Raw genomic sequence first — 57,671 nt, forward strand, 5'->3', positions numbered from 1 at the left:
TTATTGAAAGATTGAAAGCCAATGACAGCGGCAGCAATATCAACTACCATTGTGCCTTGTTCGAGGATTTCGATCATGGAACGGTTGGGCGTACCTACGATTTTCTTTCATGCAATTATATCATGGAGCATGTTTACGATACATCCTCGATCCTGGCCAATATTAAGAGCATGATGCATGACAAGAGCTTACTGTTCATTACGGTCCCGAACTCCTTGGCATTGTCGCGTAGGTTGGCATTGGAAATGGGTCTGGTCTCATCATTGTCCGCATTGACGGAGAATGACCACAAACACGGTCACAGAAGGACTTACACAGCAGATTCGTTAAGGAGTGAGGTAAAGGAGGCAGGGTTCAAGGTCGTTAAAGAGCAAGGCATAGTAATGAAGCATCCTTGCCGATTTTCAGCTTAACGGGCTATTGAAGTCCAATGTGCTTAAAAAGGAGCACATCATTGGGCTTCAAGGATTGGCGGAGAAGGGTGAGAATGTCACCTACAGCGATTCTATATTTCTTGTTCTGCAAAAGGGCGGGAATTGAAAGCGTCGCTGCGTAATGCACTTGGGCAATGATCATAGGTCAGTGACGCGACAACATAGAATGCTTATCGGACAGGTTACAGAGCGATGGAATATCATTAAGCTCACAGCCTCGCTCCACTGATTATCTCAACAGTGAATTGCCCTTGATGAATAAGTCCTTGAATCTTCCCATGGTCAGCGTGATCATGCCCACTTACCAGCATGTTAAGTTCATTGAATCGAGTATAAATAGCATACTCGCTCAACGAACACAATTCACATATGAATTGCTTGTCGGAGAAGATGAAAGCACTGATGGTACAAGAGAAATTTGCCAACGTTTAGCGGCAGAGCACCCGGGCCATATTCGGCTATTCCTGCAGGAACGTAAGGATGTTATTCATATACAGGGCAAACCTACCGGCCGTGCAAACCTACTGTCATTACTAGCGAACGCTAGGGTAAGTACATAGCGCTTTGTGAAGGAGATGATTACTGGACGGATCCTTTGAAACTTCAAAAACAGGTTGATTTCTTAGAAGCCAACCCTGACTATGCGATCTGCTTTCACCCGGCGATGCTTGACCGGAACGGCGAGCTGATCTCTGATTCGATAACAGAACCCAGGTTCGATCGTGTCACAGAGCGGCCTATTAGTATCAGTTCATTATTGGAACACGGGAATATCATGCATACGAATACCGTGGTGTTCAGGAATGGTCAACGCCCGTATCCGGTAGAATTCATGTCCGCAGCCATCGGCGATTATATGCTTCATGTTGTAAACGCTTCGAACGGTTACATCCATCGTTTGGATGATGTGATGTCGGTTTATCGTGTTGGGGTCGGGATCTTTTCCACGAAGTCTGAAATGGACACACATCATGCAATTGTGGTCAATCAAGCTCATGTATTGTCATTGCTTACAAAAGAGGAGCACAGAAAGATCGCTTTGGCCAAGTTTGAACGTTCGTTGAACACCTACATCAAGGTCATTGAGAAGTACGCGATCGAGGATGCAAATTTGCTCAAGCGAAAAAGTGGCCGTGACTTGTTAAGACTTCTATTCAAGAAGATCACATCCAAAAAATGAATATTACAGGTCGGTTCATTCGGAGCGAATGCTAATTCTGATCGGGATCAAATGGATGTAGGATTGATCATTTAATGATCGCTACCTAATTGGATGTAATGCTATGATTCCTTCCCATTGGTTTGCATCGAGGCCGATATGTTGGACACACTGGTGATCTGTTTCAAGGGAGCCACCGGCATTGCCGAGGTGCTGATGTAGGCTTCAAGGTAGTTCGCCCGTTCATAACTGGAGGTAACGCTCTTTTGGCCCTGTGGTGTTAAGAAGTGCGTTGGCCTGTCAAGGGCTACATTCAACACACTTGGCCATAAGGAAGAGCAAATTTTCGGTATACCGGATTGTTGTGATACTCTAGCAACATGAAGCGGGACGCAAAGCGGCCGTTATATGCCGTGAGCGTTCCGTAGGCTGATGGTCGGTTGTAAGCCTACAAAAACAGTCCAGGATCGATCAGAAGCATCTAATTTACTTGACAACACTGGTTCTTTGATAATAGGAAGTATACTTTTGTGCCCCTCTTTTTAAGCGCGATACGGCGCAATTCTTAGGGTTGTTAGTGAAGTTACAAGGCGAAGTTCAGTGTTATGAAACAACTAGAGTCCGAGTCCATCGAGATCATCCGTGAAGCAGTAGCCACGGCGCGCAACCCGGTCATGATGTATTCCGTGGGCAAGGATTCATCGGTAATGCTGCATTTGGCGCGTAAGGCGTTCTATCCTGCGCCGCCTCCATTCCCGTTGTTGCACGTAGATACAGGCTGGAAGTTCAAGTCCATGTATACGCACCGGGAGCGCATGGTCAAAGAAAGCGGTATGAAGCTCATCTCACATACCAACCCGGAAGGGAAGGCCGACGGAGTTGGCCCGTTCACACATGGGAGTAGTTACCACACCGATGTTATGAAGACCCAAGGCCTCAAGCAGGCTTTGGACATGCATAAATTCGATGTGGTCTTTGGTGGTGCGCGGCGTGATGAGGAAAAGAGCAGAGCCAAAGAACGAGTCTTTTCCTTCCGCAGTGCGGGTCACCGTTGGGATCCAAAAGCCCAGCGTCCGGAATTATGGAACCTATACAATACGCGGATACAGCCCAATGAATCGATCCGAGTGTTCCCGATCAGCAATTGGACCGAACAGGATATTTGGAACTACATCCTGCAAGAGAACATACCCATCGTTCCCCTGTATTTGGCAGCAGACCGGCCAGTTGTTGCACGGGATGGTCAATGGATCATGGTTGATGATGATCGTTTCCCGTTCAAGGAAGGAGAAAAGGCAGTGATCAAGCGAGTTCGGTTCCGGACGTTGGGGTGCTGGCCGCTAACAGCAGCGGTAGAGTCGGATGCCGATACCTTGGAAGCCGTGATCGCCGAGACGCTGAATGCCCGTAGCTCGGAACGGCAGGGTAGAATGATCGATGTGGACGAACCCGGTTCCATGGAGCGCAAGAAACAAGAGGGGTATTTCTGATGGAAAAGGCACACGAAAAGGATGTCCTCGAGTTCGTAAGAGAACAGGCGAACAAGGAAACGTTGCGCTTCATCACATGCGGAAGTGTGGATGATGGTAAGAGCACATTGATCGGGAGGTTACTCTACGAAAGCAAGAATATTTTTGACGATCAACTACAATCGCTCGAGAGCGATTCTCGCCGATACGGAACCCAAGGTGAGAAGATGGACATGGCGTTACTTGTGGACGGTTTACAGGCCGAGCGCGAGCAAGGAATTACGATCGATGTAGCCTATCGGTTCTTTGCCACGGAAAAGCGGCGGTTCATTGTAGCGGATACACCCGGACATGAACAGTACACGCGCAACATGGCCACCGGCGCATCCACTGCGGATGTTGCTGTGATCCTGATCGACGCGCGCAAAGGTGTCCTCGTACAGACCCGGCGCCATAGCCGTATTGCGGCCATGATGGGCATCAAGCATGTCGTGCTTGCCGTTGATAAAATGGATCTGGTGGAGTTCAATCAGAACGCCTTCGATGGAATAGTTGCGGACTACAAGGCATTTGCCAAGGATCTGGGTTTCGATGGAATGCAGGCCATTCCGCTCTCTGGCCTGGATGGTGATAATGTGGTAGAGCGCACGGAGCGTCTTTCGTGGTACGACGGACCGAGCTTGATCGGTTATTTGGAAACAGTGGATGCCAAGCGATCAGCAGAGCGTGAAGCATTCCGGATGCCGGTGCAATATGTGAACAGACCGAATTTGGATTTTCGCGGGTTCAGTGGCCGGATCGCCGAAGGAACGGTTCGGCCTGGTAATAAGGTCCGGGTTTTACCCTCTGGTGTGCGAGCATCTGTGAAAGCGGTCCATGTCGGCTTCGATGAAGTTGAAATGGCAGATCTTCAGACCTCGGTGACCATTACGTTGAATGAGGAGGTTGATGCAAGTAGGGGCGATGTACTTGTTGCTGATGAGGCACCCGCTGAAGTTGCCGATCAGTTCGAAGCACGGTTGTTGTGGATGGGTGAACATGCAATGTCACCCGGACGGCAGTATCTAATGAAGCAAGCGTGCAGGGAGGTGACTGCGACCATAACCGGCATCAAGTACCGTGAGGACGTAAATACGGGCGGGCATTTGGCAGCAAAAACGCTGGAGCTCAACGAGATCGCAACGGTAGATATTTCAACAAGCAGCCCACTCGTTTTCGAACCGTATGGAACCAATAGGATCCTGGGTAGTTTTATCCTGATCGACAAGCTCACCTTCGAGACCGTTGGAGCCGGAATGATCGATTTCGCCTTGCGAAGGGCGAGCAATATTCATTGGCAGGCGTTGGAACTGGACCGTGCGGCACGTGCCGGTATCAAACACCAGAAGCCTCGCTGTATCTGGTTCACTGGGCTTTCCGGTTCAGGAAAATCCACAATCGCAGACCTCTTGGAAAAGCGCCTTCATGCCGAAGGCAAACACACCTATATTTTGGATGGTGACAATGTGCGCCACGGGTTGAACCTGATCTTGGATTTACGGAGGCGGGATCGCGTAGAGAACGTGCGCCGCGTTGCGGAAGTGGCCAGGTTGATGGTCGATGCTGGTTTGATCGTGCTGGTGAGTTTTATTTCACCCTATCGTAATGAACGCCGCATGGCAAGGGACCTGTTCGCGGAAGGAGAATTCGTCGAAGTGTTCGTGGATACACCGTTGGAGGAGTGCGAGCGCCGCGATGTAAAGGGATTATATGCAAAGGCACGCCGAGGGGAGTTGAAGAATTTTACAGGAGTCGATAGTGATTACGAGCCGCCTCTCGCCCCGGAGGTACATCTGCATACCATGCGCACGGAACTGGTAGACTGTGTAACGAACGTGATCCAGACGTTGTCATAATGTTCTTGGATTGGCGGTTGATCATTGCTGGTGCAACGGTAGGTCTTCTTGTTGGCCTTACCGGTGTTGGCGGTGGTGCCCTGATGACCCCGATCTTGTTGCTCGTATTCGGGATGGCACCTATGGCAGCTGTTGGCACTGATCTGTGGTTTGCAGCGATCACTAAGTTGTTCGCCACACCTGTACATCAACGTCATGGCTTGATCGATTGGCAAGTCGTGAAACGATTATGGACCGGGTCGTTGACAGCTTCCACATTAAGCTTGATCTGGTTGCGTTACCATCCGATCGATAGCTCATCCATGAATACATTAAAAGGAGCAGTGGCCATTACGGTAATGGTCACCGCCATAGCCATGCTTTTTCAAAAACAACTGCACGGGATAGGGCGCAGCCAAAGGACCACTGAAGGCGTGAAATTCAAATCAGTGCAAGGTCCGCTCACCGTTGCAGCAGGAGCATTTCTGGGGATCCTTGTAACCTTCACATCCGTTGGGGCAGGCGCACTGGGCGCGGTGTTCCTGGTCTACCTCTATCCACTTCGCTTAACTCCCCCTCGCTTGATCGCTACGGACATCGTGCATGCGATCCCCTTAGCCATATTTGCTGGGTTGGGTCATTTGTTCTTAGGACATGTAGAAGGGGGCTTGCTGCTCAATCTGATGATGGGTAGCATTCCCGCTGTCATTATCGGCGCGATGTTGTCCGCTAGAATGCCGCACGCTGCACTGCGTTTCATACTCGTATTGGTGCTCATTGCTGTGGGTGTCAAATTGTTGTTAAGCCTCTGAACCTTATGTCCGTTCAGTGAGTCTTCGGAGAAAACACGACAAAACAACCATGGTGGAATGTATAAGAGCCCTTGTCGATCTCCACTTGAAAGAGCATGACCATGGAACAAAATTCGATGACCGAGCCTTTACTGAGCGTAGTGATCTCCACTTATGATCATGTAAAATACATTGAGCAATGCATCAATAGCGCATTGATGCAGCGTACGGATCTTCCTTTCGAGATACTTATCGGTGAAGATGAAAGCACGGACGGAACAAGAGAGGTCTGTAAGCGGATAGCGGATGAACATCCGGATCGAATTCGGCTTTTCTTACGTTCCAGGGAAGATGTGATCTACATACAAGGAAAACCAACAGGGCGATACAACCTTCTGAACTCTTTGAACGCTGCAAAGGGGAAGTACATTGCGCTCTGCGATGGAGATGATTACTGGACGGACCCATTGAAGATCCAGAAACAAGTGGACTTTCTTGAGGCCAACCCGGATCATTCCATTTGCTTTCACCGAGCTATGTTGGAACAGAATGGTCAATTGGTTCCGGATTCAATCACCGAGCCTAGATTCGACCTGATAAAAGAGCGACCAGTTGGGATCAGCGCATTGTTGGAACACGGTAATCTAATGCACACGAATACGGTGGTATTCAGAAACTTTCGTGAGAACTTGCCATTTGAGCTGTTTTCTGCACCGATGGCTGATTATTTATTTCATGTAATAAGCGCCTCCAAAGGTTTTATCCATCGGTTGGATGACGCCATGTCCGTATATCGAGTAGGGGTTGGCATTTTTTCATCGAAGTCTGAAATAGAAACGCATCATGCAATTGTGGTCAATCAAGCTCATGTATTGTCTTTGCTTACAAAAGAAGAGCACAGAATGATCGCTTTGGCCAAGTTTGATCGTTCGTTGAACACATACATCAAGGTCATTGAGCAGAACGCGACAGAGGATTCAAATTTGCTTAAACGAAAAAGTGGCCGTGACATATTAAGACTTCTATTCAAGAAGATCACATTCAAGAAATGAAGAATATAGGTCGCTTCAATTGGAGCTAACGCTTATTCTGATCCGGGTCGCCGGAAGCGCTACTCGTAAAAGGTGAGATCGGCATTTGGCCTGTTCACCCTAGAAGACGGTTGCCCTTCAATTGGCACGTTGATCAACGAGTTGCTCGGAGACTAGGCTTTCTTTCAATGTGGACTGACGATCGGCAACGATCGGTCTTTCAGCCAAGGTGCATCAATACACTATATTCGCCGCATTCGTTGCTTGAAGTGAGATGAAATCACCATGCGCCTCGAAGTAAGAAGCACGACCATGCAACATCGTGACCGCCTTGAAACCTACCTATTTCAGAATCTCATGCTGCGATTCCTGCGCGACCTTCACTTGGAATACCTCTGGTTCTTGAAGCGTGAAAGGGAAGCCAGGATCCTTTCTGACCAGCAGTTATTGACTATGGTAGTTCAGCGGATCGCACGGCATTTCGAATCAACGGACAAGTTAGAGTCTTTCATCATGCTCAAGAATAAGCACTGAAAAACCCATGCGGATCTTTACCATAATTGTTACTTACAACGGCGCGCATTGGGTCGATCGCTGCTTCGCGTCACTAATGTCCGCCGATGCTCCCTGTACGGTTCTGGTCGTCGATAATGGATCAACGGACGGAACGGTAGAACGTATCCGGGCCGGGTTCCCATCTGTGGAAGTGTATCGCGCCCATGCGAACCTAGGGTTCGGCAAGGCGAACAATGTGGCCATTCGAATGGCTTTGGATCGAAGTGCCACCCATTTCTTTTTGCTCAATCAAGATGCTTGGGTAGTGCCGGGTTCATTGGCTGCGCTTGCAACGGAGTTGGACAAGGATCCATCGTTCGGGATCGTTAGCCCAATGCATTTGAACGGCAGCGGTGATGCACTTGATGTCTTTTTCTCCCGTTCGTTGATACCTGCACAATGCCCTGGATATTTATCGGACCTCGTTCTAGGCAAGGTGAAGACCGGGATCTACGCCACCACGAACGTTAATGCAGCAGCGTGGTTGATGTCCAGAGCTTGCGTGGAGCGCGTCGGTGGGTTCAGTCCTGTTTTCTATCACTATGGAGAGGATGAGAATTACGTAAATCGGTTGCATTATCATGGTTCACGTATCGGGGTACTTCCAGGCACATATGTCCATCATGATCGGGAAGATCGTCCGGAGAGTTCCTATTTCACGGACCGGATGGAGTATGACCGTCGCATCTTCGTGAGAAACCTTTCCGATCCGGCTGATGAACGGACCGGAAGTGAAGAATTAGCGGTACTGGCCCGTGCTCGATACAAAGCTTTACTGGTTCGACGATCAAGCGAACTTAAGCGGAGCGACGCCCGCAAGCAATCCTTATTGAGAGCGAATCGCCAGCAAGTCATGGAACTAAGAGCGCGTACACGTGTTCCCGGCCCAACCTTCCTCGGAGAAGAAGAAGATCTCTTGGGCGCTGTAATTCGTGTATAATGGCTATTCACTGTTGGACAAGTAGCGCCGATCACTGACGCAGGGATATTACTGAATGTTGGTGTGATCTGGATCGAAAAGCCGCAGGGTGTCGAACTGGACCAAAGCTTACGCTCCAACTATCGATAACGCAATCGGAGGAATACGTGGTGTTTGAAGGTACAGAGCACCTACCGACCTATCGTGTATAGCAACACCGTGACGGTGCCACACTGGTAGTTGAACTACGGTGGCTCGGGAATTGACAAGTCAACAAACGCACCACACGAACATTCAACACCTCGTTGGCAGAATCGTCCACCCATTCGTAATCCCCGCTTGCTGCTATTAGCCCCAAAATGCCAGCATCCGGGCATGCGGCTGCAAATTCCGCCCAGGTACACAGGCGCTCTCCGCTTAGGGCATAATTGTTGGCCGCGTCAAAGAAATCGGTTGTTCCTTGTGGTTGTTGCTCGGATCAATGCAATACTGAGTACCGATCTCGATCATGCCCGTTGGACACTCCCTCAGCTTATGCGCGCGACCATTGAGCACTTGGAAAACCGCGCCATCAAAAACCGCGGATATGATCATGCCATCCGGAATATCCTCACCCACAATCGCTTCACCGGGTTTCCAAAACAAAGGGTAAGGTCCCTGTGCCCCGACCTGGATCTGTACCGGGCCGGTGATGCTCGTTGGAGCAGTGATCATGAATTGGGTACCTGCTTCGATAGGAGTATCGAATGTGGTCAACGTAATTTGCCAAGTGGTTCCAGCTGTATTATTCACAAAACGATGAGTGCCGCTTTGTTCCACTTCCGCGCTTAATACATCTCCGGGTGTAAGTGACGGTGAAAGACCGTTCAGTTGTCGGTCGATGCTGCCAAGCCCATTTAAGATCAATGGGCCATCAGAACGCACTTGTGCATTCACAGCGACTGCCGAGCAACAGGCCAGCATTAATATGGTCGATCGCATCATCATCGCGGGTGGTAGCAACAGCGATTGTTAGCCGTTAATGTGCTCAGTAACCCAGTGTTGCGCTGGCTCCACACGTAAGACGACCAACCTGGTCTGATCCATGGGCGTGGTTCGATGTATCATCCATCCATTCCCACTCCGAGAACAATCCCTGCAATTGCCCAGCGAGCACTGTGCAACCTACAACATACTCTGCCCAGCTACATAGTTTGCCACCAAGGTTGGCACAACGATCCCGTGACGGGTGGAACAACATGCCAGTAACAACGTCGGCTTCAATACATAAGCGGTCAGTCGCTTGCAGAAAACTGGAGGGCAGCCCGTCTCCGTACGGTCCATCAGTATGAAGTAGCCATTCGCGTAGAGCACTTCACAAACAGCGCCAGCAAGCAATTGACCATTAGTGGGTGGTAGACCATCAGGCCTGACCAAAGGGACCGAGGCCAAGCCGTTCGCACCTTTCACATAGGTCGGCCCGAACTGATCGACAGGTGACAGGAACCGTAACAAAAGCCCGTCCGATAGTGAAGCCACGTCCGGCAGTGCAACAAGCAAGATCGTGTCAGAGGACATAGTTGCGGAACACCAAGTGTAACCTCCTGAAACAACAACTCCGTTCACCGTGATCGCAGAGGAATTGGACTCTGGCTCACCAACACCTTGCACGGTACGCTGTGCATCGTTCCCGGTAATTTGGATCGGCTTGTCATAAGTCACCTGTGCAAAGCAGCCTAATAAAGCGGTTACTGCGAGCACAGTAAGCGAGGTTCTTATCTGGTCATGCAACATCTGAAACGTACACTAGTAGTTGAAGCTATAGAGGAGCCGTGTTTACAATCTATTCCGGGGATCGTTCCGGTCTCACCATTTCCTCCATTACCAATTCGTTTGCCTCCGTCCAGATGGTTAGCGGCATCGTCCACCCACTCATAATCGAGCACTGTGCCAAGGAAGCCGGGAATTCGCAGGCACTGATGGACCCATTCGCTATTCTTGCACAATCGCGCACCACGGTTCTTGCAGAAGACCACTGCATCAAAGAAGGAAACTTCTGAACGTGAGGAATCTTCGATGCAATATTCCCTTGCACCCACACTGAATCCGTTCTTACAGGGGATCGAAGAACTCCCAAGAACGATGAAACGCTGGCCATCATAGATCATCCGGGAAGGCACTCCGGGCCATAGATCAGCACTATCCAATGGTATGCCACCTGCTTTTACGATGGGTCTTGCACCCAAATTATTCAGATCCAGTGTCGCTCCGGGTTCATTTGCCGATGTAGGTAGGATCGTCACTACCATCCCAGCAGAATAGTTCACTGGGGCAGGAACAAGAGTTCCGTTCAACAAAGTGGTTCCATTGACCGTCGTATACGTGGTCCGATTAGTTCGAATCGCCTCCACACTAATTGCCGCATCTGCGGTAAGGGGGTCGGCTAAGCCGGTGATCTGTCGCTCATTCGGGTTGGCACCGTTGAGTACCAATGGCCCAGGGAGCATCAATTGTGCATTGCACCAATGGACGTTTCCTATTAGTGCGACCAACGGCAACAACACGTAGTATATAGCGCTTTCGAATGTTGATGTGACCATACTGGACCTTCAATGACGGTGCAAAAATAGTGAAGCGTAAGTAAAATCTACAGTATCATCTGACAATTGGATCCTGTGGTCGGTTCTGATACGATCTGCAGAGCTTTTGCAGAAGAATTGTTCTTCCATATCGGGTATCTTCGCGCTCAGAAAATGGAAGTGTCGGTAGTGGTTCCGGTCTTTAATGCGATACAGTATATCGAAGCGGCTGTAAACTCCATACTCGCTGTGCCAGAAGTTGCTGAGGTGGGTGGATCGTGGATGATGGTTCAACGGATGGATCCCGTGAACTTGTCCACCGCTTATTCGCGAGCGAGGAACGTGTGGTCGTTTACCATCATCCCGGTAGCGTGAATAAAGGCGTTTCCGCAACCCGGAACCTGGGTATGCAGAAAGCCAGGAAGGAGTTCATTGCATTTTTGGATTCGGATGACCTATTCCTACCGGATCGATTCAAGGTGGACCGACAGGTATTTGCGGAACATGCGGATGCCGAAGGGGTCTATGGCGCAATAGGCGTGCACTACCACGATGAAGGAGGCCGTGAACAATTCAATAAGGTATTTGCAAGTGAGCTTACGACATTGCGTAAAAGGCTGCCTCCGGAACGCCTGTTCGAAGCTTTCATGGGCATTGGTGAGCCGGTTCATGACCTTGGGAATTTTTCGTTGGATGCAGTTACTTTGAAACGAAGCGCATTGGCCAAGATGCCTCAGCTATTGAGAGAGGGAATGTCCATGCACGAAGATTCTGAATTCACAGTTCGTCTTGCATTTTATCTGCGCATGTATCCGGGCAGTATAGAGAAAGCAGTGGCGCTAAGAGGAGTGCATGGCGAGAATCGCATTACGGCGAATGAACGCTCACCGCGCATGCGTTGGCACTACAATGAAGTGCTGTTGGAATGGGCAATGAAGGAGGTGAAGGATCAGCGTGTGATCAATAAACTGAGATCCCAAGTGGTGCATGGTGCATTGAAAAGTGCCGGATCACCGATTGAGAAGCGTAACGCGATCAAGCTAATGCTGCATACGCCATCACAATGGAAGCGCGTTGATTCCGCCCACGCTTTCATAGAACTAGTAACGGGAAAGGCACATGGACAACTCGAACATTAAAGAACGCATCCAACGTGGTTTACAGGATCCTCTGGAAGATCAAGGGTAGCGCACCGCCCGTTCCAATCCCAAGTGTTAGCACTTTATAAAGGTCTTGCACACTGACTCAATATCATGAGTGTTCAACTTTTGCCTCCAAAAATAATCTCGCTGATCACGCTTTACAACAAAGGCGAGTTCGCAGGTGAGACATGGGAGAGCATTGTGAAAAATACATTACGGGATCTCACGAAGGAACAGCTAAAGCTCCATGTTTACCCAAGTGAAGGAGATCCTACAGGATTATCGGTCAGCAAAGTTCCTGAGTTATGGAAATGGGTGAATGAAATCAAGCAGATCAACAAGAGCAAAGGCGTATTTCCGGAACCCATATTTTCCAATGAAGTGGAACGTCACTGGGAGCGTTTGTTCAATTTATTGGCCGATCAGGATGCCGCGGCTGCACTGGCTCATGCGCGTTGTTCCAGAACGGTTTCTCTGAATGCCATCGCCCATATTGGTAAGCGCATGGTCCGACGAATTTCAGGTGATAAGTAGTAGGATCGCTCCGAGTACACCAAGCAATTGCAATGGATCAAGAGCCCAAGGTCAGCGTTCTTATGACGCTCTACAACAAAGGAGAATTTGTTGTAGAGGCCATTGATAGCATCTTGAAAGGGACATATGGCGATCTTGAGGTATTGGTCATGGACGATGCCAGTACGGACGACGGTCCTGCAAAGGTGCGAGCGATCAATGATCCGCGGATCAGGCTTGTTACCGCCGAAAAGAACGGAGGAAGGGCAGCCGCAGCCAACCGGGGCTATGAAGCTGCACGAGGCGAATACATTGCAGTGCTGGATGCGGATGATACAGCGCACCCGGACCGATTGGCCAAGCAGGTCGCGTTCATGGATGCACATCCGGAAGTGGGTGTTTGTGGCACTGCTGCACGTTATTTCGGGGCGCGTACGGGTATTGATCGTTGGCCGGCCACGGATCGCGAATGCCGTGCTAAACTGTTGTTCACCGATCCTGTTCTGTATGGGTCTTCAATGATCCGGCGGTCGGTCATTATGGACAATGGTCTGCGTAGCAACGCGGATTGGCGGTTTCCGGGCGAAGACTATATCTTCATGGTGAGAGTAAGTGAGTATGCTCAATTCGCGAACTTGCCGGAGCCTTTGTTGAACTACCGCATAGGTGAACAGAATCAACGCCATGGAAGAGACCCGGTCCACGACAAAGAGCAGGTCTGTCGGTATGGTTTCGGATCGTATGGGATCGCTGCAACGGATGAGGAATTCGCCTTACAGCTCATGTTCCACAAGCTCAAGAAAGGAACATTCAACAGTGCTCGGGTGAGATCCTTGTGGAACTGGCGGTGCAAATTGATCGTCATGAACCGGTCACGCCAGCTATTTCCGGTTGACTTATTCGAAAAGCATGTCGAATACTGTTGGAATACGGCATATTTCCTCTTAGCTGACGATGGAATTGGTGCTGCCATTACACACATGCGGCTATCCGGAAAATGGCCGTTGGATCGGTTGGTCTACTTAATGAAGGTCACGCTCAAACGTTGGGTGGGAAGAGGTTGAATAATTGTTGCAAGACTCCAGTATCTTGCACGCAATAGCGTCTGTCACGGTCTATGAACCTCCCTGTCGTCTCCATAATAACCCCAAGTTTTCAGCAAGCGGCATTCTTGCCGGAGTGCATCGCTTCGGTCGGCACTCAGGACCGTTCCATCACGGAACACATCATTGTGGATGGTGGAAGTACTGATGGGTCCGTACATTATTGAACAGAACGAGAAGAATTTGAAATGGTGGTGCAGTGAAAAGGACCGTGGACAAAGCCATGCCATCAATAAAGGGTTGGAGCATGCCTCGGGCAAGGTCTTCAGTTGGATCAACAGCGATGATGCTTTACTACCGGGTGCGTTGCATATCGTATCGGAAGCATTCGCCCAGGATCCCGACCTACTTATCTTCGAAGGTATTCGAATGGTTCGTCAGAAAGATGGAACGGGAGAGCCGTTGCCTTTGGATATTTTATCGCAAACCGATGCACTTTATCATTCTCCGAAGATCAATCAGCAGTCGACCTTTTACGCATTGGATAAGGTCAAGGAGATCGGCGGTGTTGATGAAGCGTTGAAATACGTGATGGATCACGAACTCTGGTTGCAATTTCTATTTCGATATGGAATAGAACACCTGCGTATTGAACCCGTACGGCTGGCCATGTTCAGGATGCATGAAGACGCTAAAACGGCCACGGCACCTGAAGCGTTCGTGGACGAAATGGCGGGTGTCCTGCACGGGTTATGTTGTGCAGTGGAGCTTCTGGATCTAGCGCAGATACTCTCCGTCGGACATGAACTGCCCAATGGCTTGCGGGGCATACCGGTAAGCATGATGGAGCAGGATCGCATTTCGCGGATGGTGATACATTTTCTGTTGAAATGGAATAGAGTAATACACTCCGAACGAAGGTTCAATGCTATGCGGTTGTTCCTTTCAACACGCTTCGTTCATACGATCACTCTCAACGCAGAACAGCAAGAACGCCTTAAGGTGATTGCCGATCAGGTGAGTGCTGGAAGCTGGCTTGCCTTTCGTGCAAAGCGTAAATGGCAGCACTTATGGGGATGAAGGTGAGCGTGGTAGTTCCGGTGTACAACAAAGCACCTTTCTAAGGGAATGTTTCGAAAGCATTTTCGCGCAATCATTCACCGATCTAGAGGTGATCGCGGTGGATGATGCCAGTACAGATAATAGCTTGGACGTACTAAGGTCATTCACTGATCCACGATTGCGCGTATTGTCGAATCCAACGAACAAAGGGCCTGGTGTTACTGCTCAGCATGCGATGGATCAGGCAGAAGGTGAATACATCATTCGTGTGGATGCGGATGATATTTTGTTGCCCCACCGGTTCAAAGAACAGATCGCTTTCATGGATGCACATCCGGAGATCGGCATCAGCGGTACCAATATCAAGATTCTCGGGCGCAACGAGGTGATCAAAAGGCCTACGCATCCGAACACCTGCAAAGTGCAATTGCTTTTTGGTGTAGCTGTTATGCAACCAACGAGTATCTATCGTCGATCCTTATTGCAGGAACATGATCTGCGCTATCAACCCGAGTGGCCGCGGTATGGCGAGGATTGGATGTTCCAAGCGCGTGCATCGCGCAAATTGCAATTCTCGAATTTGGATGATGTCACGGTCGAATACAGACGTGGAGAGCAAGGCGTTTCGTTCGGAAGGGATCGATCGAATGAGCTTCCGGAGTGCATCAATTTTGCATTCGAGGAATTGGGATGGCCACCACCCCTCGCCGGCTGAAATGAACGTCCATTTATGGTCATCAACCTATTCTCGGAACCGCCAACCGGCCATTCGGTGAAGTTCTTTCGGCAATGGTTGAATAAATTGGAACATATCAATTCCAGGGCGGGAACCTTCGATCCAGAAGCGTTGCATATGCGGGTTCATGATGCCTGGCGACAACTCCTTTATCAATTGCCTAAGCATGGCAAAGAACCCCTCATTGCTTACATCAAGGAAGGTGGAGCGCTCGATCTTCGAAGAATATATTTTATCCTTCGAACCATGCTAGGTTCACAGCCAAAGATCAACACACCAAAGAAATGAAAGAGCTCTGGTTGTGTACACGTCAGTATCCCAATGGGAGAGGGGAAGCATTCTTGCAACATGCGCTACCGATCTGGCAGAAGCAGTTCAGTCGTGTTGTGGTCATTCCCATGTTCGATGGAGAAGGGGAGTTTCCCGTACCCGACGGCATTGAAGTATTGCAGTTATGGAAGGATGACGATTACACCCCATTATCGAAACACGGGACGCTCCTAAATGCTCCAGCAGTTCTGCGGACCATGAGCAGGTATGGAGATCGCGAGGGTCGGTCGCGGCGTTATGTTCTGAGCCTTTCGCGTCAATTGGTACGAAAAGCAACGGTTTTCTGGGCGCGGATGGGCAAGAGCTATGATCCTGATAGAGTCGTAGTTCTATCTCTTTGGTTGGAAGACTGGGTTACCGTACTAGGATTGGTGAAAGAGCGCAATCCTGGGTTCCGGTTTTCGGCAATGGGCCATGGTTGGGACTTGTTCGAACATCGCAGAGCCAGTGGCAACATTCCATTCAGGACATATCAGTTGGATGCTGCGGATCAACTTCTTTTGGTATCGGGTCCCGGGGTCGATCATATAAAAGAGAACTATCCGCAACACGCGTATAAAACCATATTGGCCCGTTTGGGAACACCGGATCATGGTCTTGCACCATGGGCACCCTCACCTACACTGCGTATTGCAAGTTGTTCCTACCTGCGCAAACCCAAACGAGTAGATCTGCTTGTCGAAGCACTTGCACAATTGGATAGACCGGTGGAATGGACCCATTTTGGAGATGGGCCTGATCGGGATCCTATCCAGAAAGCGGTGGATCGGTTACCACGGAATATCCGTGCGGACCTGCGTGGAAATACATCCAACGCCGATGTTCTGGAATGGTATGCCACCAGACCGGTAGACCTTTTCATTCACCTGAGCGACAGTGAAGGGTTACCTATAGCCTTGATGGAGGCCGCTAGTTTTGGGATACCATTATTGGCGAATGATGTAGGTGGCGTACGTGAGATCGTTAATGGATCAATAGGCTGTTTATTGAATGGCCACCCAAACGTATCCGAAATACTGGAGGCACTTCAACCATCGAATTTGGACCGTCTACTTTCACAAGAGTTCAGGCTAGGTGTTCGCAGCGCTTGGCAGGATGGGTTCAATTGTGCAACGAACTATCGGCGGATCGGTGAATTGCTTTGAGCTGCATTGGTGATGGGCTTACTTTCGCAGTAAGCTGATATGAATCGATAGTGCCCCGGAAGTGAACGATAACAATGAAGAAATTAGTGATCATCATAGGCGCTCGCCCGAACTTCATGAAGGTGGCTCGGTTCAAGAAAGTCGCATCGGAACGCGGTGATTGGCAAGTAGTGTTGGTGCATACCGGTCAGCATCTGGATGATCGTATGAGTACGATCTTTTTCCAGCAGCTGCGCATGGTTCCTGATCATTCATTGGGTATTCACGCGAATACGCCAAATGCCAGGGATCGCAAGTATGATGTTGGCCTTGGAACCGGTTCTGATCAAGGAGCGACCGGATGTAATGATGGTGGTTGGAGATGTCGATAGCACCTTGGCGGCGGCTTTAACTGCCAATAAAGTAGGGATTGCTTTAGCGCATTTGGAAAGTGGACTTCGAAGTCGTGATCGTGGTATGCCGGAAGAATTCAATCGCATTGTCACGGATCGATTGGGCGATCATTTGTTCGTAACGGAACCAAGTGGAAGAGAAAATCTGATCGCCGAGGGCACGAGTGCCGATAGCATTCACTTGGTCGGGAATACCATGATCGATAGTCTTGTGGCATACGATGACCTGGTCCAGGCCAATGATATTTTGGAGCGCTCACAACTCGTGACCGGTGGCTATGCGTTGATGACCATGCATCGCCCCGCGACCGTGGATGATCCGAAAGAACTCGATAAGATGATCTCGTTGATCGAAGTGGCAGCAAAGGACCGTACCGTGGTATTCTCCGTACACCCGCGCACACGGACGAATATGGAACGATTCGGCTCGTTCAAGGAATTGGAGAACATTAAGAACCTTCAATTACATGGCCCACTGGATTATTTTGCATTCCAGAAATTGATCGCACACAGCGAGGTAGTGATCACGGATAGTGGTGGAATTCAGGAAGAAACAACATTTCGACAGATCCCGTGTTTGACGCTCCGCCCCAATACGGAACGACCAATTACCGTAACCGAAGGGTCCAATGAATTGGTGCCATTTGATCGAGATGCCTTGGCCGATGCACTCAACAGAATTCGTGATAAACGATTCAAGGAGAGCAAGATTCCGCATCTTTGGGACGGCCATGCAACGGAACGCGTTTTCGATGTATTGGATCGTTCGCTGTGATACTCTACTTGACCTATAACGACCGTCCATCCGGTGTTTACTGGAGCCAAGTGACCGACGTGGTCATGCATCTCAATACGCTTGGGATGGAGCCAGTGCGTTTGGTCGCACTGGTCTCGATCCGGAAGTTCTGGAGCACGCGGAAGGCAATACGGCTTCGTGTACCGGATGCAATAGTCCTACCTATGATGCCACGTGCCCGCTATTGGCGCATGAATCTGGGGTGGGTATCCATGGTCTGTCGGCGTTTTAAACCGTCGGGTATCATTGGCCGTGGCATTTTTGCAACACACATGGCGCTTGAAATGCGCGAACGTGGTAAGATCGCGAAAGTGTGCTTGGATGGCCGAGGAGCTTATGCAGCAGAGTGGGAAGAATATCGAGTTGTGGATGATGAACGATTGATCGAGCAATGCCGACCGTTGGAGGCGGATGCTTTGCATCGTAGCGACATGCGTATCTCCGTTAGCCGAGCCCTTGTTAAACACTGGAAAGCGCGTTATGGATACGCGGGAAGCTCGTATGTAGTGATCCCTTGTACGCTGGGCATTGATATCATTGACCCGGTGGGTCAGGATCAAAATGCGGTACGCGCGGAGCTTGGTTGGTCAACGGGAGATAGGATCATGGTCTATGCTGGTAGCACGGTCGGTTGGCAGTCGTTGGAATTGGTGGAAAAGCAATTGGTACCTCTTTTGGCGGCGGAACCATCCTTAAAGCTCTTGTTCCTTTGCGAAGAGTCGCCTGAGACCATTTCGCTCATGAAGAAATTTCCGGACCAGGTTGAAAGACGGTGGTTACGACATGAACAGGTACGACGTTTTCTGATGGCTTGCGATATTGGAATACTATTGCGAGAGGATAGTTTAACGAACAGAGTTGCGTCGCCGACCAAATTTGCGGAGTATATCAGCGCCGGTCTGCCCGTATTGATCTCTCCTTATCTGGGAGACCTTAGTGACCTCGTGATGGAGCACCGGCTTGGTCTGGTGGTCGCTGAAGATGGGAGCGTTCCACCGATCCATTGTCCTGATCAAAAGGAACGCGAACGATTGTTAAGCGTTGCACGTGAGCAATTCACAAAGCGAGCACATCTTACGTCTTACACAAGGGTACTTGAGGCATTGCGTTAGAGTCCTTATCTGAAATTTCCCGATCAGACTTTAAGATGATCCTGAGATGGCCGCTATTATGAGCCATAGCCCTACCTTCGCGGCAATGCAGGAAAAAAGGAACATACTTATTACCGGTGGTGCCGGATTTATCGGGTCTGAACTAGGCCGGTTATTGAGTACGGATGGTCACACGGTGCATGTATTGGATGATCTTTCGTTCGGTAGGAGAGCCTTGGCCGGTGTTCCGGATGAGCGCTTCTACAAGGTTGACATTCGGGATCGTAAAGCGGTCCTTGAAGTGATCCAGCGTATTCAGCCGGATTGGGTACTACACTTGGCTGCGATCCACTTCATTCCGTTCTGCAATCAACACCCGGTTGAAGCTGCGGATATCAATATCAACGGAACCATCCATGTGCTGGACGCATGTGCAAAAACATCTTCCGTGAAGCAAGTGTTCTTCGCCAGCACGGCTGCGGTTTATCCGATCTCGGACGGAGCTGTTGATGAGGAACACATCACCGGACCAATGGATATTTATGGAACCACGAAGCTCGCAGGTGAACGCTTGGTCGGTGAGTTCCACTATCGTACGGGTATTCCGGCGATCATCGGAAGGTTCTTCAATGCATTCGGACCCAATGAGACCAATGCGCATTTGATACCGGAGATCCAGAAGCAAGTGTTAGCAGGCGCCCGTACATTGAAGTTGGGCAACTTGGACCCAAAACGCGATTTCGTTCATACTTCCGATATGGGCCGTGCAATGCGTGCCTTGTTGACGAAAGGGCTTAAAGGAAACCCGAAATTCAACATTGGTCGAGGCATCGAATACAGCGTTCGCGAAGTAGTTGAAGCGTTCGAACGGCAACTCGGTGAAACCCTCACGATCGAAGTGGATCCAACAAGGGTGCGCAAAGTTGAACGGATGCACCTCCTAGCGAATGTATCCAAACTGAAGAAGGAGACGGGTTGGGAACCACAACAGGATCTCGACCAGGGTATTGCAACGTTATTGAAGGAAGTTCCTATCGGATAGGAGCCAGTTCAGGAAGCTCACCTGTTACTGCATTCTGAAAATTGTCCAGTAAGATAAAAATAACGCTCTGCACGGATGGCGTCTTTCCGCATGCCATGGGCGGTATGCAGCGCCACTCAAGTCTGCTCGCTATGCATTTGGCGCAACGTGAAGATGTGGAATTGACCGTGCTTCATCCCCATACGGTCCCATTGTTCGATGCGAAATTGGGTATCAAGGAAGTGCACGTTCCACCGATAGATCCGGAGAAATTATACTTGCGCGAATTGTGGCGCTACAGTGCTGCGGTTGCCCAAGTGCTGGATAGGGTCGGAGGTGATGTGATCATGTCCCAAGGATTCTGTGTTTGGAAGGATGTCGATCGATTCAAGGGTCGCTTGATCGTGCATCCACATGGTCTCGAAATGTTCCAAGGATTGACCGTGAAGGATAAACTGATAGGACTTCCATTCCGCATGTTACTTCGCTATTTGGTAGCAAGGAGTCGTGTGACGATCTCGTTAGGCGGTAAGCTGACGGGTATATTGAATAAGTTGGCGAAAGGCACAACCGGAAAGATCGCAGTACTTCCCAATGCAGTTGAAGTTCCTTCCGTACAAGTAATTCAGGATCGGAACGCAACGCTGCGGATCCTTTTCGTTGGTCGGTTCGCGTTCAACAAAGGCATCGATGTGCTGATGTCGGTAGCTGAACGGCTCGTTGCCGAAGGACATGGTGGCCGACTACAGTTTGAATTGGCTGGAAGTGGATCATTACTGGAGCATTTCAAGAGCAAAGGACTTCCATCGAACGTACAATTACTGGGGCGTGTGGAGGACGATGAACTGTTTGCGCTATACACCCAATGCGATGCGTTCCTCTTGCCGACCCGTTTCGAAGGAATGCCCACGGTGGTATTGGAGGCCATGGCGCGAAGCATGCCAATTATCGTGAGCGATGTTGGTGCAACCGCTGAATTGGTTGGCCGGGACAATGGCTGGCTTCTCCCACCCGGTGACGCTGATGCACTCTATCGCGCACTGATCGAGTTCATGGAGCTCACTCAGTCGGAGCGAGCGATTCTTGGTGCTCGTTCCTTGGCGCGGGTGCAAGCGGATTTCACATGGCCGAAGGTCACCGAACGGACAGTGGAATTGTTCAGGAATATTGTTTCAACACAAAGTTGAGCAGAGCCGATAAGCGCCTCGTATTTACCTTTCGCAAGACCTATGGCAACCCACTCCTCAGTCCTGATCGTTGATGACGCTTATCGATTCTGGTGTATCAATGAAGTTGGAGTCAAGTCGGATAATTCGAGAATGTCAGTTCTGTTTGCGTTAAAGGATGAACTCGCCTTGGTTGAGATCGTTTTGAATTGCGGCATATGAAAGATCCTGTTTCCTTCGCTCGCAGCGAGGCGCCGTTGGTCTCAGTAATAATCCCGAGTTATAACAAGCGGGATTATATCGTGGACACCATAGCATCGGTGCAAGCACAGACCTATGGCAATTGGGAACTGCTTGTCGTGGATGATGTTTCCACGGATGGTACGGTAGATCTGATACGGGAGATTGCAAAAAGTGACCCCCGGATCTCGGTGGATGTGTTGGACAAGAATTCTGGAGCGAACCGCTGTCGGAACTACGGTCTCGCGAAAGCGAAAGGGCATTATGTAATTTTCCTGGATGCCGATGATCAACTGGCCCCTCATTGCCTAGGCACTCGTGTAAGTGCAATGATCCGCACCAAGGATCCGGATATGGGCGTGTTCACCATGCGCGTATTCAGGCATCGGTTAGGTGATGACACACGACGTTGGGTTCCCAAACACAAAAAGCCGCTACGGGATTTTTTTCGTCACGATCTTCCGTGGCAAACAATGCAACCGATATGGAAGAAAGAATTCGTTAAACAGTTAGGCGGATTCGATGAAGGTTTTGCCCGACATCAGGATGTGGAACTGCATACGCGTGCACTCATGTTACCTTCCGTACGGGTAGAACAATTCCCCGGCCCTATTGATTGCTATTATCGTGTAGGCGAAGAAAGAAGGTCTGACGGTATTGCGCGAAGATCTGAGAAACTAGTGGATGCCACGCTGCATTATTATGAACGATTCATGCCTGATGCGGATCGATTGGGTATGCGCAGCGCGTTGGTCGGTACGTTGCACAGGATCCAACTTCAGCTACTGTACCACGGACGTGAAGAACAGATCTCGAGAGCTGAATTAACACAGCTTGAGAAACGGCTCTTCCCAAAAGAGATCTGGCGTTCAATTCCACTATGGAAGCGGTTCCTTTTTCGGGTCTCACGGGTGTTCAACATGGCGCCTATCCGTATCCCTGGAGTTAATAAGACCATCGGCGCACTTCTGGTGCAGTAACCCTAAGATCTCGTGATCAAGGCTCTGATCCTCTGTGCGCCACGGAACCCAAAAAGTCTGTGAAGCACTATGTAGGAACGGCCGGAGGTTGGGGAAACTGAAGGCTGGAAATCAGAAGGTAGAAGTGTCTTGTGATAGCTCAATGCAGCTTTTGGGTCATGTGCATAGAGAATACGGATACTATCAAAGATCACTTGCCAATAGGGTTGAAGGTCCCGACCATCGTTCAAGGATCGGACGTGATCCATCATTCGACCACGAAGTTCAACGAAACGCGCCCAATTCCTTGCGAGGTTGGTATGTGAAATGCTATCATTCCGCTTATGGACCAAAGTATTCACAGCAGGGTCATGAACGATCGATCCGCCATTCTTGATCATCCGGAACAGGAGGTCATATTCTTGGCTACTCCCAAGGGTAGCATCCCATCCCCCAGCATCCTGAACGGCGCTGCGTTTCCATAATATCGCTGAAGTGATACCCAGGCCGTGTTGCATTACATCCGACCAAGCATCGCGATCTTCATTCTTTTGGATCACGTCGCGCACGAATACGCCAGTGGGAGAGATGATCCGATAACTCGCAACGACCAGGTCAGGACCGTTGTTCGCGTTCACAAGCAGCGCTTGCCGGTGTAGTTTTTCGGGAAGCAGTTCATCGTCGGCATCCAGGAATTGGATATACGTACCATCTGCGTGTTGAAGGCCTGCATTCCGCGCTTGAGCCGCTCCACTATTGGATTGTTCGATCAATTTCAATTCGATTCCAACCGGTACCGGTGTCGAACGGATCAGATCCACAGTCGTATCGGTACTACCGTCGTCGACCAAGATCACCTGAAGTGGTGCGTAGGTTTGACTGAACACACTTTCCAAACATCGCGTAATGTATTCTGCCGCATTGTAACAAGGTATGATGATCGAAATGGTCATGGAACGTTGCTCGGGGTTGATCGATCTTTCATTGGTATCGGTCGAAATGGCTCATCGTGAAAAACAGCAACGGAACCGAGCAGGTACAGCTACTGGGCCATTGCCACGCGCTATGCAGGATTGATATCCGGCCCAGCGTGCATGGCCGTCTTCATTAGCAGAGTCATTGGTCCATTCCCACGCAGTGGACATACTGGAAATATTAAGTTCATCGCTTACAGTGCAAGCTGAATACCACTCCGCCCATGAACACAACCGCAGACCAACCGAGTCACAAGCCTGTATGGCATCAAAGAAGGTCATCGGGTTTCCAAGGAAAAGTTCATTCGCTATGCAGAACTGATCAGTTACGGCCACAGTGGCGGTCGGGCAGTTACGCCTTTCGTTCACTGTGCCATTCATTACTTGGAATGCATTACCATCGAACACCACGGAGAGAAAAGTCGATACCTGGAAATCGTCACCATCTACCGGCTGATCCGGGCCATATCGAACTGGAAATGGACCATGTCCGTTAACCAAAAGTTCAACCGCTCCAGGAATTGATAGTGGTGTGCGGAGTACTAATTGCATCCCGACGGTAGGTGGTCCGGTCGATCCATTTACCGTAACGTTCCAGTCATTAGCTGAAGATAAAGCGAGCTTATGGGTGCCATCTTGTTCTATTCCTGCTTGTAATGCGGCATTTTCTTCAGTGGTTGAGTCCAACCCGGTGACTTGTTTATCTGCAATGCCAATACCTTGTAATATGATCTCCGCATCTACTTTGACCTGAGCGTTCGTAGCCCAGGATGCGATCAATGCGATTGATAGAATGAAGGTGCGGATGGGTCGCATTGCTCACTGGCGGATATGATAACAACAACGTGTTGCTCCCGGAACAATATCCAACGTAGGCACCGAGCGCTGGCCCATGCATGAAGTACCACCTGCCTGTCCCAGCGTATGCGTGTGGTTTGCGGTATCATCCACCCATTCCCAATTCAATAGGACATCGCCAAGGGGAGGGTCAGTATGAGTGCATGCTAAAAAGAACTCCTGCCATGTACAAAGTCTTCCGCCCTTGGATGCACAATGGTCTATGGCCTCGTAATAGAGTGTAGTATTCAGAACCGTACTATCCACGCAAACTTGAGTGTTGAGTTGAACGGTTCTCGCTGGACAACCGCGGCGGCTTGGTGCTGTAAGGGTAAACACGCCATCGCTCAATACCAATTCGCAGATCGCTCCAGCTTCGATCTGACCGGCCACCGGATCTATGCCATCACCACGCAGTAGCGGATATGGGTTCAATTCATTGATCCGCACAAAGACCGGGCCTGAGATTTCCTGTGTTGCAATAAATCGGAGCATGGTGCCACTGGCCAGTGGGCCGGATGTAGGATCCATAGATAGTTCGAAGGTATCCGCATTTAACACTGCTATGCACCAATGCGCCATTCCGGACACGGCATGACCCACGGTTATCAATTGATCAGCAGAAGTTGGTGAAGCAATTCCATCGATACCACGTTGACCAGTGGGTCCAGTGAATTGGAGGGGCACATCGATCCCGACCTGCGCTACACAGGGGCTGATCGTCAGAAAGCTTATTGGCAAGAGCCACTTCATTATCTGTTGGAACAGCATCGGTACCCGGCATAACCTAAGGCTGGTATGGTAGAACCGTAACCACAGCCAGCCCCGGGTATAAGTGTTTGCCCATCGAATCCTATACCTACAGTTTTTGCATCGCCGATGTTATTCCCAGCACTATCCACCCATTCCATATTGGGTACTGTAGACATGAAATTTACATCGGCGCGACATGCAGCGATCCATTCTGTGTACCTGCAAAGTCGTGCACCACCTGCTGCACAGAATCCCACGGCCTCGAAAAAAGTCGCAGTGTCATGGGCTTGGGTTTCTATACAGAGGTCAACTCCAACTGCCTTATAACCTGAACGACAAGGAATCGTTATTTCACTGATCAGAACGAAATACTGGCCGTCAAAAACAAAACGAGCAGGGATGTCCGGTAGTAACACCGCACTGTCCAATGGCGTACCATTGAATGTTCGGATCGGCATTGCGCCAAGGCCATTAAGGTCCAATTGAGCATTGGCCGAATTTGCAGAACCTGGGGTCACAGTAACCACCATGCCTTCCGCATAAAGCAATGGTGAAGGAACAAGGTCGGCAGAAATTATTGTGTTACCCGTACCCACTGCAAAAGTGGTGCTCATTTCCCGTGAAGAGCGAAGTGAAATTCCTGCATCTCTGATCTGTGGTTCTGCAACTCCACTAACATGGCGGTCACTTTCCAATGTCGCATTCAATTCCAAACGCACCGGTACATCCAATTGGGCGTTTGCGATCAAAGGCCAAACAGTCGAAAACAAGACTATGGCCCTAAGGATCATAATTTAAGCAGGCGATAGCGAAGGGTCTCGTTCAAGCGCAGAACGAGCGCACCGGTGGGGTAGTCTGAAAGGTCGATAATGAACGATCGCTCGCTCAGTTGTGAATTACTTCCATCAAGCAATGCTCCGGTCGCAGAGAACAACTCCCACTTCGTAATGGTTGCGTTTCCGATCGATCTCACGTGCACTTGATCCAAGGTCGCGGTGGGGAAAACAGTGAAAGAGGAAGCACTGGCATATTCGGTCACTGAAACATTGATCACCTGCGAGAATAAGGTCAAATGATCCCATGGTCCGGGATCGGTCACCGTTACGAGTTGCGGCCCTACTTGTGAAATGCTGGGTAATGCGTACCAGTCGCCGGTCGGTAGAGGCGCTTTATGCATTACAAGATCGGATGCATCCGCACCGTTCAGCTCTGAAGTATCGTAATGCATCGCAATGTCCAGAACAGAACCCTGTACAGGGGCTGCGTCCAGCCGGTACCAACGTGCGATGCTCGGTATGGTGCCATTCGCCAACAAGGGTTCATGTCCACGCGTAACATCTACTGGCCCAAGGGCAGTGTTCATTGTAAGAGAAAGCCCAAGACCGGCGATATTATTATCGGTGAATGCCGAGCTGAGGTCGCGTGAGGCATGTTCCGTTCCTGTGCCTGTGATCGGTCCATTTGCTGGTTCGGTCAAAGTGGCTTCCGTACCGAATTCGATCAGGCCATCATTCACTATGGAAGCACCCGAAATGATCTCAAAGTCCACTGGGCCAACAAGTTCAACAGTAGTACCAGATCCGATGGTCAAATTCCCACTTTGCAAGGTCATGGTTTGTCCCTGCGTGTGTAGGGCAGCGAACATAGGGATCAACAGGAAGGTACGTGCACTGTACATGTTGGCAAAGATATATGGAAGAGATCGAAGTAAATGGCCGTGATCCAAGGTTGAATTAGGACTTACCTGTTCCGGTTATTTCATCGTACAACTGCTCCAGGACCTTCGTGTTATTGGAAATGGAATGTTCTAATTTTTTAAAGCTTTTCAAACCCTTGACGGCAATATCTTCAGGATGATCGAAAATGCCTCGCAAGGTCCGTTCTAATTCATCCGTCAGGTGATCGGAAAATGAAATAAGGTCATTTTCGGTTTTAAGAATAGCATTTCCTAGTTCGTTTTTTTTGACATCTATACACCAACCGATGTCGGAATTGTTGATCTCAGGCAGTGCGCGAATGTTCGTTGAGATCACTGGGCAACCATACGACTGGGCTTCTAGAGCAGAATAGCCATATGTATCAGCATACGTAGGTAGCAGGGCGATATGCGTTTTCCTGAACAGTTCCAATACTTCAGGATTTGGAAGGGATGTATGGTGTGTGATATGGTCCGGGTAGCCTGAAATGATCTTTTTTACGAACTCCAGGTCATTCAAAGTGCTCCGCGATGCATAGTCACCATAGTGCAGTTTTGATACAATGTTCAAATGCCAATCAGTCGTTCCATTCTTATAAAGCCTATCGAACGCAGTGAGCACTTCTTTACCTCCTTTTCGGAAAAAATCGCTGCCCACAATTGTGAATACGAGTTTGTCCTGTGCACCCTTTTTTATTGTCTCGATCGGCGGACATACCTGCGGAGGATGCAGTACCATTAGTTTCTCTTCTATGGTAGCCAATAGTTCCGAAGCGTTTTTGGTGACATAGGCCCGTTGTATATCGGCTGAGCAATTAGATAATGCAATGATCTTTTTACACGAGGCACCTGCGATCAACTCCAGACCTTTGCGCGTGTTTTTGTTGCCCCAGCGAGGTAAGGATGTCTCGAATGTGGTGACCCAAGGGGTTTTACCATAGCTGAGAGCATTGAAAAAATGGTACATCTCAACATTATGTATGTCAAGATCAGAAAATGAATTGCTGATCTTGAAATTACTGGAAGAAGCGAACTTGAAGTAAATGAATTCAGGTATTTTATAAAGATTGTATTTTTTCTCGACCCTATACTTCAGAAAAGGAAGACCATGAAAGTTTCGAGTTTGAGGATAGCCGGTAGAGTTCGTCCCAATAATTTTCATCGCCATCAGTTACACGGGAATGTGCGTTATGGTTTTTTCAATGGCCCTTCTTCCCAACGGTATCAAAGATATCCCATTTGGATTCGAGTACTCAGGAGTAGCGTGTAAGTGCGATCGGTTTTTACTCGTGCCATAAGCTTATCGGAAGGAGTTTCAGATGTACGTTATCCTTACTTTCATGCGGGAAAATGTTCTGCCAGGCTAACTTCCGATCGGTATAAGATCCAAAGCACAGAAACGTCTTAAGATCGAACGAACAGAAGGAGGCAACCTTAGCAGGGAGGAATATGACGAATTGCACTAGTGACCGCGGACCTTAGGGTCCAATACTGAGCAATATGCCATTCGTGATATTCCCATATTGCCTGCCCAACGACTAGCTTTGGCACAAATCAACTGCGCATGAATTGGAAGGGATTCCTCCTTGATCACATGGGGTATTTTTCGGTAACGGACATTCCCAATTTTCTTTTTGCCATACTACTTGCCGGGCTGCTTGTATTCATCAGCGCTAGGTTCGGCTTGCGGTCTACACCTGCCGATATGCGCGTACTGGTGATATGGGCGGCTTTAGTAGCGCTCGGTGTAGGGCTGGTCAAAGGGCAATTGGCATTTGCCTTGGTCTTTGTTGGAGTTCTGCTTTTTGCACGTGGAACTGATAGTTCCAAGCAATCTGGTCATGCAGTACTTATGGCCATGATAATTGGTTTCGGCTGCGGCAGTGGTGCTGGTTTAATTACATTTATTGCGGTATTGCCGCTGATCTTGATCTTGCGTGTAATGAAGGCATCATCCTAAGTTCTTTTTGGTGAGAGGATGAAAGGTGTAGTTTCTTTATTAATAGCAGCAAGTGTTTGTGGTGTCGCCGCGACCGTCTTTCGTGCACCCGCATCGTTGTCGGTATCAAGCGCAAGAAACCATGTGCGTGATCCGATTACTACGGAGGCCATGCCGTTGGCGAATGGAGACATTGATCTTACGGTAACGGGAGGTGGCCGAATGGTATATGCTGTGGGAGATGCCGGTCCGTGGAAAGATCTACCAGCCAGCGGAATAGTGAGGATCTCAGGTTCTGATGGACGCGCTGCGGAAAAGCTGCTGGTCTATCCGACATCTGTGGCGTGGAAACATCCGTATCCAGGGTTGCCAATAGCAACCATAGTGCGTGTGGCGGAACAGTTGGAAACCGGGCACATCGAACCACCCCAACTGATCACGCTCATAAATGCGGACCACCATGGCCTACCGGTTTACTCGATCTTGGTTCCTGAAGGAGCTTTCTTTGACCCGGACACCGGTATTTATGTTACTGGTAACGCTGTTCTACGGCCAACACCGGATATGATCAATACGCATCTTCAAAGTAATCGTTGGTGGAATTACCCGGGCAATTACCATTTCCGGGGCAAAGCATGGCAACGCAGCGGTCTCCTGCAAGTTCTGGACGGAACTGGAAATGAGACCATCAACACGGCCGTAGGTATTCGGATAAATGGTCAGTTGACCCGTGGTTTTCCGATCCATGCGTTGCGGTTGTTGTTCGAGACACCATTGGGTGTGCCGGTATTTGATGATGGCGATGGAATAGGTTCTACGGTGCTGTTGCTGCGAAGCGCAGGGAATGATCAAATGAAAGCCATGCTCCGCGATGCAGTGGCACATGAACTGTGCAATGATCTGCCATTTGATATTTCGCAAAATAGAACGTGTGTCGTATATGTGAACGGAACGTATTGGGGATTACACCAGTTGCGCCAAAAAGTAGAAGAGGAGGAATTGGCCAGGCGTTCAGGGGTAAAAAAGAAACAGATCGCGATGTTGGAGGTGCGAAACAATGAATTGTTGGGTAAGGCCAAGGAAGCCGAACGATTCAACAATGACCTGAATAGCATTTTGGCTTTGGATCCTTCAGATCCGGATCTTGTAAAGAAGATCAATGGTCGGCTGGATCTCAACGGTTTCCTGAGTTACATGGCGTCCGTCATGATCTTGGATAACAAGGATTGGCCTGATGCCAATGTCAAATTCTGGCGATACACAGGAAAACAGGCCATGGATGCTCCGCTGGATGGTAGGTGGTATTTCATTCTCACGGATATGGATCTAGGACTTGGTGCTTATGGAGAACCCGAAGCCCCGTTATTGGAAAGGATAAAGGGCCGAACTTCGCCGATGCCGAAATTGTTCAACGCATGTATGGGATCACCTGAACTTCGGCAGACTTTCATCTCAAAAGTGAACGAATTGATCAACGGGCGATTTTCAGCGAAAAGGACCATTGAAGTTCTGGATCGGATAGCATCAAGAATGGAACCGGAAATGCCAAGGCATATAGCGCGTTGGCGCAGGCCAAAGGACATGGTCACCTGGCATCTGGAGGTGGATCGTATACGCACCTACCTGCGAGCGCGACCGGAGCGTATACGTTCCCAGATCCCTGGATTGTTCCAATAGCATCCAGCACTTATGCTAACCTTTCTTCGTCAGGAAATACAGCTTTTTGTTCTCATCCTTTTTTGGGTGTTGGCCTCAGCATTCATACCAGTGCTGGTCTATGGACTCTTGCCGCTATCCATACTGATCTTCAGACATAGAGAACATTTTCCGGAGATCCTGTTCGGCTTCATCATGGTTCTGGTGCTCTCCGATGCACATAAGGATATTCACGCACTCAACGCATTCAAGAATGCGAAGAATGTTTATATCGTGTTCATGAGTTTGCTCTTCCTCAATGATTCCGGACGTTATTTGCCATTAGCAAAGGTCTTTACCCTTTTCCTGCCCTTTTCCATTTACAGTATTTTCCCATTGGTTTTTTCACCTTCTCTGATCATTAGTGTACAGAAGACCCTTTCGTATTCTTTGCTGATCCTTGTTGTGCCCAATTACGTGCTGTATAGTTTTCGAACGCAGGGCTGGCCTTTCATGCGGAACTTGATGCTCTTTTTAATGTCCGTCCTGATCATTGGGCTGTATTTTCGATTGGGTCCGGACGGGTTCGTGAACGGACGCTTCCGTGGCATTTTCGGTAATCCGAATGGACTGGGACTCTATTGCTATTTGACAGCCATCCTATTCGCGGTCATGAATTCCATCAATCCGAAGCTTTTCCGGTATTGGGAAAAGTGGATCATTTATGGAGCGTTGCTCTATTTCCTGATATCCTCTGGATCACGTGCATCATTAATAGCATTGGGAATAATGTTCATTTTCCAACGATTCTTTTCGGGATCCGTATTCGTTGGGTTCATGGCCCTGCTCCTGTTCATAGGATTGTTTGAGTACATGTATAGCAACCTTGAAGGTATCGTCGCGTTCCTTGGTGCAGAAGAGTATTTCCGTTTCGATACGCTAGAGTCAGGTAGTGGGCGGTATTTTGCATGGGCGTTTGCTTGGGAGCAATTGCAGGCATACATCGTTTTCGGTGGTGGTTTCGGTACGGATGAGAATGTCATGCGTGGTTTTTATGAATATTTGGAAAGCATGGGGCATCAAGGAGGTGTGCATAACTCCTACCTCTCATTATGGTTCGACGTTGGGATCGTGGGCTTGGTCATCTACATGAGGAGCTTGTTCCTTGTGTTCATAAAGGCAAGTCGATTCGCACCGATGAGCATGGCCGTACTTTTTTCTGTACTCTTTTCAGTTACCTATGAGTCGTGGTTGGTGGGGTCTCTCAATCCGTTCACCATCTTGTTCGTTATTTCCATGACGCTGCTTTCCGAAGAAGAGATCGTTCTTGCCGATCCTGAATTCCAAGGTTCTGATAATGTGTTGAACGCGGAAGCTGAGAATGCTGTACCGCAAGTGCTACCGGGATATAAACCGAGTATTTAATAATGGCCAAAAAGAAGAATAAGAGCAAAAAGGTAGTATGGATCCTTATCGTTTCATCGATCTTGGTGGTCTGCGGCGGTTGGGTAGCTGATCGAATGTTGAAGCAGCGTGATCATCCCGGTCTTCGAACGTTCTTGTCACAGTGGTACCATAATTATCCAAAGAGTTTTGCAGTAGAGCCCAAGTTGCTATCAATAACAGTTGGTCAGTACGAACTGGATCGGTTGCAAAGTGTTGTGGATGCTGCAAGGGAACGAGGAGTTATCATACCGGAGGGTAATGATTACGTCTCCGCAGAACTTACCTCGGAAGGCAGGACATTCAAAGCTAAGATCCGCATAAAAGGAAAAATGACCGACCACGTGAAAGGCGATAAATGGTCGTTCCGTGTAATTGCAAAGAAGGACGGTGGATTCTTGGGTATGAAGCGCTTCAGCCTACAACATCCGGGAACACGGAATTACCTGTATGAATGGTTCCACCAACAACTTGCAAAAGGGGAAGGCATTGTGGCATTGCGATACGGTTTCATACGTGTGGAATTCAATGGCGAAGACCGTGGAGTATATGCGTACGAAGAGCATTTTGGTCCGGATCTACTGGAGAACAATAGTCGGGTAGAAGGCCCGCTTTTCCGGTTTGATCCAGGTCTTTTCTGGGCTCACCGGCTCAATGAAATGAACAGCCTGCGGTTCAATGAACCATTCGCGGAGTACCAAGCAGCAGCCGTTGATGCATATGGTACCGGAGGTTTGGCCAAAGACCCGAGGCAGCTCGGATATTTCGAAGAAGCCGTGGCGCTTATGAGCGAATTCCGCCACGCACGTTTGCCAGCTTCCAAGGTTTTTGATGCCGATAAGGTGGCCCGTCGGTTGGCGTTATTGGATATCCTTGGCGGTCATCGCAGTTTGGATTGGAGTGATGCCAAGTTCTACTATGATCCTGTTCTACAGCGGATCGAACCGGTTGCCTACGAGAGTTTCAGCGCACAAGCTATCGTTGATATTGCCGGTTCTGGACAATGGAGCGGCATACAAAGCCAAGCACTGGATATTCACGCCGCATGGTTCAGTGATCCGGTCCTGTTCCGTGCCTATATACATCATCTGGAACGTTTTGCAGATCCAAAATACTTGGATAGTGCTTTGGCCGCGTTGAAACCCGCATTGGATAGTGCTGCTGCGACCATCTATGCGGAGTTTCCTTACAAAGAACTCGAGTTGGATACCTACAACAGGAACAGACGTGTGATCAACACCATATTGGATGTGCCCAAAGGATTCCATGCGTACAGAGGAGGTACTAGGAACGATACGACCTCGGTCATTGCAGTACCCATCGTTACGCTACCGATCGAAGTCCATATGCTGAAACTTGGCAACGGAACAGAGGTTATGCCTGTAGGGCCGGCAATTGTACCCATTCGAACCCAGCGCAGGGCAGGAGATCCTTTCACCTTGAGATTTGCAACTGCCGATACCACCGTGTTCGCAAAAGATACCAAGTTGATCTATAGTGTCGTTGGTAGCTCGAAACTCCGTGAAATGAGCATTCTGCCGTTCGCCTTTGTTGACGGAATGAAAGCAGACGTTTGGCCGAATAAGGATCCTGCGCCATTGTCCGCTTTCAGTTTCTTGCGTGTTGATGAAGCCGCTGGAACGATCCAATTCGGTTCCGGAAACCATGTTCTGGACAAAGACCTGATCATTCCATCCGGCTATCGTGTCACTGGCAGTGCACCATTGCATCTGGATCTACAAAAAGGAGCACGGATCATTTCAAACTCGCCTATTGATCTGCTTGGTATGGAGGATGCTCCGATCGTCATACACTCATCCGATCGTAGTGGTGGGTATGTGCGACTACAGAATACGAGTGCGCCAAGTAAATGGCGGCACGTCCGTTCCGAGGGTATGGGTTCCTCGCCCAATACCACACAGGCATCACTCCAGTTCCAGGAAGCGGATATCACACTCCTAGAATGCACGATCAGCGAAGACCGCTCAAGAGATCTGCTTCTCGCAATACGTTCTTCCGTGGCGATCACCAATGGTCAAGTGCTAGGTGGTAAAGACCAGATCACATTGGTGTATGCCCATACCATGATCCAGAATTGCCGAGTAAATGCTGCGGGCGATGAAGCACTAGTGGTCAAAGGTGGTGATCTAATAGTGATGAACAGCCAATTGAACAACACCGCGGGCATTGGCATAAAGATCAGCGCAGCAGCGATCGTGTCCTTGGAGTCCGTTATCATCGGTGCTGTTAACAAGGGCATAGAAGTGAATGAGGCCAGTTTACTGAAGGCAAGTAACACGGTGATCACAAGCGCCGCCATAGGTATAGACGTTAACGGTGAGGAAATGCGTTACGGCCCAAGCACCGTGGATCTCGTCAAAGTGGATGCAACAAAGGCGGAAAAAGCGATCACCGTAGGTAAAGGCAACACAGTTAACATGGATGGTAAAGCAGTTGGTCCCCAGAAATGATCAGGATCGGGAAAATAGTGATAGGTTTTTTCAGCGCCGTGATGCTGGTGATCAATACGAGTGCACAAACATCACCGTTCAACGATAGGGCCGTGGTTCCTGCGGATAGCAGCGGCCATTTCCGATTGTTGTTCGGCGGCCATTTTCACGGATCCAGTTTTGGCAGAAGCGGTTATCCGGCAGCCACACTATTGGCCAATTTGGATACCATCAATGCACTCAATGCGACTGCTCTGCTAAGTACAGGAGACCTGTTCCTTAGTGCGGATAAGGACAGTGCAAGGTATGTTGATTCGTTCTTCAAGAAGTTGAACACACCGCTATTCAATGCACCAGGGAACCATGATGTTGAAGGGAAGGTCTACCTACGCTCGTATGGCCCTACCTACACATCCTTCGATATTGGTCCGGATCGTGTCATTCTGCTGGATACTGAGCTGAATAACGGGAATCTGGAGGGTGAGCAATTTGCCATGCTGCAAGATCGATTGGAGAGCTTCACTGGACAGAACATATTCATCGTTTCGCACCGTCCTATATGGTCCGAAAACAATGAACGGTATGCGCCTTTATTCGCTGGAAACACACGCTCGGCATTCAGCAACAATTACATGAAGGATGTTTACCCCTTGGTAAAAAAGGTAGCAGGGCGTGCCCAAGTATTTTGGATCAGTGGTAGCATGGCCGGTATGGCACCTGCCAGTATTTTTTTTCAGGAACACGCACCAGATATCACTTACATCCAGTGTGCTATTCGTGATGAACCACGGGATGCCCTGCTACTTGCAGAAGTAAAGAACGGCACGGTGGAATGGAAAGGCATATCACTGACCGGCCAAACATTGGCCGCTCCAACGACCTACAATGTGGATTATTGGCAGGCCCATCAAAGTAAGGTTCCTGAGTTCAATTGGAGACTAATACCATACTTGATCCGTTTGGCCGTTACCGGTCCACATTTCTGGTTCGGAGTGATTGTTGCCTTGATCAGTGGATGGGTGATCCGCAGAATACTAAAAAGAGGATTTTGATCATTAGAACCAAGTTTGTGCTCCGCTCGGATCGTGTGATAGTGATCGCCGTGAAATGGGGTAGTTATCGGATCTCTCATCTCAATGGATACTGGTCAGTGGGATCGGTATTCTCGATCAAACACTGCCAATTGAACCATTCATTCCCTGTTCAATAGTTTTACAACCTTATAAAAGCAATACATGGCACGTATTCTAGTAACTGGTGGCGCCGGCTTCGTAGCGAGTGATCTAGCGTTGAAATTGGCCGTGGATCCAACTAATGAGGTCGTCGTGGTCGATAACCTACTAACGGGTGATGTGCGAAAATTGCCACACAAGGGCATACCAAATTTACATTTCATCAAATGTGATGTGAATCATTTTGAGGACGTTAGTAGCGTTTTCTATGCCTATCGTTTTCAGACCGTTTTTCACTACGCCGCTGTTGTTGGTGTAAAAAGGACCACGGACAATCCGGTAATGGTGCTGCGCGATATCGATGGTATCCGGAACATATTGGATCTCAGCAAGAACACGGGTGTGGAGCGCGTATTCTACTCATCTTCGAGTGAGGTCTATGGAGAGCCTGTGGAGATACCGCAGAATGAACGGACAACGCCGCTCAATTCTAAATTGCCTTATGCGATCGTGAAGAACATCGGAGAAGCATTCCTCAGATCCTACCACCGTGAATACGGATTGGATTATACAATCTTTCGCTTCTTCAACACCTATGGCCCTCATCAAAGCCCGGATTTCGTTGTTGCGAAATTCCTGCGCGCAGCGAAGGCAGGTGAGGATATTACGATCTATGGTGAAGGTGATCAAACACGCACGTTCTGCTTCATCGATGACAATACCGAAGCGTGCTTGAACGCCTACCGGAACAAGGAAGTGATGAATGACGTCATCAACATCGGTTCCGATAAGGAATTCACGATCAAAGCATTGGCGGAATTGGTAATTGACGTTACAGGAAGTAGTTCCAGGATCGTTCATTTACCTGCTTTGGAAGAAGGTGATATGACACGTCGTATGCCGGATAACACACGCATGCGTGCACTTCTCGGACATGATCTACTACCGCTTAGACAGGGCCTGGAGAAGATCCTGAAAAGCATGCCCGTGAAAGCATAATGTGCGGGATAGCCGGGATCTACGGTATTGTGGGGCTTGATAAGGCTGAGGAAGTTGTTGGTCGGATGACGGATGCCATCGCGCACCGTGGGCCGGATGCGACCGGCATCCATCGCACATCAAATGCAATTCTCGGGCATCGCCGTCTCAGCATCATCGACCTTTCTGAAGCATCGAACCAACCGTTCCATAGTACGGACGGTCGCTATACCATTATTTTCAACGGAGAGATCTACAATTACCGTGAACTGCGGTCGGTATTGGAAAATGCTGAGCACCCATATAGTTTCCGAACGGGGTCGGATACGGAAGTGTTGCTGGCAGCGTACGCAGAATGGGGTACGAAATGTCTTGATCGTCTACAGGGAATGTTCGCATTCGCCATTTGGGATAATACCACTTCCGATCTTTTCATTGCACGGGACCGGATGGGCATAAAACCGCTCTACTACTACAATGCCAATGGACATTTCATCTTCGCTTCGGAGATAAGGTCGGTACTAGCATCTGGCCTTGTACCGCGTAAGCTGGATCGCAATGCACTCGTGGACCATCTCCGGTATCAGACGGTTCAAGCTCCTTCTACCATTATTGCAGGTGTGCGCATGCTTCAAGCAGGCCACTGGATGCTTATCTCAAGCAAAGGGATACAACAGGAACGCTGGTATGACCTTGTTGCTTCAACTTCGAAAGAAGCGGCCCATATGGCTCCGGAGGCTGTGTATAAAGAAGTAAAGCAACGCTTGTCCGTTGCTATAGAACGTCGGCTCGTTGCGGATGTGCCTTTTGGTGCATTTCTCTCCGGTGGCATCGATTCAAGCGCTATCGTGGGACTTATGGCGCAGGCCAGTAGCACGCCCGTTCATACGTTCTCGGTTGTTTTTGATGAAGAGGAATTCAGTGAGGAGCGGTTTGCGCGCATAGTCGCCGATCGGTTCAATACGAAGCATACGGCAATACGACTTCTGCCTACGGAGATGTTGCGCATGCTACCCGATGCCCTAGCGGCAATGGACCATCCAAGTGCAGACGGTCCCAACACCTATGTGGTTTCCAAGGTTACCAAAGAAGCGGGGGTCAGCATGGCACTGAGTGGCACCGGAGGCGATGAAGTGTTCGCTGGATATCCGGTATTCAAACGCAGTTTGGCGATGTACGAAAAGCGCTATTTAATGGCCCTGCCGAAGATTCTTCGAAAGGGAGCGGCGTCGATGATGATGCAACTAAAACCGGGGATAACCTCCAAGAAATTCGGTGAGCTTCTGCGTGCAGATAGCTTTTCAGTTCAAGATACCTACCCGGTATCACGGCTTACTTTTTCTGATCAGGACCTGAGCCGGCTCTTGGTCATTGCTGAACTTCCAAAAAGCAGTGTTGCTCGTTACATGGATGAAGTCATTCATCGCGATGGGGGAGCTGGGCTACCATTGCTCAGCCAAGTATCACTTGGAGAGATCGGAACGTACTTGCAGCATGTGTTGCTGCGTGATACGGATCAGATGTCCATGGCGCATGCCCTTGAAGTTCGTGTACCTTTCCTGGATCATGAATTGATCGAATTCGCATTAGGTGTACCGGATGAATTGAAATACCCACACACGCCGAAACAGTTGCTTACAAAAGCCCTAGCCGATCTGCTACCTGATGAAGTGGTGAACAGACCCAAAATGGGATTTGTAATGCCTTGGGAAGTGTGGATGCGGAACGACCTGCGTGCGTTCTGTACCGAGCGTCTGGAAAAATTGGGCCAACGAAGTATGTTCAGGAAAGGAGCGGTTCTGGAGTTGTGGGATCAATTCTTAGCCAATGATCCACGCGTCAATTGGTCTAGGCTCTGGTCCTTGGTCGTTCTGCAGGATTGGTTGCAGCGGCACGGTATCGAGGAATAATACCATTTAGTCATACAAAGGCATCCAAAGAGCGAGTAGGTCGGATGATTTTGTATGACAAAATGGTATAAGACACTGCGAGCGGGCATTGTCTTACCCATCAAGCACACGAATTTCATGTCGCAATACAATTGGAGCCTGTGCACACTGCTGGCATGCTCACGCCATTTGCTGTTCAGCAACCAATGCAAAAAAGAAAAAGGAGGCTGAAAAGCCTCCCCCTTCAAAAAAATGTTGAACCCTACTGATCTAGAACTTAGCGCGGGATTTGCGTCCTACACGCTTGTTACCGCGGATCCAGTTATACCGTTGGCGGTAGAAGTTGGATTGACCACGCAAGACGTAACTGTAGGTCAAGGTCATTGTCAAATAACTATCATTATGGGACGCATCTCCACGCTGTGCTCCAGGACCATAATTTTTCGGATTCACGTAATCAGGCTGAACCGATTCCGGAAGCGCGTCGTATTCTGCTTGGGACATGGATTGGTTGGCGAGATCAATGGCCAATGGGCTGCTAAGATCAGCGGGGTCCGCATAAACAGTACTTGCATCATCCAAATAATCGCTGAAAGTCGTACGCCAGCCGAAATCATAACCGATCCGATGCCTACGCTTGAATGTTAGGTGCATTCCGATACCTGCAGGAATACTTATGCCGATATTGGAATAAGCCACATTTTCCGTTTCCAGAGGTTTCAGTGCATAGGACTCACCCTCACCGTTCAACTGTCCTTTAGGGTTGCTATAGTAAGCAGCTAGACCTACATATCCGAACAAACGGAAATCCGTCTTGTAGCGTCCGCTTCCACCAAGGTCATTGTCCTGAAATAAAGTGAACTCTGGACGAACATAAAGCTCGAACATGTCATTTCGGAAATTCAAGTTACGACCCACACGAGGGCGATATGTGGATTCAGAATCCCTTCCCTGAATACGGAAATAAAGAAGTCCGGCATTGATGCTGATCAACCGATTGATCTTACGACGCGCAAAACCGCCGATCGCCCAACGGGTCTGGTTCAGCTTCATATCCCATACAAAATCCCTGCGAGGTTGGTCTTTTCCACCCATCTCACCAAGGTAATTGGCACCACCCAAGTGGAGACCTACATCCCAGAGATACTGGGCATTAGCGTTCGATGTTCCCATGAAGAAAACACTGAGAACAAATACAGAACGAGTAAGATTACGGATCATTTCAGAGAAATAGGTCTACGGTCAATTGGGCAAACTTAATAAAGATCCCGTTACGCATACGTAATTTCCACAGAGAGGATATCAACATTGTGGAGAATCCATTCAAACTTGTCAAGAGCAGATACCTTTGCGACCACGATATGGTGACGTTTGATAGGATCCCTCGACTTTTTGGAATCAAATATCCTCTGGTCCAGGCTGGAATGATCTGGTGTTCAGGCTGGGAGCTGGCCTCAGCCGTGAGTAATTCAGGTGGTTTAGGTGTAATAGGTTCCGGTTCAATGTATCCAGATGTACTTCGAGCACATATTCGGAAATGCAAGGGCGCTACGAACAACCCATTCGCTGTGAATGTTCCATTGCTCTATCCGAATATCGAGGAGCATATGGCAGTGATCATGGAGGAAGAAGTGCCAATTGTCTTCACAAGTGCTGGGAATCCAGCGGTTTGGACGAATAAGCTGAAACAGAAAGGAGTGAAAGTTGTTCACGTTGTGAGCAGTACGAAATTCGCCCTTAAAGCTGAGCAAGCTGGTGTTGACGCAATTGTAGCAGAAGGGTTTGAGGCAGGTGGCCACAATGGGCGAGAGGAAACCACAACGTTGGTGCTGGTGCCGATGGTCTGCGATGCAGTGCAGATACCTGTAATTGCAGCTGGTGGTATATCAGATGGTCGTTCTATGCTTGCTGCCATGTGCTTGGGTGCCGATGGCGTCCAGGTCGGAAGTCGATTTGTTTGTTCCAAGGAATCTTCGGCGCATATAGGTTTCAAGGAACAGGTCGTCGCAGCAGGAGAAGGGGCTACACAATTGACACTGAAGGAGTTGACTCCGGTTAGATTATTGCGGAACTCCTTTTATAAGCAGATCGAAGAGGCCTATGCCAGATGTGCAACGCCCGAGGAGTTGCGTACTTTATTGGGTCGGGCAAGAGCAAAAGCAGGCATGTTCGAAGGTGATCTCGAACAAGGCGAGTTGGAGATCGGACAGGTCGCCGGGCGCATCGGAAATGTACTGTCAGCGCGAGAGATCGTTCAGGAGATCGTTAAGGATTTCAATAGGATGAAGAACAACTTGACCGGAATGGCGGACCTTTCATTCATTCAATAGGCTGAATGTGGCAACAAAGTGATCTGTTCGGACGTCTATATAACGTTGATCTGAATTAATGTGGCGTTTGGTCATACGTAGTGTTCTTTCGATCTGTATTCAGGTCGTGATCGTAGGTGTCCTCATTGCGGCACCTCTGGATCCGCCTGCTGTGCATTGCGCTAATGTTGATGCGAGCGGGAACGTTACGATTTCCTGGACACCGATCACCGATCCAGGCGGAGCGTTTCAGCAATACGACATTTACCACTCGGCACTTGTAGCTGGTCCCTTCGCTCCGCTTACCACCATCTTCGCGATCGGCCAAAGTAACTTCGTTCATATTGGGGCTGCGGCCGATGTAGGACCACAGTTCTACTACATCACCACCACCAATAATGCGGTGCCACCAGAGGTATCCATGCCAAGTGATACCATAGCGACGTTGTTTCTGCAAGTTTTTCAAAGCACCCCGCTCGGCAGTGCGAACCTGTCCTGGAATGCACCAGCCACCGCACCCACCGCGGATAATGAATTCTCCGTATGGTTGGAATACCCAATTGGAACGTGGTCGATATTGGGGAATGTAGCGGACACTGTATTCAGTTACCAGCATGTGGTGGACGTGTGTGAAGATTCGCTCACGTTCCGCATTGGTCTTTCGGACGCCACGGGGTGTACCTCTTTCAGCAACCTTAACGGCGACGTTTTCGCAGATGCAACACCCCCATCAATGCCCATTCTTACGGCTGTGACCGTGGATACGCTGACCGGCCTTACCTCCGTTATTTGGGCACCCAGTCCGGAACCGGATACGGACGGATACATCGTACTGTGGGTAACACCCACCGGAGGGGTGATCATCGATACATTATACGGACAGAACAATACCAGCTATACGTGGCTCAATAGTAATTCTGATATCGGAAGCGAATCATTTACGGTTGCAGCCTTTGATACCTGTGAAGTAGGAGTTCCTCCCAGCCCGAATACGAGTGCCACGCGTGCGCCCCACGGTACCGTTCATGTGGACGCACAATATGATCTTTGCGGAGCCCAGGTAGATCTTTCCTGGTCAGAATACATTGGGTGGGAAGTAGAGTCCTATCAGATCTACGCGCAGGTGGATGGCGGGCCGTGGAACGTGCTATCGACAGTGCCGTCAACTCAAACCGGATATGCTCACGACGTTGCTCCGGACCGTAGTTATTGTTATGTGATCATGGCAATTCGAGGAACAGGTGCAGTGACTTCATTGAGCAATAAAATATGCGTCCTTACTTATTATCCGAACGCGCCATCGTTCAATTACATCCAAACAGTGACGGTTACTGGTGAGGATCAGATCACCATAGTCGATAGTGTGGATATGAGTGCAACGGTAAGTGAGTATCGATTCGAGCGTTCCAGGGATGGTGGGCCATATCTCAGTATTGCGACTGCACCCGGTTCGTCAGGACCGACGATCACAATTACGGATAACGATGTGGAAACCTCCTTGAGCGGCTATCGTTACAGAGTAGTGGTGCAGGATAGTTGTGGTGTGCCGGCACTTACAAGCAACACAGGAGGTAGCATCCTATTGCGGGCAACACCGGACCTGAATGGTACCAACAAATTGGATTGGAACGGGTATGAGGATTGGGCGGGCAGTGTTGGTTCTTATACGATCTATAGAAGCGTAGAGGATTTGCCATTTGAAGTGCTCGCTGTTGTTCCTTCATTGCCATGGAAATATACCGATCCGGTTCAGGACCTCACAGCGACCGATGGGAAATTCTGCTACTTTGTAGTAGCCAGTGAAATTGGAAATCCTTCAGGTATCGATAGTACTTCCGTAAGCAATACTTCATGTGCCATACAAGAGGAATTGGTGTACATCCCGAACGCATTCGTTATCGGTGGATATAATCCGACATTCTTCCCGGTACTGTCCTATGTTGATGTGGAAGAATACGAGCTAAGTATAATCAACCGTTGGGGAATGGTCATTTGGTCCACCAACGATCCGGTCGAGCCTTGGGATGGCAGGATCGAGAGCGGATGTGCACCGATCGGTGTTTATGGTTATTACCTTTCAGTCAAGAATGGTGCAGGCCGTCACATCGAACGAAGAGGTACGGTAACCTTGCTTACTGCTTCAGAGTAAGACCTCCTTCCATTGTTCCATGGATCTAGGATCCCAGGACGTTTGAATTCGTTTTCTTGCCGTACTTTTGTGCATGGAACGATCCACGGCACTCCGGTCTGAACGGACCTCTCCGAAGGTTGCAGTTAAAAGCTATTCCCAAGAAGATAAATTCGTAGGAGAAGGACTCACGTACGATGATGTCTTACTCGTACCAGCATACAGTGAGGTGTTGCCTCGCGAAGTGGATATCCGATCTCAATTCACGCGTAACATCACACTCAATGTGCCGATCGTTTCAGCTGCGATGGATACCGTTACGGGTGCTGACCTCGCAATTGCCATAGCTCAACAAGGAGGTATTGGTGTAGTACATAAGAATCAAACGATCGCTGAACAAGCGGCCGAAGTACGACGCGTAAAACGTTCAGAAAGCGGCATGATCATGGATCCGGTAACACTCGATGAGAATGCGCTGGTCGGGGACGCATTGAAACTCATGCGGGAACACACAATCGGTGGTATTCCAGTGGTCAATGCGAGTAAAAAGCTCGTCGGAATTGTTACGAACCGTGATCTTCGGTTTGAGAAGAAAATGAACAAGCCTGTTGCTGAAGTGATGACCAGCAAGAACATCATTTCCGCGAAGCCGGATACCACAATGGCGCAGGCCGAAGAGATCCTTCAAGAGTTCAAGATCGAGAAACTTCCCGTGTTGGATAAGAATGGGACCCTTGTGGGCCTGATCACATACAAGGACATTTTGAAACTCCGTCAACGGCCAAATGCTTGCAAGGATAAACACGGCCGCTTGCGCGTAGCGGCTGCAATGGGGGTAACATCAGACTCTCTCGAACGTGCAAAAGCACTGCGCGATGCCGGAGTGGATGCGCTTGTGATCGATACTGCCCATGGGCATAGCAAAGGAGTTATTGAAATGCTGAAGAGCATAAAAGCGGAGATCAATGATGTGGATATTATCGTTGGTAACGTCGCAACCGGTGAGGCAGCATTGATGCTTGCTGATGCAGGAGCAGATGCCGTTAAGGTCGGAATTGGACCTGGTAGTATATGCACCACAAGGATCATCGCCGGGGTTGGTGTACCCCAGCTTACCGCTGTTCTGGATTGTGTTAAAGCGTTGGAAGGAACCGGTGTTCCGGTAATAGCGGACGGTGGTATTCGATACACTGGGGATATTGTGAAGGCGCTTGCTTGCGGAGCCGGCACTGTAATGGTTGGGTCCATGTTCGCTGGCGTCGAGGAAAGCCCAGGTGAGACCATTATTTATGAAGGGCGCAGGTTCAAGGCATACCGAGGCATGGGATCGATAGAAGCCATGCAACAGGGCAGCAAGGACCGCTACTTCCAGGATATGGAGGATGACATTAGGAAACTCGTACCTGAGGGGATCAGTGGTCGAGTACCGTACAAGGGCAAACTGGAAGAAGTCGTGCACCAGTTGGTGGGTGGTTTAAGAGCGGGAATGGGCTATTGTGGTGCGGGAAATATGGGGGCGTTAAGGAATGCACGGTTCATTCGGATCACCAATGCTGGCATGAAAGAAAGCCATCCGCATGACGTATTCATTACAAGGGAGGCGCCGAATTATAGTCACCTTTAAGTTCGTGGACCTATCTGGAATACGGTTCATGTCCAGTGGGTTTCTTGGGCAATAGCCGCACGAATTTCTTCAAGTTCGTCCTCTGAATGGACGGTTGACGTGCATAGGATCCGCATGGACCATGTATGCTTCTCCCTTAGCCAAGGACAGCTCATAAGGTGATCTGCATTAGCGTTGGATCTTTTTAACGGTACGAAAGTTGACGGCAACGTTGTTGATAACGGTTACATTTGCCACCCTTTCCGCCATTTGGAAGCATAACGAACGTGTGGAATAATTAACGTTATACATGCACATAGCAATGAAGATGCGAAAGTTCTATTCTCTGGCCCTGCTCGTGCTGGCCACGATCTCTGTTAATGCTCAGACCGAAGTGGCCGATCCGGTTCTTATGACCGTTGATGGCAATCCCGTTACGCGCGGTGAGTTTGAAGCGATCTATAAGAAGAACAATAAGGACGCAAGCGTGACCAAGGAAGCGCTGGATGAATACTTGGAGCTGTTCATGAATTACAAGCTCAAGGTTCGCGAAGCAGAGGCATTGGGTATGGATACCGTTACCAAATTCCGCAACGAACTTGAAGGATATCGCAAACAATTGGCCAGACCGTATTTGATCGATCGTGAATTGAACGAAGCACTCATGCAAGAGGCTTTCGGCCGTATGGGGCAAGAAGTTCGTGCAAGCCATATTCTCGTTTCAGTTGGGCCTGATGCAACACCGGAGGACACGCTGGTCGCATGGAAAAGGATCTCGGAATTGCGTGAACGCGTTGTGAAAGGAGAAGATTTTGCAGCCATAGCCAAGTCAAAAGGCGGGTCAGATGATCCTAGTGTTGCTAAGAATGGCGGAGACCTGGGGTATTTCAGCGCACTTCAAATGGTCTATCCCTTTGAAACTGCTGCATTTACTACTGAGGTAGGTCAGGTTAGCCATCCGGTGCGAACACGGTTCGGGTACCATATCATTAAGGTTTCGGACAAACGCCCGGCACGTGGTCAGGTGAAAGTGTCCCATATAATGTTGAGAAGTACGGAGGAGGATCCAAGTGAAAAACAAAAGACGGATGCTGACCGGATCGCTGAGATAAACCGCCAGATCAGAGCTGGTGAGATCTCCTTCGCAGATGCTGCAGTTAAGTACAGCGAAGATGAAAGTTCCAATACGAAGGGTGGGGAACTGCCAATGTTCGGTACGGGAAAAATGATCGAGGAGTTCGAGGATGCTTCTTTCGCTCTTAAAGCGGATGGCGATATCAGTGAGCCGGTAAAGACCCGGTATGGTTGGCATATCATCCAACGCATGGAATACAAAGCACCCCCCACGTTCGATGAAGCAAAGGGTGAACTGAAGAACAAGATCGGTAAGGATAGTAGAGCGGAGATCACGCGAAATGCCTTCTTGGAAAAATTGAAAAAGGATTACGGGGTGCAGGTTAAGAAGGAGAATATCAAACCGATCTATGCATTAGTGGATACTACCATCTTCATGAAAGGGCAGACACTGAATGATACGCTGATCCGTAAGAACTTGGAGGAAGGCATCTACAAAAAGGGTGGCCTCACCTACAAGCGTGAATTGTCGGGTATGATAAAAGATGGTAAGCTGGTAACCAGCCGAAGCAGACAATATGATGAACTTACCCAGACCATGGAAGACACGATCGTTGTGCGGGATATGGTTGAAGGTTGGTCCTATAATCGTGCTATTACCTCGAAGCTTACGAAACCCTTGGTGGTGATCCGTGATCGCACGTTCACGCAGAAGGACTTCCTCAATTCGTTGGAAGAGAAACAGCGACGTGAGCGATCCATTCCTGTAAAGGAATATGTTAACGCCAAGTTCGACGAGTTCGTGGATGAGCAGGTATTGAAATATGAGGACGAGCATCTCGAAGCGAAGTACACGGATTTCCGCATGCTCATGAAAGAGTACCGCGATGGCATTCTCCTTTTTGAATTGACCGATGAAAAGGTATGGGGTCGTGCTGTTAAGGACACAGCAGGTCTGGAAGCATTTCACACTTCACATGCAGATGAGTTCATGTGGGATACGCGCTACGACGTTGATATTTACACGTGTTCGGATGCGGCCGTTGCCAAGAGCCTCCGTTCGTTGTATAAAAAAGGAAAGCGTGGTGCGGAGCTTACCAAGGCCTTGAACGAGAACGACCCGTTGGCGCTCTCCATAGAGACCGGGCTGTATTCATTGGAACAGAAACCCTTCTTATCTCAGGTTACCAAGCCAGGGATGTCTTCTGATCTAGCTTTGGATGGAAGGGTGATAGTTGTGGATATGAAGAAGATCATACCACCTTCTCCGAAGACCTTGGACGAAGCACGCGGAGCGATAACTGCAGCTTATCAGGATAGCTTGGAAAAGGCCTGGGTAAGCGAGTTACGCGCAAAGTACCCCGTGGTCATTGAAAAGGACGTGCTCTATTCGATAAAGTGAGTCATTCTTTATGGCATCCTGAACTACAGCGGGATCGAACAACGATCATTGTTTCGGTCCTGGTACTTATGAGCTGTGGAACGGATGATACGAATGATCCAGTTCTGGCACGTGCATTCGATAATGAATTACATTGGAGCGACCTTAGGCAGGTCATACCGGTAAGCTCCACGGAAATGGACAGTGCTGCACTAGCTCAGCGATACATTACCAATTGGAGCAGGGATCAAGTATTGGTGCACAGAGCGGAGCAGAACCTGGGCGAGGAGCAGAAGGATTTTGTAGCTCAATTGGAAGATTATCGAAAGGACCGTTTGATCTATGCGTACGAAGAAGCATTGGTAAGCCAAAAATTGGATACGGTGGTAAGTGATCCGGAGATCGAAGCATATTGGAAGGAGAATGAAGCGGACTTTGGACTTAAGGATAGCATGCTCAGGGTCAGATGGTCGAAGGTTCACGGAGAGGATAAGCGTTCATTGGGTCGATTGAAGAAAGCATTCAATAGCAAAGACAATGAAGAACTTCGTGAATACGAAGTATGGCTTGCTTCGCGTGGTATACCTATAGTCGACCGTAGTTCGGAGTGGATATCGATCCAAGAATTGGGCACTGAGGTCATTCCAGGTCGATCAAGCTTAAGCGACTTGGTTACAGGTCCTGGTAAAATGGTGATCGAGAATGGAAGTGATGCATATTTCATGGATATATTGGAACTTCGTTCCCGGGATAGCGTTGCTCCACTGAATATGGTGGTGCAGGATATTCGATCCATTATCATCAATCAACGAAAGCTTCAGTTCGTTGAGAAGATCCGTGAAGACCTTTATCGCGAAGCGCTTGAACAGAAAGATGTTGAAATATTCTAAACTGCTCGTACTCCTTTTGGTTTTCGGTACCTGCGAAACAGGGACCGCTCAGCCACAAAGCCTTATGATCGATCGGATCATTGCGGTAGTTGGGCAGAAGCCGATCCTGGCTTCGGACCTGGTTGCACGAATGGAACAAGCACGACAGGGCGGAGATCTGGAACAAGGTGCTGACTGTGTTGAGCTTGAGGATCTGCTGTACGAGAAACTTCTATTGGAACAGGCCCGCATAGATAGTGTTGTCGTGGAAGAAGCTCAGGTCAACGCCGAGTTGGATAGGCGCATCCGGTATTTTTCTCAACAGATCGGCGGAGATGAAAAGCTTGAGGAATTCTACGGGAAATCCATAACGGAGATCAAGGCGGATTTCCGAACCCAGGTAGAAGATCAACTTCTGATCCAGAACATGCAGCAGAAGGTCACGGGCGATATCCGTGTTACACCGCGTGATGTGCAACGATTCTTCAATAACATTACCGCCGATAGTATACCATTCATAAATACGGAGGTGGAGTACGCCATGATCCTGAAAGTCCCCAAGCCCAATGAGGAAGAGGAACGCAGGGTAAGACGCAAGATCGATGAGTATCGGGAGGCCATCATCGCAGGAGAGAAGGATTTCTGCACCGTCGCCATACTTTATTCAGAAGATCCAGGATCAGCCAAGGATTGCGGACAGCTCGGTATGGTGCCATTAGGCGTAATGGTCCCTGAATTCGATGCCGTTGCAATGAGCTTGAAGGATGGTGAGATATCGCAGGTCTTCAAGACCCAATATGGATATCACTTCATGCAGTTGATCGAAAGAAGGGGTGAACAATACAACGCGCGGCATGTACTTATGAGACCACAAGTTGGTGCGCAGGACCTCCAAGGAGCAAGGGTCTTGTTGGATAGTCTGGTAAGTGAGATCCGTGCTGAACGGTTGGACTTCGAAAAAGCCGCGATCGATCATTCAGATGACGAGGAAAGCAAAGGGACCAACGGCCTGATGATCGAACCGAATTCGAATTCAGCAAGATGGGATCTTGGCTCCTTGGATCAACAAACGTTCTTCGTTCTGGATAAATTACGGATAGGGGATATAAGTGAACCTCAACTTGTTGTGCAGCAGGATGCCTCCAAAGCATACCGGGTATTGAAACTATTGGCTCGTACTGAACCGCACAGAGCGAATATGAAGGATGATTACCGATTGATCCAACAAGCCACGGAAGGCAAATTGCGCAGCGAGGCTATTGATGAATGGGTTAAGACCAGAGTAGGTAACACCTACGTCCGATTAGCGGATGATTACCGAAATTGTCAGTTTCTCCATGGTTGGAGCATTGCCATGACCAACGAGTGAGCATGGATTTTCATTTTTGTAACCTATATCGATCAACGTGAACTGAATTATGACCACACCTTCCAATGACGTACGTGCCGTAGAAGAATTCGGTGATAAATACCAACGGTTGAAGTCCGAGATCGGAAAGGTCATTATTGGTCAGGAAGATGTTGTGGACAAGGTCCTGCTTGGTATTTTTAGTCGCGGACATTGTTTGTTGGTGGGGGTGCCCGGCCTTGCGAAAACATTGCTTGTCACCACGGTTGGTCGAGCATTGGGACTTACATCCAGTCGGATCCAATTCACCCCTGACCTGATGCCTAGTGATATTATAGGCAGTGAAATACTGGATCAGGACCGCAAGTTCAAGTTCTTGAAAGGACCAATATTCGCGAACATCGTTCTTGCGGATGAGATCAATCGTACGCCTCCGAAGACCCAAGCTGCATTATTGGAGGCCATGCAGGAAAAAGCTGTAACAGCGGCTGGTCAGACACATGAATTACCTGATCCTTTCTTCGTCCTGGCGACCCAGAACCCAATTGAGCAGGAAGGAACCTATCCTTTGCCCGAAGCGCAATTGGATCGGTTCATGTTCAATATCTGGGTTGATTATCCAAGTTATGAAGAGGAACTTGCGGTGGTCAAAGCGACTACCAGCGATAATAACCCTCAACTTTCACCGATCCTCACACATGAGGAGATCGTACACTATCAGGGACTCGTGCGGCGTATCCCTGTTCCGGACAATGTAATGGAGTACGCGGTTAAGCTCGTAACTCGAACGCGTCCTGGAACTAAGGATGCACCTGAGATCATCAACGAGCATATATCCTGGGGGGCTGGCCCTCGTGCTTCACAGTATTTGGTCATCGGGGCCAAGGCGCATGCATTATCCAAAGGCCGGTTTTCACCAGACATTGCCGATGTTCAAGCGGTTTCATTACCCATCCTACGGCACCGATTGGTTCGGAACTACAGAGCCGAAGCGGAAGGTGTTACCACCGATAAGATCATTAACACGATCCTTTGATCCGGTCTGGGACTACTCGTTTCGCAGAAAAGCGTCATAAGAAGCCTATTATGCTGAAGAAGTTTCTGGCGTGCATGGTTGACTTGTGCTTGGGATCGATTAGTTTTGGAGGATAGTCCATAACACCAAAAACATGTTTGCATTGCGCACTACGTTGGTTCCTTTACTGTTTATGCCACTTCTGGCGAGTGCTCAACCTCCTACGGATATTACAATAGTGAATACAGGTACAGGGGAGCTTGAAGTACGTATTCGTCCATCCGGAGATTTTGATGGGTTCTTTGCGGCGTCGGTCTTTACTGTTCGTTGGCTCGATGCATCCGGTGTCACATTAGGTGCAGTTGTAAATCAATTGCCGCCACCGATACACTACGTATCGGAATCAGGGGACATGGCTATTGAGGGAATCTATCGATATCAGATATACGCGGGTTTTGGCAATGCGCCACTTAGTGGATCTGGTTCTTCATGGACCGGAGGTCAAGAAGTGTTGCTCTGTACAATTCCTGTGCCTATTGATGGAACCGTATACGAGATCGTTGAAGATGACTGGACCGGGGAACCCGCCAACAATGGTGATTACTATATATCCTTCAATGGAATTGCAGTGGGTGGAGGGACAAGCGGAGGTGTGATCTATACGGTCAGCACTAACATTGGAACCAACGACCTTTCTTCACTGATCAGTGTATCACCGAATCCGACCAACGGTATCGCTTGGGTTGAGCTATCTGGTGCAGCGAATGAAATGTTACGGTTTTCATTGTTGGATGCTACTGGTCGTTCGGTGTGGACCAACCGAATTGCGTTTGCAACCGGTACTTTACGCTTTCCGATCGATCTTACCGGATTTGCTGAGGGAGCATATACCTTAAGCATTCGCTCAGGTGATGACGTTTCATTTCTGCGAATTGTTAATGCCCGATGAGCATGAGAGCCATTGGTCTCGGATTCTTGGTTAATTGTTGTTTTGTAATTCTGACATTCCTTTTTACGGCATCTTCTGTTAATGGACAAACATGGGAGGTATTCGATATGGCCAATGCGGGCTTACCAAGTAATACGGTGAACGCATTCGCTCATGAGGACAATGGGACCACATGGGTAGGTACGGACTGGGGGCTTTGTAAGTACGATGGCTCGACATGGGAGGTTTTTCAGGTTGATAATTCAGATATTCCCGAGAACGATGTTCGTGCTTTAGCGCTGGATGATCAGAATAGATTGTGGGTCGGCTTTTTTACTCAAGGTCTTTCTGTGTATGACGGTGTTTCTTGGCAGCATTTCAATATGACCAATAGCCCATTGCCTACAATGACCGTGCGAAACATCGTATTTGCTGCGGATGGTTTTGGATGGTTGTCCACTGCGGATGGCGTTGTACGCACGGATCTAAGTGATTGGCGCATCTATAACGACAGCGAGACCAGCTATGATAATTTAATTCTACCAGGGAATAATATTTCCGATATTGCTATTCGCAATGATGGGCTTGTGTGTGTTGGAACATTGAATGCGGGGTTCGTCTATCTAACTGATACGCTCGTTCGGGTTTTTTCAACGACTACAACGGGTTTGCCGGATAATACCGCGCTTGGTGTTGCCATAGATTCAAATGGTGAACGCTGGGCAGCCTGTCCTTTTGGAGGTGTGCTGCATAATTTCGGGGATTATGTCAACGGTTTCTGGTCCCAATATTATAGCTCCAACTCCAGTATTCCCAGCAATTCGTTGAACGATATTATCATAGATGGCCAGGATCGTAAGATCATCGCCACGCAACAGGCCGGTATAGCCATATTATCAACGAACGATACTTGGGAGGTGTTCAATATGGCCAATTCCGGACTTCCGGATAACGTGGTCAATCAGCTTTCATTCTGCACGGATGGTTCAATATGGGTAGGAACAGCCAGCGGGGGAGCAGTCCGCTGGGATGTGGCAACAAGCTTGTCCGCAGTTGAAGCTCCTAGAGCAGAGTTCGAGATCTATCCCGTTCCTGCAACTACTGAGTTGAACATTAGGGCAGTTGGTGTGAACAGATTGGACAATTATCGGGTCACCGATGCTACGGGAAGTGTGGTATTGACCGGAAGGGTCACTGGAAATGGGGGTATGATCAGCGTTGAAAGTTTGGAAAGCGGTGTTTATGTGTTCCAAATTGGTCAAGATAATTCGTTACGATCCAAGCATTTTATAGTATTGTGAACGAACTTTCCACTTGACCTGACCCTATCGATCTAAGTAGATTTACGGCCGTCGAACGAATAAACAACACTAGTAGAATGAAGAATAACTACATTTTGGCATTGCTTTCAGTTGCAACATCAGTACTCGCTGCCAGTGATCTTCTGGCGCAATGTACGTTAACCAATGCTACTAGTTGTGTGTGCGAAACAACCGGTCAGACCAACTGTGACCTCTTACCAGATATTACAATTAGCTGGAAAGCCTTGCAGGATTATGCTGGAGGTCCTAGTGAATATTCTCAAACCGACGGATCCAATCCTGGGCGGTTGCGCGTAACAGGTTCCACACCGAACATCGGGAATGGCCCATTGAACGTGCGCGGTGTCGATCGAAATGGGTACCGCTGGTTCCTTTGTAATTCGGATACCATTTCGATCTATGATCCCAACAGTACGAACGATTATACCAATTCGGCCTGTGCGGATATGAAACAGTTGATCCTTCAGCGGGTCTATCATAAGAACGGCAATACCATGTCGTTTACTGAGCATATTGCTGGTACAATGACCTATCATCCTACGCATGGGCATAATCACGTTGATGATTGGGCGACGTTCTCACTGCGCTCAGAGGTGGTTGGAGAACCCAACCCACTGAATTGGCCGATCGTAGGGACTGGTGCCAAAGTAGGGTTTTGTTTGATGGATTACTACCCTTGTTCGAGTGGAAGTGCCAGCGGACATTGCCGCACTGCACAAGCCTATAATACGGGTACAGCGTTGAATTCAACGTCGAATTTTCCGAATTACGGCTTGGGTGGCGGTTCGTACAACTGTAGCCAGATCTCGCAAGGTATTTCAGTGGGGTACACAGATATTTATGGTGAGACACTTGATGGAATGTGGGTGAATATCCCCCCAGGTACATGTAATGGTAACTACTGGGTGGTAATGGAGGTGGATCCGTTGAACAACTTCGTTGAGGAGGATGAGAATAACAACTGGACGGCAGCGCCTGTAACTTTAACTTTACAAGTACCTGGTGGTGGCGAATTCGCAAATATCACCTCTGATGTCGGATCAACGAGTTGTGCTGGGTCTGCAATGGTACTTACCGCCAGTGCTGGTACTTCATATGCTTGGAGTAATGGTGCAACAACACGATCCATAACACCGAATACATCGGGATCATACACATGCACGGTTACAGGTCAATGTGGCGTAGATGCTTCTGATCCTTTTACGGTAACGCTGATCAATTCCCCTGCTCCTAACGGAACAGGTGCTACATTAAGTGGCCCAGGGCAAGCCACATTGAACGCGTCAGGTGCTGATGTGAGCTGGTACGATGCGGCAACAGGTGGTAATATGTTAGGGACAGGAAACCAATTTGTTTCACCGGTTATTTCTCAAACTACGTCATATTGGGCAGAGAATGAGGCAACCCAAACGGGTTTGCTCGTCAATGTAGGGAAACAGAACAATAGTGGTGGTGGCGCTTACGGTTCGTATGACCAGCACCTAACGTTCAATGCAATGGAAGCATTCGTACTCAAAAGTGTAAAGGTCTATGCAAATAGTGCAAGCAACCGGACATTTCAAGTGCTGAATGAAGGCGGAAACCTTATCGCACAGACCACAGTGAACGTCCCCGCTGGTGAACAGCGAGTACAATTGAACCTTAGCGTTCCGGTGGGTACAGCGCATCGCTTGAAAGTGACAAATGCATACACTGATATGTACCGGAATAATAATGGTGTTGCATATCCTTACACATATGCAGGAATTGTAAGTATTACTGGGTCCAGCGCCGGATCCGCGTACTATTATTTTTGCTATGATTGGGAAGTAACGGGGCAGGATGTAGTCTGCACAAGTGCTCGTACCGAGGTTGTAGCAACGGTTACCAACGGATTCATCCTGAACGCTCAAGTAGCGCTGGAGGGTCCATATGATCCAGGTACAGGATTGATGAATGATGGTCTTCGTACATCCAGCTTGATCCCTTCAGTTGAGCCTTATACTCAACTAGGATTCGTACAAGTAGGTGGTGGTGGAGAGACCATTGGTGGTGGAGTATTGTCCGTCACTGGATCCAGTGCAATTGTGGATTGGGTATTGGTTGAGCTGAGAAGTGCAACACAACCTGGAACCATTGTCGCTACGAAGACCGCACTGTTGCGACGCGATGGTCAGATCGTTTCAGCGCTTGGAACAGAGTTGCGTTTTACAGTCCCACAGGACAATTACTACGTGGCGATCCGTCATCGCAATCATTTGGGTACAATGACCTCGGTTCCGATCAGCTTCGGTCCATCTCCGGTTTCCGTGGATCTGCGCAATCCAAGTTTACTTACTTGGGGTACGAATGCACGTAAAACGATCAACTCCACTGCGGTGCTCTACGCCGGTAATGTGGTAAAGGATAATGCTCTTATGTACACCGGTGGAAATAATGACCGTGACCCGATCTTGAATATGATCGGCGGTGTAGCACCGACCAATACGGTTTCAATGTATCATACGTGCGATACCAATTTGGACGGGATCGTACGCTACACGGGCGTAAACAATGACCGCGACCTGATCCTGACCAATATCGGTGGCGTTGCACCGACCCAGACTCGTTCCGAACAACTACCTTAGAACCCTCAATTTTCCAGTAACCAATCCCCTAACCAAATACCATGAAGATCTTAACACCAATTAACGCAGTGCTGCGAAGTATTGCGGCCTTATTCCTTTTGCTGGGATGGGTTCAATTTGGCTTTGCACAGCCAGGCGATGTCAATAGGATCGATATCCGTTTGGTTTCTTTTGATGCTAATACTGTTGAGGTACAGTTAAGACCGAACGCAGATTGGCAGCGTGCCGATGGAATTGTGAATTTGAACTTCACGGTACGTTGGGAAACAGCGGCTGGAGGTCAATTGGGTGAACCTGATCAGTCCTTTACGGGATTCTCATGTGTTTCGAATCCACTTTTCCTTTCAGAGAACCCTGGGGTAGGCGATGCACTGAACAATGCTGATAATGGCGGTTTTCGATATAAAGCTTACGGCACAACGGGAAATATTATTCCTGTAGCATGTACTATCCCAGCTAATACTTGGGCCCGATATGCACAACTTCCGCTAACAGGGCTAACAGGGTGTACGAGCTTCGAAGTGGTAACTTCAGATGCTTATACGATCTCTCAGGATGGTGAATGGTTCATTAGTATGGGTGGGCCGGATATTACTACGGCTTCCCAAGTTGTTCTGCCGGGAGCGGCTATGGGAACTGGAGCTACACCATCACCAGGATCCTACGGTCCATTTTGTTCGACGGATGCAGATGTTAGCCTAGGTGGTACGCCCTCAGGTGGTGTTTGGACAGGTACCGGTGTTAGCGGATCAGGTCCTTACGTTTTCGATCCAAGTGCTGGAACTCAATCATTGACCTATACGGTCGGAACCGGAAATTGCGCAGCCGCCGCACTAACCACGATCACTATTAACCAAGCTCCAACTACTGCGAATGCTGGTCCGGATCAAAATATTTGCGCTTCATCCACAACATTGGCCGGTAATATTGCGACAGTTGGAAGTGGATCGTGGTCTGTTGTTGGTGGATCTGGAACATTTGCTAATGCATCTTCCCCGACAACAACGGTTAGTTCATTGGGCGCTGGTGCGAATACATTTAGGTGGACTATTTCAAATGCTGGATGTGCAGCGTCAGCGAATGATGTAGTGATCAGCAATGGTCCATGTGACTGTAACGGCGACTTTGGCGGAACAGCCTTCATCGACAACTGTGCAACCTGCGTAGGTGGTAACACCGGCGAAGTAGCATGTGTAGCTGACTGTAACGGCGACTTTGGCGGAACAGCCTTCATCGACAACTGCGCAACCTGCGTTGGTGGTAACACCGGCGAAGTAGCATGTACTGTGGATTGTAACGGAGACTTTGGCGGAACAGCCTTCATCGACAACTGCGCAACCTGCGTAGGCGGTAACACCGGCGAAGTAGCATGTGTAGCTGACTGTAATGGTGACTTTGGCGGAACAGCCTTCATCGACAACTGCGCAACCTGCGTAGGCGGTAACACCGGCGAAGTAGCATGTGTAGCTGACTGTAACGGCGACTTTGGCGGAACAGCCTTCATCGACAACTGCGCAACCTGCGTTGGTGGTAACACCGGCGAAGTAGCATGTGTAGCTGACTGTAACGGCGACTTTGGCGGAACAGCCTTCATCGACAACTGCGCAACCTGCGTAGGCGGTAACACCGGCGAAGTAGCATGTGTAGCTGACTGTAATGGTGACTTTGGCGGAACAGCCTTCATCGACAACTGCGCAACCTGCGTTGGTGGTAACACTGGCGAAGTAGCATGTGTAGCTGACTGTAATGGTGACTTTGGCGGAACAGCCTTCATCGACAACTGCGCAACCTGCGTTGGTGGTAACACCGGCGAAGTAGCATGTACTGTGGATTGTAACGGAGACTTTGGCGGAACAGCCTTCATCGACAACTGCGCAACCTGCGTAGGCGGTAACACCGGCGAAGTAGCATGTGTAGCTGACTGTAATGGTGACTTTGGCGGAACAGCCTTCATCGACAACTGCGCAACCTGCGTAGGCGGTAACACCGGCGAAGTAGCATGTGTAGCTGACTGTAACGGCGACTTTGGCGGAACAGCCTTCATCGACAACTGCGCAACCTGCGTTGGTGGTAACACCGGCGAAGTAGCATGTGTAGCTGACTGTAACGGCGACTTTGGCGGAACAGCCTTCATCGACAACTGCGCAACCTGCGTAGGCGGTAACACCGGCGAAGTAGCATGTGTAGCTGACTGTAATGGTGACTTTGGCGGAACAGCCTTCATCGACAACTGCGCAACCTGCGTTGGTGGTAACACTGGCGAAGTAGCATGTGTAGCTGACTGTAATGGTGACTTTGGCGGAACAGCCTTCATCGACAACTGCGCAACCTGCGTTGGTGGTAACACCGGCGAAGTAGCATGTACTGTGGATTGTAACGGAGACTTTGGCGGAACAGCCTTCATCGACAACTGCGCAACCTGCGTAGGCGGTAACACCGGCGAAGTAGCATGTGTAGCTGACTGTAATGGTGACTTTGGCGGAACAGCCTTCATCGACAACTGCGCAACCTGCGTAGGCGGTAACACCGGCGAAGTAGCATGTGTAGCTGACTGTAACGGCGACTTTGGCGGAACAGCCTTCATCGACAACTGCGCAACCTGCGTAGGCGGTAACACCGGCGAAGTAGCATGTGTAGCTGACTGTAATGGTGACTTTGGCGGAACAGCCTTCATCGACAACTGTGCAACCTGCGTTGGTGGTAACACCGGCGAAGTAGCATGTACTGTGGATTGTAACGGCGACTTTGGCGGAACAGCCTTCATCGACAACTGCGCAACCTGCGTTGGTGGTAACACTGGCGAAGTAGCATGTGTAGCTGACTGTAATGGTGACTTTGGCGGAACAGCCTTCATCGACAACTGTGCAACCTGCGTTGGTGGTAACACCGGCGAAGT

The 57,671-nt window shown here is 49.2% G+C and carries 51 protein-coding genes (1 of these 51 running past the window's edge); 41 read left to right on the top strand and 10 right to left on the bottom strand.

The window, feature by feature from the left end; all coding sequences use genetic code 11:
• Nucleotides 1–11: 11 nt before the first annotated feature.
• From IPF95_11255 to IPF95_11295, 9 genes are all read left to right on the top strand, one after another.
• The gene (locus IPF95_11255) at nucleotides 12–413 is read left to right on the top strand and encodes a methyltransferase domain-containing protein (protein MBK6475266.1); all 402 of its coding nucleotides are present in this window, start codon (nucleotides 12–14) and stop codon (nucleotides 411–413) included.
• A 275-nt stretch (nucleotides 414–688) separates the two neighbouring features.
• Nucleotides 689–994, top strand: coding sequence for a glycosyltransferase (locus IPF95_11260; GenBank protein ID MBK6475267.1), 306 nt, complete (start codon nucleotides 689–691; stop codon nucleotides 992–994).
• A 215-nt stretch (nucleotides 995–1,209) separates the two neighbouring features.
• A complete protein-coding gene (locus tag IPF95_11265) occupies nucleotides 1,210–1,614 on the top strand; it encodes a hypothetical protein (GenBank protein MBK6475268.1) in 405 nt (134 codons plus the stop codon).
• A gap of 584 nt (nucleotides 1,615–2,198) precedes the next feature.
• Complete coding sequence (gene cysD, locus IPF95_11270) at nucleotides 2,199–3,083, top strand: sulfate adenylyltransferase subunit CysD (protein ID MBK6475269.1); 885 nt, start codon at nucleotides 2,199–2,201, stop codon at nucleotides 3,081–3,083.
• Complete coding sequence (gene cysN / locus IPF95_11275) at nucleotides 3,083–4,957, top strand: sulfate adenylyltransferase subunit CysN (protein MBK6475270.1); 1,875 nt, start codon at nucleotides 3,083–3,085, stop codon at nucleotides 4,955–4,957. The genes cysD and cysN overlap by 1 nt, the downstream gene beginning before the upstream one ends.
• Nucleotides 4,957–5,748: a sulfite exporter TauE/SafE family protein gene (locus IPF95_11280; GenBank protein MBK6475271.1), complete on the top strand. Its 792-nt coding sequence runs from the start codon at nucleotides 4,957–4,959 to the stop codon at nucleotides 5,746–5,748. The genes cysN and IPF95_11280 overlap by 1 nt, the downstream gene beginning before the upstream one ends.
• 101 nt (nucleotides 5,749–5,849) lie before the next feature.
• Nucleotides 5,850–6,779, top strand: a complete 930-nt coding sequence (locus IPF95_11285; GenBank protein ID MBK6475272.1) for a glycosyltransferase — start codon at nucleotides 5,850–5,852, stop codon at nucleotides 6,777–6,779.
• 291 nt (nucleotides 6,780–7,070) lie between these two features.
• Entirely contained in the window at nucleotides 7,071–7,292 is a 222-nt protein-coding gene (locus IPF95_11290) for a hypothetical protein (protein ID MBK6475273.1), read from the top strand.
• Between the two features lie 7 nt (nucleotides 7,293–7,299).
• Nucleotides 7,300–8,253 (top strand): glycosyltransferase family 2 protein, encoded by a 954-nt coding sequence (locus tag IPF95_11295; protein MBK6475274.1) that lies wholly within the window; start codon nucleotides 7,300–7,302, stop codon nucleotides 8,251–8,253.
• 396 nt (nucleotides 8,254–8,649) lie between these two features.
• On the opposite strand, the gene IPF95_11300 is transcribed toward IPF95_11295, so the two are convergent.
• The 3 genes from IPF95_11300 to IPF95_11310 all read right to left on the bottom strand — a co-directional run bounded on the left by IPF95_11300 (nucleotide 8,650) and on the right by IPF95_11310 (nucleotide 10,811).
• The gene (locus tag IPF95_11300; GenBank protein MBK6475275.1) at nucleotides 8,650–9,213 is read right to left on the bottom strand and encodes a hypothetical protein; all 564 of its coding nucleotides are present in this window, start codon (nucleotides 9,211–9,213) and stop codon (nucleotides 8,650–8,652) included.
• 183 nt (nucleotides 9,214–9,396) lie between these two features.
• Entirely contained in the window at nucleotides 9,397–9,972 is a 576-nt protein-coding gene (locus tag IPF95_11305; protein MBK6475276.1) for a hypothetical protein, read from the bottom strand.
• Nucleotides 9,973–9,986: 14 nt separating this feature from the next.
• A complete protein-coding gene (locus IPF95_11310; GenBank protein MBK6475277.1) occupies nucleotides 9,987–10,811 on the bottom strand; it encodes a hypothetical protein in 825 nt (274 codons plus the stop codon).
• Nucleotides 10,812–11,068: 257 nt separating this feature from the next.
• Between IPF95_11310 and IPF95_11315 the strand changes: the two genes are divergently transcribed.
• The 14 genes from IPF95_11315 (at nucleotide 11,069) to IPF95_11380 (ending at nucleotide 22,447) form a co-directional block, all read left to right on the top strand.
• Nucleotides 11,069–11,929 (top strand): glycosyltransferase, encoded by an 861-nt coding sequence (locus IPF95_11315; protein ID MBK6475278.1) that lies wholly within the window; start codon nucleotides 11,069–11,071, stop codon nucleotides 11,927–11,929.
• Nucleotides 11,930–12,043: 114 nt separating this feature from the next.
• On the top strand, nucleotides 12,044–12,466 hold the full coding sequence (locus IPF95_11320; GenBank protein ID MBK6475279.1) for a hypothetical protein: 423 nt from the start codon (nucleotides 12,044–12,046) through the stop codon (nucleotides 12,464–12,466).
• A 32-nt stretch (nucleotides 12,467–12,498) separates the two neighbouring features.
• Nucleotides 12,499–13,509 (top strand): glycosyltransferase family 2 protein, encoded by a 1,011-nt coding sequence (locus tag IPF95_11325; protein MBK6475280.1) that lies wholly within the window; start codon nucleotides 12,499–12,501, stop codon nucleotides 13,507–13,509.
• Nucleotides 13,510–13,562: 53 nt separating this feature from the next.
• The gene (locus IPF95_11330) at nucleotides 13,563–13,715 is read left to right on the top strand and encodes a glycosyltransferase (protein ID MBK6475281.1); all 153 of its coding nucleotides are present in this window, start codon (nucleotides 13,563–13,565) and stop codon (nucleotides 13,713–13,715) included.
• Nucleotides 13,696–14,568: a glycosyltransferase gene (locus tag IPF95_11335; GenBank protein MBK6475282.1), complete on the top strand. Its 873-nt coding sequence runs from the start codon at nucleotides 13,696–13,698 to the stop codon at nucleotides 14,566–14,568. The genes IPF95_11330 and IPF95_11335 overlap by 20 nt, the downstream gene beginning before the upstream one ends.
• Nucleotides 14,534–15,265, top strand: coding sequence for a glycosyltransferase family 2 protein (locus tag IPF95_11340; GenBank protein MBK6475283.1), 732 nt, complete (start codon nucleotides 14,534–14,536; stop codon nucleotides 15,263–15,265). The genes IPF95_11335 and IPF95_11340 overlap by 35 nt, the downstream gene beginning before the upstream one ends.
• Before the next feature lie 15 nt (nucleotides 15,266–15,280).
• Nucleotides 15,281–15,574: a hypothetical protein gene (locus tag IPF95_11345; GenBank protein MBK6475284.1), complete on the top strand. Its 294-nt coding sequence runs from the start codon at nucleotides 15,281–15,283 to the stop codon at nucleotides 15,572–15,574.
• Entirely contained in the window at nucleotides 15,571–16,761 is a 1,191-nt protein-coding gene (locus tag IPF95_11350) for a glycosyltransferase (GenBank protein MBK6475285.1), read from the top strand. The genes IPF95_11345 and IPF95_11350 overlap by 4 nt, the downstream gene beginning before the upstream one ends.
• 74 nt (nucleotides 16,762–16,835) lie before the next feature.
• A complete protein-coding gene (locus IPF95_11355; protein ID MBK6475286.1) occupies nucleotides 16,836–17,132 on the top strand; it encodes a hypothetical protein in 297 nt (98 codons plus the stop codon).
• The gene (gene wecB / locus IPF95_11360; GenBank protein ID MBK6475287.1) at nucleotides 17,041–17,928 is read left to right on the top strand and encodes a UDP-N-acetylglucosamine 2-epimerase (non-hydrolyzing); all 888 of its coding nucleotides are present in this window, start codon (nucleotides 17,041–17,043) and stop codon (nucleotides 17,926–17,928) included. Before IPF95_11355 ends, wecB begins: the two co-directional genes overlap by 92 nt.
• The gene (locus IPF95_11365) at nucleotides 17,925–19,061 is read left to right on the top strand and encodes a hypothetical protein (GenBank protein ID MBK6475288.1); all 1,137 of its coding nucleotides are present in this window, start codon (nucleotides 17,925–17,927) and stop codon (nucleotides 19,059–19,061) included. The genes wecB and IPF95_11365 overlap by 4 nt, the downstream gene beginning before the upstream one ends.
• Before the next feature lie 85 nt (nucleotides 19,062–19,146).
• Entirely contained in the window at nucleotides 19,147–20,082 is a 936-nt protein-coding gene (locus IPF95_11370; GenBank protein ID MBK6475289.1) for a GDP-mannose 4,6-dehydratase, read from the top strand.
• A 41-nt stretch (nucleotides 20,083–20,123) separates the two neighbouring features.
• Nucleotides 20,124–21,248, top strand: a complete 1,125-nt coding sequence (locus tag IPF95_11375) for a glycosyltransferase family 4 protein (protein MBK6475290.1) — start codon at nucleotides 20,124–20,126, stop codon at nucleotides 21,246–21,248.
• Nucleotides 21,249–21,445: 197 nt separating this feature from the next.
• Nucleotides 21,446–22,447 carry a glycosyltransferase gene (locus IPF95_11380; GenBank protein ID MBK6475291.1) on the top strand — a complete coding sequence of 334 codons (1,002 nt, stop codon included), beginning with the start codon at nucleotides 21,446–21,448 and terminating at the stop codon, nucleotides 22,445–22,447.
• Between the two features lie 2 nt (nucleotides 22,448–22,449).
• On the opposite strand, the gene IPF95_11385 is transcribed toward IPF95_11380, so the two are convergent.
• From IPF95_11385 to IPF95_11410, 6 genes are read right to left on the bottom strand one after another with little or no spacing between them, the layout of a single operon-like run.
• Nucleotides 22,450–23,379 carry a glycosyltransferase gene (locus IPF95_11385; GenBank protein MBK6475292.1) on the bottom strand — a complete coding sequence of 310 codons (930 nt, stop codon included), beginning with the start codon at nucleotides 23,377–23,379 and terminating at the stop codon, nucleotides 22,450–22,452.
• 51 nt (nucleotides 23,380–23,430) lie between these two features.
• Nucleotides 23,431–24,216 carry a hypothetical protein gene (locus IPF95_11390; GenBank protein ID MBK6475293.1) on the bottom strand — a complete coding sequence of 262 codons (786 nt, stop codon included), beginning with the start codon at nucleotides 24,214–24,216 and terminating at the stop codon, nucleotides 23,431–23,433.
• A gap of 3 nt (nucleotides 24,217–24,219) precedes the next feature.
• Nucleotides 24,220–24,990: a hypothetical protein gene (locus IPF95_11395; GenBank protein MBK6475294.1), complete on the bottom strand. Its 771-nt coding sequence runs from the start codon at nucleotides 24,988–24,990 to the stop codon at nucleotides 24,220–24,222.
• Nucleotides 24,990–25,739 carry a hypothetical protein gene (locus tag IPF95_11400; protein MBK6475295.1) on the bottom strand — a complete coding sequence of 250 codons (750 nt, stop codon included), beginning with the start codon at nucleotides 25,737–25,739 and terminating at the stop codon, nucleotides 24,990–24,992. Before IPF95_11400 ends, IPF95_11395 begins: the two co-directional genes overlap by 1 nt.
• 38 nt (nucleotides 25,740–25,777) lie before the next feature.
• Nucleotides 25,778–26,668, bottom strand: coding sequence for a T9SS type A sorting domain-containing protein (locus IPF95_11405; GenBank protein ID MBK6475296.1), 891 nt, complete (start codon nucleotides 26,666–26,668; stop codon nucleotides 25,778–25,780).
• Between the two features lie 55 nt (nucleotides 26,669–26,723).
• The gene (locus IPF95_11410; GenBank protein MBK6475297.1) at nucleotides 26,724–27,653 is read right to left on the bottom strand and encodes a glycosyltransferase family 4 protein; all 930 of its coding nucleotides are present in this window, start codon (nucleotides 27,651–27,653) and stop codon (nucleotides 26,724–26,726) included.
• Nucleotides 27,654–28,250: 597 nt separating this feature from the next.
• On the opposite strand from IPF95_11410, the gene IPF95_11415 reads away from it, so the two are divergent.
• From IPF95_11415 to asnB, 7 genes are all read left to right on the top strand, one after another.
• Nucleotides 28,251–28,646 (top strand): hypothetical protein, encoded by a 396-nt coding sequence (locus IPF95_11415; GenBank protein ID MBK6475298.1) that lies wholly within the window; start codon nucleotides 28,251–28,253, stop codon nucleotides 28,644–28,646.
• Between the two features lie 123 nt (nucleotides 28,647–28,769).
• On the top strand, nucleotides 28,770–30,302 hold the full coding sequence (locus IPF95_11420; protein MBK6475299.1) for a CotH kinase family protein: 1,533 nt from the start codon (nucleotides 28,770–28,772) through the stop codon (nucleotides 30,300–30,302).
• 12 nt (nucleotides 30,303–30,314) lie between these two features.
• On the top strand, nucleotides 30,315–31,685 hold the full coding sequence (locus IPF95_11425; GenBank protein ID MBK6475300.1) for an O-antigen ligase family protein: 1,371 nt from the start codon (nucleotides 30,315–30,317) through the stop codon (nucleotides 31,683–31,685).
• Nucleotides 31,686–31,687: 2 nt separating this feature from the next.
• On the top strand, nucleotides 31,688–34,174 hold the full coding sequence (locus IPF95_11430; protein MBK6475301.1) for a CotH kinase family protein: 2,487 nt from the start codon (nucleotides 31,688–31,690) through the stop codon (nucleotides 34,172–34,174).
• Nucleotides 34,171–35,205: a metallophosphoesterase gene (locus tag IPF95_11435; GenBank protein ID MBK6475302.1), complete on the top strand. Its 1,035-nt coding sequence runs from the start codon at nucleotides 34,171–34,173 to the stop codon at nucleotides 35,203–35,205. Before IPF95_11430 ends, IPF95_11435 begins: the two co-directional genes overlap by 4 nt.
• Before the next feature lie 183 nt (nucleotides 35,206–35,388).
• The gene (locus IPF95_11440) at nucleotides 35,389–36,324 is read left to right on the top strand and encodes an NAD-dependent epimerase/dehydratase family protein (protein MBK6475303.1); all 936 of its coding nucleotides are present in this window, start codon (nucleotides 35,389–35,391) and stop codon (nucleotides 36,322–36,324) included.
• Nucleotides 36,324–38,213 carry an asparagine synthase (glutamine-hydrolyzing) gene (gene asnB, locus IPF95_11445; protein MBK6475304.1) on the top strand — a complete coding sequence of 630 codons (1,890 nt, stop codon included), beginning with the start codon at nucleotides 36,324–36,326 and terminating at the stop codon, nucleotides 38,211–38,213. Before IPF95_11440 ends, asnB begins: the two co-directional genes overlap by 1 nt.
• Before the next feature lie 249 nt (nucleotides 38,214–38,462).
• On the opposite strand, the gene IPF95_11450 is transcribed toward asnB, so the two are convergent.
• Nucleotides 38,463–39,413, bottom strand: coding sequence for a hypothetical protein (locus tag IPF95_11450; GenBank protein MBK6475305.1), 951 nt, complete (start codon nucleotides 39,411–39,413; stop codon nucleotides 38,463–38,465).
• A 140-nt stretch (nucleotides 39,414–39,553) separates the two neighbouring features.
• On the opposite strand from IPF95_11450, the gene IPF95_11455 reads away from it, so the two are divergent.
• The 11 genes from IPF95_11455 to IPF95_11505 form a co-directional block, all read left to right on the top strand.
• Nucleotides 39,554–40,522 carry a DUF561 domain-containing protein gene (locus IPF95_11455; protein MBK6475306.1) on the top strand — a complete coding sequence of 323 codons (969 nt, stop codon included), beginning with the start codon at nucleotides 39,554–39,556 and terminating at the stop codon, nucleotides 40,520–40,522.
• Nucleotides 40,523–40,580: 58 nt separating this feature from the next.
• Complete coding sequence (locus IPF95_11460; GenBank protein MBK6475307.1) at nucleotides 40,581–42,650, top strand: gliding motility-associated C-terminal domain-containing protein; 2,070 nt, start codon at nucleotides 40,581–40,583, stop codon at nucleotides 42,648–42,650.
• A gap of 73 nt (nucleotides 42,651–42,723) precedes the next feature.
• Entirely contained in the window at nucleotides 42,724–44,253 is a 1,530-nt protein-coding gene (gene guaB / locus IPF95_11465) for an IMP dehydrogenase (GenBank protein ID MBK6475308.1), read from the top strand.
• Between the two features lie 301 nt (nucleotides 44,254–44,554).
• Nucleotides 44,555–46,708, top strand: coding sequence for a peptidylprolyl isomerase (locus IPF95_11470; GenBank protein ID MBK6475309.1), 2,154 nt, complete (start codon nucleotides 44,555–44,557; stop codon nucleotides 46,706–46,708).
• A complete protein-coding gene (locus IPF95_11475) occupies nucleotides 46,705–47,577 on the top strand; it encodes a hypothetical protein (GenBank protein ID MBK6475310.1) in 873 nt (290 codons plus the stop codon). The genes IPF95_11470 and IPF95_11475 overlap by 4 nt, the downstream gene beginning before the upstream one ends.
• Entirely contained in the window at nucleotides 47,525–48,925 is a 1,401-nt protein-coding gene (locus IPF95_11480) for a peptidylprolyl isomerase (protein ID MBK6475311.1), read from the top strand. The genes IPF95_11475 and IPF95_11480 overlap by 53 nt, the downstream gene beginning before the upstream one ends.
• 49 nt (nucleotides 48,926–48,974) lie before the next feature.
• Complete coding sequence (locus IPF95_11485) at nucleotides 48,975–49,940, top strand: AAA family ATPase (protein ID MBK6475312.1); 966 nt, start codon at nucleotides 48,975–48,977, stop codon at nucleotides 49,938–49,940.
• Nucleotides 49,941–50,112: 172 nt separating this feature from the next.
• Nucleotides 50,113–50,868 carry a T9SS type A sorting domain-containing protein gene (locus tag IPF95_11490; protein MBK6475313.1) on the top strand — a complete coding sequence of 252 codons (756 nt, stop codon included), beginning with the start codon at nucleotides 50,113–50,115 and terminating at the stop codon, nucleotides 50,866–50,868.
• A 2-nt stretch (nucleotides 50,869–50,870) separates the two neighbouring features.
• Complete coding sequence (locus IPF95_11495) at nucleotides 50,871–52,148, top strand: T9SS type A sorting domain-containing protein (protein ID MBK6475314.1); 1,278 nt, start codon at nucleotides 50,871–50,873, stop codon at nucleotides 52,146–52,148.
• Nucleotides 52,149–52,225: 77 nt separating this feature from the next.
• Nucleotides 52,226–54,775, top strand: a complete 2,550-nt coding sequence (locus tag IPF95_11500) for a hypothetical protein (GenBank protein MBK6475315.1) — start codon at nucleotides 52,226–52,228, stop codon at nucleotides 54,773–54,775.
• 41 nt (nucleotides 54,776–54,816) lie between these two features.
• On the top strand, nucleotides 54,817–57,671 hold the 5' portion of the coding sequence (locus IPF95_11505) for a T9SS type A sorting domain-containing protein (GenBank protein MBK6475316.1). Its footprint extends 2,722 nt past the window's final position; only the first 2,855 of its 5,577 coding nucleotides appear in the window; it begins with the start codon at nucleotides 54,817–54,819; its stop codon lies off the right edge, out of view.

This window comes from Flavobacteriales bacterium (assembly GCA_016704485.1).
GTDB lineage: Bacteria > Bacteroidota > Bacteroidia > Flavobacteriales_F > PHOS-HE28 > PHOS-HE28.

Bases quoted from the DNA above. Each gene is read 5' to 3' on its own strand.
- IPF95_11260 (MBK6475267.1), top strand. From the start codon at position 689: ATGAATAAGTCCTTGAATCTTCCCATGGTCAGCGTGATCATGCCCACT.
- IPF95_11265 (MBK6475268.1), top strand. From the start codon at position 1,210: ATGCATACGAATACCGTGGTGTTCAGGAATGGTCAACGCCCGTATCCG.
- cysD (MBK6475269.1), top strand. From the start codon at position 2,199: ATGAAACAACTAGAGTCCGAGTCCATCGAGATCATCCGTGAAGCAGTA.
- cysN (MBK6475270.1), top strand. From the start codon at position 3,083: ATGGAAAAGGCACACGAAAAGGATGTCCTCGAGTTCGTAAGAGAACAG.
- IPF95_11280 (MBK6475271.1), top strand. From the start codon at position 4,957: ATGTTCTTGGATTGGCGGTTGATCATTGCTGGTGCAACGGTAGGTCTT.
- IPF95_11285 (MBK6475272.1), top strand. From the start codon at position 5,850: ATGGAACAAAATTCGATGACCGAGCCTTTACTGAGCGTAGTGATCTCC.
- IPF95_11290 (MBK6475273.1), top strand. From the start codon at position 7,071: ATGCAACATCGTGACCGCCTTGAAACCTACCTATTTCAGAATCTCATG.
- IPF95_11295 (MBK6475274.1), top strand. From the start codon at position 7,300: ATGCGGATCTTTACCATAATTGTTACTTACAACGGCGCGCATTGGGTC.
- IPF95_11300 (MBK6475275.1), bottom strand. From the start codon at position 9,213: ATGCGATCGACCATATTAATGCTGGCCTGTTGCTCGGCAGTCGCTGTG.
- IPF95_11310 (MBK6475277.1), bottom strand. From the start codon at position 10,811: ATGGTCACATCAACATTCGAAAGCGCTATATACTACGTGTTGTTGCCG.
- IPF95_11320 (MBK6475279.1), top strand. From the start codon at position 12,044: ATGAGTGTTCAACTTTTGCCTCCAAAAATAATCTCGCTGATCACGCTT.
- IPF95_11325 (MBK6475280.1), top strand. From the start codon at position 12,499: ATGGATCAAGAGCCCAAGGTCAGCGTTCTTATGACGCTCTACAACAAA.
- IPF95_11330 (MBK6475281.1), top strand. From the start codon at position 13,563: ATGAACCTCCCTGTCGTCTCCATAATAACCCCAAGTTTTCAGCAAGCG.
- IPF95_11335 (MBK6475282.1), top strand. From the start codon at position 13,696: ATGGGTCCGTACATTATTGAACAGAACGAGAAGAATTTGAAATGGTGG.
- IPF95_11345 (MBK6475284.1), top strand. From the start codon at position 15,281: ATGGTCATCAACCTATTCTCGGAACCGCCAACCGGCCATTCGGTGAAG.
- IPF95_11350 (MBK6475285.1), top strand. From the start codon at position 15,571: ATGAAAGAGCTCTGGTTGTGTACACGTCAGTATCCCAATGGGAGAGGG.
- IPF95_11355 (MBK6475286.1), top strand. From the start codon at position 16,836: ATGAAGAAATTAGTGATCATCATAGGCGCTCGCCCGAACTTCATGAAG.
- wecB (MBK6475287.1), top strand. From the start codon at position 17,041: ATGCCAGGGATCGCAAGTATGATGTTGGCCTTGGAACCGGTTCTGATC.
- IPF95_11370 (MBK6475289.1), top strand. From the start codon at position 19,147: ATGCAGGAAAAAAGGAACATACTTATTACCGGTGGTGCCGGATTTATC.
- IPF95_11380 (MBK6475291.1), top strand. From the start codon at position 21,446: ATGAAAGATCCTGTTTCCTTCGCTCGCAGCGAGGCGCCGTTGGTCTCA.
- IPF95_11385 (MBK6475292.1), bottom strand. From the start codon at position 23,379: ATGACCATTTCGATCATCATACCTTGTTACAATGCGGCAGAATACATT.
- IPF95_11390 (MBK6475293.1), bottom strand. From the start codon at position 24,216: ATGCGACCCATCCGCACCTTCATTCTATCAATCGCATTGATCGCATCC.
- IPF95_11395 (MBK6475294.1), bottom strand. From the start codon at position 24,990: ATGAAGTGGCTCTTGCCAATAAGCTTTCTGACGATCAGCCCCTGTGTA.
- IPF95_11405 (MBK6475296.1), bottom strand. From the start codon at position 26,668: ATGTACAGTGCACGTACCTTCCTGTTGATCCCTATGTTCGCTGCCCTA.
- IPF95_11410 (MBK6475297.1), bottom strand. From the start codon at position 27,653: ATGTACCATTTTTTCAATGCTCTCAGCTATGGTAAAACCCCTTGGGTC.
- IPF95_11415 (MBK6475298.1), top strand. From the start codon at position 28,251: ATGAATTGGAAGGGATTCCTCCTTGATCACATGGGGTATTTTTCGGTA.
- IPF95_11425 (MBK6475300.1), top strand. From the start codon at position 30,315: ATGCTAACCTTTCTTCGTCAGGAAATACAGCTTTTTGTTCTCATCCTT.
- IPF95_11430 (MBK6475301.1), top strand. From the start codon at position 31,688: ATGGCCAAAAAGAAGAATAAGAGCAAAAAGGTAGTATGGATCCTTATC.
- IPF95_11435 (MBK6475302.1), top strand. From the start codon at position 34,171: ATGATCAGGATCGGGAAAATAGTGATAGGTTTTTTCAGCGCCGTGATG.
- IPF95_11440 (MBK6475303.1), top strand. From the start codon at position 35,389: ATGGCACGTATTCTAGTAACTGGTGGCGCCGGCTTCGTAGCGAGTGAT.
- asnB (MBK6475304.1), top strand. From the start codon at position 36,324: ATGTGCGGGATAGCCGGGATCTACGGTATTGTGGGGCTTGATAAGGCT.
- IPF95_11450 (MBK6475305.1), bottom strand. From the start codon at position 39,413: ATGATCCGTAATCTTACTCGTTCTGTATTTGTTCTCAGTGTTTTCTTC.
- IPF95_11455 (MBK6475306.1), top strand. From the start codon at position 39,554: ATGGTGACGTTTGATAGGATCCCTCGACTTTTTGGAATCAAATATCCT.
- IPF95_11460 (MBK6475307.1), top strand. From the start codon at position 40,581: ATGTGGCGTTTGGTCATACGTAGTGTTCTTTCGATCTGTATTCAGGTC.
- guaB (MBK6475308.1), top strand. From the start codon at position 42,724: ATGGAACGATCCACGGCACTCCGGTCTGAACGGACCTCTCCGAAGGTT.
- IPF95_11470 (MBK6475309.1), top strand. From the start codon at position 44,555: ATGAAGATGCGAAAGTTCTATTCTCTGGCCCTGCTCGTGCTGGCCACG.
- IPF95_11485 (MBK6475312.1), top strand. From the start codon at position 48,975: ATGACCACACCTTCCAATGACGTACGTGCCGTAGAAGAATTCGGTGAT.
- IPF95_11490 (MBK6475313.1), top strand. From the start codon at position 50,113: ATGCCACTTCTGGCGAGTGCTCAACCTCCTACGGATATTACAATAGTG.
- IPF95_11495 (MBK6475314.1), top strand. From the start codon at position 50,871: ATGAGAGCCATTGGTCTCGGATTCTTGGTTAATTGTTGTTTTGTAATT.
- IPF95_11500 (MBK6475315.1), top strand. From the start codon at position 52,226: ATGAAGAATAACTACATTTTGGCATTGCTTTCAGTTGCAACATCAGTA.